The 57,183-nt window shown below is 37.7% G+C and carries 65 protein-coding genes (2 of these 65 running past the window's edge); 57 read left to right on the forward strand and 8 right to left on the reverse strand.

Annotated features, from left to right (window positions below; all coding sequences use genetic code 11):
* Positions 1–4,633 carry the 3' portion of an alpha-2-macroglobulin family protein gene (locus tag EZ456_RS18075; RefSeq protein WP_131532574.1) on the forward strand. It extends 1,730 nt beyond the left edge of the window, so only the last 4,633 of its 6,363 coding nucleotides appear in the window; its start codon lies off the left edge, out of view; its stop codon occupies positions 4,631–4,633.
* Between the two features lie 102 nt (positions 4,634–4,735).
* On the opposite strand, the gene EZ456_RS18080 is transcribed toward EZ456_RS18075, so the two are convergent.
* Positions 4,736–5,410, reverse strand: a complete 675-nt coding sequence (locus tag EZ456_RS18080; RefSeq protein ID WP_131532576.1) for a LytR/AlgR family response regulator transcription factor — start codon at positions 5,408–5,410, stop codon at positions 4,736–4,738.
* A gap of 333 nt (positions 5,411–5,743) precedes the next feature.
* The gene (locus EZ456_RS18085) at positions 5,744–7,282 is read right to left on the reverse strand and encodes a sensor histidine kinase (protein ID WP_131532578.1); all 1,539 of its coding nucleotides are present in this window, start codon (positions 7,280–7,282) and stop codon (positions 5,744–5,746) included.
* A 428-nt stretch (positions 7,283–7,710) separates the two neighbouring features.
* On the opposite strand from EZ456_RS18085, the gene EZ456_RS18090 reads away from it, so the two are divergent.
* The 11 genes from EZ456_RS18090 (at position 7,711) to EZ456_RS18140 (ending at position 20,002) form a co-directional block, all read left to right on the forward strand.
* Complete coding sequence (locus tag EZ456_RS18090) at positions 7,711–8,058, forward strand: Spx/MgsR family RNA polymerase-binding regulatory protein (protein ID WP_131532580.1); 348 nt, start codon at positions 7,711–7,713, stop codon at positions 8,056–8,058.
* Between the two features lie 68 nt (positions 8,059–8,126).
* Positions 8,127–8,867, forward strand: coding sequence for a carboxypeptidase-like regulatory domain-containing protein (locus EZ456_RS18095; RefSeq protein ID WP_131532582.1), 741 nt, complete (start codon positions 8,127–8,129; stop codon positions 8,865–8,867).
* Between the two features lie 250 nt (positions 8,868–9,117).
* Positions 9,118–11,103 (forward strand): M1 family metallopeptidase, encoded by a 1,986-nt coding sequence (locus EZ456_RS18100; protein WP_131532584.1) that lies wholly within the window; start codon positions 9,118–9,120, stop codon positions 11,101–11,103.
* 117 nt (positions 11,104–11,220) lie between these two features.
* Entirely contained in the window at positions 11,221–11,628 is a 408-nt protein-coding gene (locus EZ456_RS18105) for a RidA family protein (protein ID WP_131532586.1), read from the forward strand.
* A 14-nt stretch (positions 11,629–11,642) separates the two neighbouring features.
* Positions 11,643–12,254 (forward strand): class I SAM-dependent methyltransferase, encoded by a 612-nt coding sequence (locus tag EZ456_RS18110; RefSeq protein WP_131532588.1) that lies wholly within the window; start codon positions 11,643–11,645, stop codon positions 12,252–12,254.
* Between the two features lie 20 nt (positions 12,255–12,274).
* Positions 12,275–12,496 carry a VF530 family protein gene (locus EZ456_RS18115; RefSeq protein ID WP_131532590.1) on the forward strand — a complete coding sequence of 74 codons (222 nt, stop codon included), beginning with the start codon at positions 12,275–12,277 and terminating at the stop codon, positions 12,494–12,496.
* Positions 12,497–12,701: 205 nt separating this feature from the next.
* The gene (locus EZ456_RS18120) at positions 12,702–13,037 is read left to right on the forward strand and encodes a hypothetical protein (RefSeq protein WP_131532592.1); all 336 of its coding nucleotides are present in this window, start codon (positions 12,702–12,704) and stop codon (positions 13,035–13,037) included.
* 811 nt (positions 13,038–13,848) lie between these two features.
* A complete protein-coding gene (locus tag EZ456_RS18125) occupies positions 13,849–16,878 on the forward strand; it encodes a SusC/RagA family TonB-linked outer membrane protein (protein ID WP_131532594.1) in 3,030 nt (1,009 codons plus the stop codon).
* A 12-nt stretch (positions 16,879–16,890) separates the two neighbouring features.
* Entirely contained in the window at positions 16,891–18,393 is a 1,503-nt protein-coding gene (locus EZ456_RS18130; RefSeq protein ID WP_131532596.1) for a RagB/SusD family nutrient uptake outer membrane protein, read from the forward strand.
* A gap of 31 nt (positions 18,394–18,424) precedes the next feature.
* Positions 18,425–19,429, forward strand: coding sequence for a discoidin domain-containing protein (locus EZ456_RS18135; RefSeq protein ID WP_131532598.1), 1,005 nt, complete (start codon positions 18,425–18,427; stop codon positions 19,427–19,429).
* A gap of 114 nt (positions 19,430–19,543) precedes the next feature.
* Positions 19,544–20,002 carry a hypothetical protein gene (locus EZ456_RS18140; RefSeq protein WP_131532600.1) on the forward strand — a complete coding sequence of 153 codons (459 nt, stop codon included), beginning with the start codon at positions 19,544–19,546 and terminating at the stop codon, positions 20,000–20,002.
* Between the two features lie 13 nt (positions 20,003–20,015).
* Here EZ456_RS18140 and EZ456_RS18145 read toward each other — a convergent pair whose 3' ends face one another.
* Together EZ456_RS18145 and EZ456_RS18150 are read right to left on the reverse strand one after the other, a co-directional pair.
* A complete protein-coding gene (locus tag EZ456_RS18145) occupies positions 20,016–20,588 on the reverse strand; it encodes a rhodanese-like domain-containing protein (protein WP_131532602.1) in 573 nt (190 codons plus the stop codon).
* A 26-nt stretch (positions 20,589–20,614) separates the two neighbouring features.
* Entirely contained in the window at positions 20,615–21,520 is a 906-nt protein-coding gene (locus EZ456_RS18150; protein WP_131532604.1) for a prohibitin family protein, read from the reverse strand.
* 578 nt (positions 21,521–22,098) lie between these two features.
* Here EZ456_RS18150 and rpsL point away from each other — a divergent pair.
* The 6 genes from rpsL (at position 22,099) to EZ456_RS18180 (ending at position 26,430) form a co-directional block, all read left to right on the forward strand.
* Entirely contained in the window at positions 22,099–22,512 is a 414-nt protein-coding gene (gene rpsL, locus EZ456_RS18155; RefSeq protein ID WP_029278631.1) for a 30S ribosomal protein S12, read from the forward strand.
* Between the two features lie 17 nt (positions 22,513–22,529).
* Entirely contained in the window at positions 22,530–22,997 is a 468-nt protein-coding gene (rpsG, locus tag EZ456_RS18160; RefSeq protein ID WP_131532606.1) for a 30S ribosomal protein S7, read from the forward strand.
* A 131-nt stretch (positions 22,998–23,128) separates the two neighbouring features.
* On the forward strand, positions 23,129–25,243 hold the full coding sequence (fusA, locus tag EZ456_RS18165) for an elongation factor G (RefSeq protein ID WP_131532609.1): 2,115 nt from the start codon (positions 23,129–23,131) through the stop codon (positions 25,241–25,243).
* A gap of 132 nt (positions 25,244–25,375) precedes the next feature.
* On the forward strand, positions 25,376–25,681 hold the full coding sequence (rpsJ, locus tag EZ456_RS18170; RefSeq protein WP_008244591.1) for a 30S ribosomal protein S10: 306 nt from the start codon (positions 25,376–25,378) through the stop codon (positions 25,679–25,681).
* Between the two features lie 100 nt (positions 25,682–25,781).
* A complete protein-coding gene (locus tag EZ456_RS18175; RefSeq protein ID WP_131532611.1) occupies positions 25,782–26,027 on the forward strand; it encodes a hypothetical protein in 246 nt (81 codons plus the stop codon).
* A 127-nt stretch (positions 26,028–26,154) separates the two neighbouring features.
* Entirely contained in the window at positions 26,155–26,430 is a 276-nt protein-coding gene (locus EZ456_RS18180) for a hypothetical protein (protein ID WP_131532613.1), read from the forward strand.
* A 272-nt stretch (positions 26,431–26,702) separates the two neighbouring features.
* Here the strand turns inward: EZ456_RS18180 and EZ456_RS18185 are convergent, their stop codons facing one another.
* The 3 genes from EZ456_RS18185 to EZ456_RS18195 form a co-directional block, all read right to left on the reverse strand.
* Positions 26,703–26,897 carry a YtxH domain-containing protein gene (locus EZ456_RS18185; RefSeq protein WP_131532615.1) on the reverse strand — a complete coding sequence of 65 codons (195 nt, stop codon included), beginning with the start codon at positions 26,895–26,897 and terminating at the stop codon, positions 26,703–26,705.
* A gap of 10 nt (positions 26,898–26,907) precedes the next feature.
* Positions 26,908–27,270: a hypothetical protein gene (locus tag EZ456_RS18190; protein WP_131532617.1), complete on the reverse strand. Its 363-nt coding sequence runs from the start codon at positions 27,268–27,270 to the stop codon at positions 26,908–26,910.
* A 109-nt stretch (positions 27,271–27,379) separates the two neighbouring features.
* Complete coding sequence (locus tag EZ456_RS18195; protein WP_131532619.1) at positions 27,380–28,027, reverse strand: hypothetical protein; 648 nt, start codon at positions 28,025–28,027, stop codon at positions 27,380–27,382.
* Positions 28,028–28,162: 135 nt separating this feature from the next.
* Between EZ456_RS18195 and EZ456_RS18200 the strand changes: the two genes are divergently transcribed.
* The 4 genes from EZ456_RS18200 (at position 28,163) to EZ456_RS18215 (ending at position 33,480) form a co-directional block, all read left to right on the forward strand.
* Entirely contained in the window at positions 28,163–29,506 is a 1,344-nt protein-coding gene (locus EZ456_RS18200; protein WP_131532621.1) for a deoxyguanosinetriphosphate triphosphohydrolase, read from the forward strand.
* 260 nt (positions 29,507–29,766) lie between these two features.
* Positions 29,767–32,079, forward strand: coding sequence for a beta strand repeat-containing protein (locus tag EZ456_RS18205; RefSeq protein WP_131532623.1), 2,313 nt, complete (start codon positions 29,767–29,769; stop codon positions 32,077–32,079).
* Positions 32,080–32,084: 5 nt separating this feature from the next.
* Positions 32,085–32,588: a gliding motility-associated C-terminal domain-containing protein gene (locus tag EZ456_RS18210; protein ID WP_205945128.1), complete on the forward strand. Its 504-nt coding sequence runs from the start codon at positions 32,085–32,087 to the stop codon at positions 32,586–32,588.
* 4 nt (positions 32,589–32,592) lie between these two features.
* Positions 32,593–33,480 (forward strand): PorP/SprF family type IX secretion system membrane protein, encoded by an 888-nt coding sequence (locus EZ456_RS18215; RefSeq protein ID WP_225876568.1) that lies wholly within the window; start codon positions 32,593–32,595, stop codon positions 33,478–33,480.
* A 169-nt stretch (positions 33,481–33,649) separates the two neighbouring features.
* Here the strand turns inward: EZ456_RS18215 and EZ456_RS18220 are convergent, their stop codons facing one another.
* Entirely contained in the window at positions 33,650–34,261 is a 612-nt protein-coding gene (locus EZ456_RS18220; protein ID WP_131532629.1) for a hypothetical protein, read from the reverse strand.
* A 171-nt stretch (positions 34,262–34,432) separates the two neighbouring features.
* Between EZ456_RS18220 and EZ456_RS18225 the strand changes: the two genes are divergently transcribed.
* The 35 genes from EZ456_RS18225 to EZ456_RS18395 all read left to right on the forward strand — a co-directional run.
* Positions 34,433–35,689 (forward strand): prephenate dehydrogenase, encoded by a 1,257-nt coding sequence (locus EZ456_RS18225; RefSeq protein ID WP_131532631.1) that lies wholly within the window; start codon positions 34,433–34,435, stop codon positions 35,687–35,689.
* Positions 35,690–35,698: 9 nt separating this feature from the next.
* Positions 35,699–36,292, forward strand: a complete 594-nt coding sequence (locus tag EZ456_RS18230) for a hypothetical protein (protein ID WP_131532633.1) — start codon at positions 35,699–35,701, stop codon at positions 36,290–36,292.
* Between the two features lie 188 nt (positions 36,293–36,480).
* Complete coding sequence (locus EZ456_RS18235; RefSeq protein ID WP_131532635.1) at positions 36,481–37,314, forward strand: sulfite exporter TauE/SafE family protein; 834 nt, start codon at positions 36,481–36,483, stop codon at positions 37,312–37,314.
* Positions 37,314–37,709 (forward strand): DUF1634 domain-containing protein, encoded by a 396-nt coding sequence (locus tag EZ456_RS18240; RefSeq protein ID WP_131532637.1) that lies wholly within the window; start codon positions 37,314–37,316, stop codon positions 37,707–37,709. Before EZ456_RS18235 ends, EZ456_RS18240 begins: the two co-directional genes overlap by 1 nt.
* Before the next feature lie 82 nt (positions 37,710–37,791).
* Positions 37,792–39,051 carry a hypothetical protein gene (locus tag EZ456_RS18245; protein WP_131532639.1) on the forward strand — a complete coding sequence of 420 codons (1,260 nt, stop codon included), beginning with the start codon at positions 37,792–37,794 and terminating at the stop codon, positions 39,049–39,051.
* A gap of 279 nt (positions 39,052–39,330) precedes the next feature.
* Positions 39,331–39,948 (forward strand): 50S ribosomal protein L3, encoded by a 618-nt coding sequence (gene rplC / locus EZ456_RS18250; RefSeq protein WP_029278646.1) that lies wholly within the window; start codon positions 39,331–39,333, stop codon positions 39,946–39,948.
* 4 nt (positions 39,949–39,952) lie between these two features.
* Entirely contained in the window at positions 39,953–40,582 is a 630-nt protein-coding gene (gene rplD, locus EZ456_RS18255; protein WP_029278647.1) for a 50S ribosomal protein L4, read from the forward strand.
* 1 nt (position 40,583) lies between these two features.
* Complete coding sequence (gene rplW, locus EZ456_RS18260; protein WP_029282693.1) at positions 40,584–40,874, forward strand: 50S ribosomal protein L23; 291 nt, start codon at positions 40,584–40,586, stop codon at positions 40,872–40,874.
* A gap of 20 nt (positions 40,875–40,894) precedes the next feature.
* Positions 40,895–41,719 carry a 50S ribosomal protein L2 gene (rplB, locus tag EZ456_RS18265; protein WP_057932151.1) on the forward strand — a complete coding sequence of 275 codons (825 nt, stop codon included), beginning with the start codon at positions 40,895–40,897 and terminating at the stop codon, positions 41,717–41,719.
* Positions 41,719–41,985, forward strand: a complete 267-nt coding sequence (rpsS, locus tag EZ456_RS18270) for a 30S ribosomal protein S19 (RefSeq protein ID WP_010599906.1) — start codon at positions 41,719–41,721, stop codon at positions 41,983–41,985. Before rplB ends, rpsS begins: the two co-directional genes overlap by 1 nt.
* 7 nt (positions 41,986–41,992) lie before the next feature.
* Complete coding sequence (gene rplV, locus EZ456_RS18275; protein WP_029278650.1) at positions 41,993–42,355, forward strand: 50S ribosomal protein L22; 363 nt, start codon at positions 41,993–41,995, stop codon at positions 42,353–42,355.
* A gap of 9 nt (positions 42,356–42,364) precedes the next feature.
* Positions 42,365–43,219, forward strand: a complete 855-nt coding sequence (gene rpsC / locus EZ456_RS18280) for a 30S ribosomal protein S3 (RefSeq protein ID WP_131532641.1) — start codon at positions 42,365–42,367, stop codon at positions 43,217–43,219.
* A 40-nt stretch (positions 43,220–43,259) separates the two neighbouring features.
* Positions 43,260–43,682: a 50S ribosomal protein L16 gene (gene rplP, locus EZ456_RS18285; RefSeq protein WP_010599903.1), complete on the forward strand. Its 423-nt coding sequence runs from the start codon at positions 43,260–43,262 to the stop codon at positions 43,680–43,682.
* A gap of 73 nt (positions 43,683–43,755) precedes the next feature.
* Entirely contained in the window at positions 43,756–43,968 is a 213-nt protein-coding gene (gene rpmC, locus EZ456_RS18290) for a 50S ribosomal protein L29 (protein WP_055910078.1), read from the forward strand.
* A 13-nt stretch (positions 43,969–43,981) separates the two neighbouring features.
* Entirely contained in the window at positions 43,982–44,236 is a 255-nt protein-coding gene (gene rpsQ, locus EZ456_RS18295) for a 30S ribosomal protein S17 (RefSeq protein WP_010599901.1), read from the forward strand.
* Between the two features lies 1 nt (position 44,237).
* Positions 44,238–44,606, forward strand: a complete 369-nt coding sequence (rplN, locus tag EZ456_RS18300) for a 50S ribosomal protein L14 (RefSeq protein ID WP_010599900.1) — start codon at positions 44,238–44,240, stop codon at positions 44,604–44,606.
* Between the two features lies 1 nt (position 44,607).
* Positions 44,608–44,949, forward strand: coding sequence for a 50S ribosomal protein L24 (rplX, locus tag EZ456_RS18305; protein ID WP_029278653.1), 342 nt, complete (start codon positions 44,608–44,610; stop codon positions 44,947–44,949).
* A complete protein-coding gene (gene rplE, locus EZ456_RS18310) occupies positions 44,946–45,512 on the forward strand; it encodes a 50S ribosomal protein L5 (protein ID WP_088301915.1) in 567 nt (188 codons plus the stop codon). Before rplX ends, rplE begins: the two co-directional genes overlap by 4 nt.
* Positions 45,512–45,781: a 30S ribosomal protein S14 gene (gene rpsN / locus EZ456_RS18315; protein ID WP_025145214.1), complete on the forward strand. Its 270-nt coding sequence runs from the start codon at positions 45,512–45,514 to the stop codon at positions 45,779–45,781. The genes rplE and rpsN overlap by 1 nt, the downstream gene beginning before the upstream one ends.
* 151 nt (positions 45,782–45,932) lie before the next feature.
* Positions 45,933–46,331, forward strand: a complete 399-nt coding sequence (gene rpsH, locus EZ456_RS18320; RefSeq protein WP_131532643.1) for a 30S ribosomal protein S8 — start codon at positions 45,933–45,935, stop codon at positions 46,329–46,331.
* An 18-nt stretch (positions 46,332–46,349) separates the two neighbouring features.
* Positions 46,350–46,907: a 50S ribosomal protein L6 gene (rplF, locus tag EZ456_RS18325; RefSeq protein ID WP_131532645.1), complete on the forward strand. Its 558-nt coding sequence runs from the start codon at positions 46,350–46,352 to the stop codon at positions 46,905–46,907.
* Between the two features lie 5 nt (positions 46,908–46,912).
* Complete coding sequence (rplR, locus tag EZ456_RS18330; protein WP_131532647.1) at positions 46,913–47,266, forward strand: 50S ribosomal protein L18; 354 nt, start codon at positions 46,913–46,915, stop codon at positions 47,264–47,266.
* A gap of 17 nt (positions 47,267–47,283) precedes the next feature.
* Positions 47,284–47,802, forward strand: coding sequence for a 30S ribosomal protein S5 (gene rpsE, locus EZ456_RS18335; protein WP_010599893.1), 519 nt, complete (start codon positions 47,284–47,286; stop codon positions 47,800–47,802).
* A 4-nt stretch (positions 47,803–47,806) separates the two neighbouring features.
* Positions 47,807–47,986 (forward strand): 50S ribosomal protein L30, encoded by a 180-nt coding sequence (rpmD, locus tag EZ456_RS18340; protein ID WP_010599892.1) that lies wholly within the window; start codon positions 47,807–47,809, stop codon positions 47,984–47,986.
* 102 nt (positions 47,987–48,088) lie between these two features.
* A complete protein-coding gene (rplO, locus tag EZ456_RS18345) occupies positions 48,089–48,535 on the forward strand; it encodes a 50S ribosomal protein L15 (RefSeq protein WP_131532649.1) in 447 nt (148 codons plus the stop codon).
* Between the two features lie 7 nt (positions 48,536–48,542).
* The gene (secY, locus tag EZ456_RS18350; RefSeq protein WP_131532651.1) at positions 48,543–49,883 is read left to right on the forward strand and encodes a preprotein translocase subunit SecY; all 1,341 of its coding nucleotides are present in this window, start codon (positions 48,543–48,545) and stop codon (positions 49,881–49,883) included.
* An 8-nt stretch (positions 49,884–49,891) separates the two neighbouring features.
* On the forward strand, positions 49,892–50,677 hold the full coding sequence (gene map / locus EZ456_RS18355; protein ID WP_131532653.1) for a type I methionyl aminopeptidase: 786 nt from the start codon (positions 49,892–49,894) through the stop codon (positions 50,675–50,677).
* Between the two features lie 71 nt (positions 50,678–50,748).
* Positions 50,749–50,967, forward strand: coding sequence for a translation initiation factor IF-1 (infA, locus tag EZ456_RS18360; RefSeq protein WP_010599888.1), 219 nt, complete (start codon positions 50,749–50,751; stop codon positions 50,965–50,967).
* Between the two features lies 1 nt (position 50,968).
* Positions 50,969–51,085, forward strand: coding sequence for a 50S ribosomal protein L36 (rpmJ, locus tag EZ456_RS18365; protein ID WP_010599887.1), 117 nt, complete (start codon positions 50,969–50,971; stop codon positions 51,083–51,085).
* Positions 51,086–51,153: 68 nt separating this feature from the next.
* Complete coding sequence (gene rpsM / locus EZ456_RS18370; RefSeq protein ID WP_010599886.1) at positions 51,154–51,531, forward strand: 30S ribosomal protein S13; 378 nt, start codon at positions 51,154–51,156, stop codon at positions 51,529–51,531.
* A 150-nt stretch (positions 51,532–51,681) separates the two neighbouring features.
* The gene (gene rpsK, locus EZ456_RS18375) at positions 51,682–52,071 is read left to right on the forward strand and encodes a 30S ribosomal protein S11 (protein ID WP_131532654.1); all 390 of its coding nucleotides are present in this window, start codon (positions 51,682–51,684) and stop codon (positions 52,069–52,071) included.
* Between the two features lie 61 nt (positions 52,072–52,132).
* Positions 52,133–52,741, forward strand: a complete 609-nt coding sequence (rpsD, locus tag EZ456_RS18380; RefSeq protein ID WP_029278658.1) for a 30S ribosomal protein S4 — start codon at positions 52,133–52,135, stop codon at positions 52,739–52,741.
* 85 nt (positions 52,742–52,826) lie between these two features.
* Positions 52,827–53,819, forward strand: a complete 993-nt coding sequence (locus EZ456_RS18385) for a DNA-directed RNA polymerase subunit alpha (RefSeq protein ID WP_056848536.1) — start codon at positions 52,827–52,829, stop codon at positions 53,817–53,819.
* A 111-nt stretch (positions 53,820–53,930) separates the two neighbouring features.
* Entirely contained in the window at positions 53,931–54,455 is a 525-nt protein-coding gene (gene rplQ, locus EZ456_RS18390) for a 50S ribosomal protein L17 (RefSeq protein WP_131532656.1), read from the forward strand.
* A gap of 334 nt (positions 54,456–54,789) precedes the next feature.
* A protein-coding gene (locus EZ456_RS18395) for a glycoside hydrolase domain-containing protein (protein WP_131532658.1) crosses the window boundary here: on the forward strand, positions 54,790–57,183 show its 5' portion. 576 nt of this gene lie beyond the right edge of the window; only the first 2,394 of its 2,970 coding nucleotides appear in the window; the start codon lies at positions 54,790–54,792; the stop codon falls past the right edge of the window.

Genomic DNA, 57,183 nt, shown 5'->3' on the forward strand with positions numbered 1-57,183 from the left:
ACGCGTAATTCTTTTTATTGATAGGCCGATCTATCGCCCGGGACAAACCATTTATTATAAAGGCCTGTTCTTGAAATCTGAAAAGGGCAAAAATAAAATTGTGGTAAATAAGGTACTTGAGGTTTTTTTTAATGATGCCAATGGTAAGGAAATAGCAACAAAAAATGTTACCAGTAATGATTATGGTACTTTTCAAGGCTCCTTTAGTATTCCAATGGGAAAGCTAAACGGCAATATGGAGATCGAAACTGATTATGGAAGCATTAGCGTACAGGTTGAGGAATATAAACGCCCAACTTTTGAGATTGTTTTTGATAAGCCCAACCAAAAATACAAATTGAACGATAGTATTAAAGTAGAAGGTAAAGCCAGTGCTTTTTCTGGATATTCAGTAAACAATGCGAAAATAAATTATAAAGTTTTTCGTAGAGTAATGGATGAGATTCGCTTAACATTTGCCCAACGTAGTGCTATTTATGGTTCAAGTATATATTCTGAAAGGAAACAGATTGCCATTGGAAAAACAAATACCAAGACAGGTGGAAAATTCGAGATTACCTTTTTTGCAAAAGCTACCGATATCAGGCAAAATTACAGTTATGAAATTGTAGCTGATATAACCGATTTAAACGGCGAAACCAGAACGAAAAGTACCAGCATCAATGTAGGGCAAAAAGATATTAATCTTAATATTAGCACAGAGCAGGTTATTTATGTAAGTAATAAAACAGATAGCATCCCGTTTTGGATAACCAATTTAAACAACGAGCCTATAAAAGCTAATGTTAAAGCAGAATGGAGTTTGTTACAATCGCCACCGAGGTTAATGAACAAGAGTCCTTTTTATGCCGAAAACCATGCAATGAGCAAGGAAGAGTTTATTAAGAATTTTCCGGATGAGGATTATAATAATGAACTCGAAATAGCCAAATGGCCTGTAAAATCGGTAGAACTGAAACAAAACCTCTCTATTGATCATGGGCGTGGAAACCTAACCTTTAATCAAAAGACCCTAAAGCCAGGCTGTTATAAAATAAGCCTGTTGGCTGTAAACGAACAGAAAGATACCATTAAAGTTGACAAGTATTTAGTGGTTTATAACGATCAGCCTGCTGTAATACAGTCGAATGTCGAATGGATTGCACCTGAAGTAAGCGTAATAAAACCAACTGAAAGTGCTGTTTTTCGTTTGGCTGGTTTGGCCAATAACAGTAAAGCTTATTACGAAGTTTATTATCGTAACAGTATTGCCGAAAAAGTTTGGATCAACCTATTGCCTAAACAAAGCATAGTTAAAATTAAACCACAGGCAAATTACGAAGATGGTTTCGCCGTACAATTTACCATGATACATCAAGGTACGGTTTACAATTCGATGCAGCAGGTTAAAATTATTGAACCTGAAAAAGAATTGAATATTAAATTTTTAACTTTTAGAGATAAACTACAACCTGGAGAAAAGGAAAGTTGGAAGCTGCAGATCAGTAATAAAAATGGTGAGAAGCAGATGGCCGAAATGGTGGCTACGCTTTACGATGCAAGTTTAGATAATCTGAAAAGAATGGATTGGAATACGCATCTACCAACAGGCTTTAACTACTATTATTACAACTGGAATTTTAATACCAATGATATCACAAATCCAAGTTATTTATGGTTTTTAAGGAATAATCGGAATTATGCAGTGGTTACACGTGGTTATGAAAGCCTGAATTTATTTGGTTACAATTATTATGGCGGGTACAACTATAGTTACCACAATTACATCAACAATTTAAAAAGACCAAAAAAAAGAGGCTTATCTCCTGAGGCTATTCAGAAATTAGCTGAGTTGGCTAATGGCAAATTAACCTATGGAGTGGTATTCGATAGTCAGGGAGAGACATTACCAGGCGTACAGGTGAAATTTGGCAAAATAGTAACCACTACTAATGTTTTTGGAATTTATACTATTGATGCTAAAGTAGGGGAGACATTGAATTTTGCTTATTTAGGCTTTAAAAACCATGCTATAAAAGTAGGAGCTAAAAAGCGTATTGATGTAACCCTCAAAGAAGATGGAAATGCTTTGAATGAAGTAGTGGTCGCGGGTTATGGTGCGCAGAGAAAAGAAACCATGTCTGCAGCGGCAATACAAATTAGAGGTGTATCGAGCTTGAAAGGGAAGGCAGCTGGCTTGGCTACAGATGCTATTTATGGCAGTAGATCTGCAGATACAATGCTCTTTGCAATGGCTGGTGAAGATAAGTCAGCAACACTACGTCAGGAAGTGGAGTCACTTAAAAACAAAAAAACAAATATTACCGCACGTACTAACTTCAACGAGCTTGCATTCTTTTATCCGCAGTTGTTAACAGATGCCAAAGGCGAAATCAAGATCGAGTTTACCATACCCCAAAGTTTAACCCGATATAAGATGATGGGTTTTGCGCATACTAAAGATTTAAAAACAACATCCATCACCAATGAGCTGGTTACGCAAAAGCAATTGGCTATTGCCATAAATGCCCCTCGTTTTTTCAGGGAAGGAGATACGATTTTATTAAGTGCCAAACTGAATAACCTGGCCGGTAAAAAACTTGTTGGCAATGCCAGTTTAGAACTTACGGATGCCTTAACTGCAAAACCAATCCGAATTTTTGAGGCAAACGAAAAAACCGAAAAAACTTTCGAGGTTGATCATGCGGGCAATGCAGTTTTAAAATGGACATTAATTATTCCATCAGGCATTGGTGCCATAACCTATAAAGTTTTGGCCCAAAGCGGTAGGTTTAGCGATGGAGAAGAAAACACCATTCCGGTTTTAGCAAATGCCATGTTGGTTACCGAAAGTATGCCCATAAATGTACGCGGTAATACTACTAAAACTTTCGATTTTGAGAAACTGGAGAAATCAGGCGCTTCAAAAACTTTACGCAACCAAAGTTTAACTTTCGAGTTTACCTCAAATCCGGTTTGGTACGCGGTACAGGCACTACCATATTTAATGGAATATCCTTATGAGTGTGCTGAACAAACTTTTAGCCGGTTTTATGCCAATAGTTTTGCAACAGGGATCATTAACGCATCACCAAAAATTAAAACCGTTTTTGAGCAGTGGCAAAATACCAATAACGGTCAGGCACTTTTATCTAACCTGGAGAAAAACCAGGAATTAAAATCAATTTTGTTAGAAGAAACACCATGGGTACGCAATGCAGATAACGAAAATGAGCGTAAAAAACGTTTGGCTGTGCTTTTCGATTTAAATAGAATGACTTACGAATTGAAAAACAATTTCGAAAAGCTGGAGAAAATGCAATTTAATAATGGTGCTTTTCCCTGGTTTAATGGTATGCAAGAAGATCGCTACATTACCCAGCATATTGTTTTGGGGATGGGCCAGTTAAAAAAAATAAAACTGATCGACGAAAAGGCTTACCCTAATTTTAATGTAATGCTTAACAAAGCCATTATTTATTTGGATGGGCAATTGGTAAAAAATTATAAGAATGAAGTTGAAGGGAAACGCTTTGCCTACTTGCCACTGCATTACCTCTTCGCCAGAAGTTATACCGATCAAAAAAATACAACTGTAGATTTTACAAAAGCCAAAGATTTTTACCTCAAAAAATTAGCCGCCAACTGGAAAACATTCGATACCTATCAGTTGGCGCAGACTGCGCTGGTTTTAAGTAGAAACGGCAATAATTTGGAAGCAAAAAAGATCATTACATTGTTAAATCAAACTGCGCAGCAGCATGGTGAAATGGGCATGTACTGGGCTACGAATAAAGCGGGCTGGTGGTGGTACCAAAGCCCGATTGAGACACAGGCGTTATTGATTGAGGCTTTTGATGAAGTAGCCAACGATACTAAGGCTGTAGAAGAAATGAAAATCTGGTTACTTAAGAACAAACAAACAAATGATTGGAAAACGACTAAAGCTACTGCTGCTGCCTGTTATGCCCTGTTAATGAAGGGTGCCGATTTATTAAGCGAAAGTAATGAGCCGGAGATTATGATCGGAAATCAAAAACTAGCCGATTTACAGCAGCTAAATGCCACAAAAGAAGCTGGAACGGGCTATCAAAAGTTAACCATTGCAGGTACTGATGTTAAACCAGAAATGGGCAAAGTACAGGTTAAAAATAACAACAAAACAATCGCGTGGGGAGCGCTTTATTGGCAGTATTTTGAGCAATTGGATAAAATAACCACAGCAAGTACAGGTGTTAAAATCAAAAAGCAGTTGTTTATCCAAAAAGCAAGTGATAAAGGCGATATTTTGACCCCATTAACTGCAACAAATATTTTAGCTCCCGGCGATTTATTGAAAGTGCGTATAGAAATTTATTGTGATCGAAATATGGAGTATATTCATTTGAAAGATATGCGTTCATCGGGTTTTGAGCCTGTAAATGTTATCTCTCGGTATAAATACCAGGATGGTTTGGGTTATTACGAAAGCACAAAAGATGCTTCAACCAATTTCTTCATCAGTTATATGCCAAAGGGAACCTATGTATTCGAGTATCCAATACGGGTTACACATGCCGGAAATTTTTCTAATGGAATTACCAGTTTGCAAAGCATGTATGCGCCAGAGTTTACTACGCATTCTGCAGGGATAAGGGTAAATGTAAAACCTTAGTTTTTAATTATAAACCTCGTAGGTTTTTAAACGGCGGAGCCTTCAACGAGGCCGATAAAACTGTTAAAAAACCCGAGTTAAACCTGCGAGGTTTAAATTGCATTAATTAAGTTTAATTCCGCCATAAGTTGCGCCAATAGGAATCACTTTTTCTCCAATCCAAATTTGGCTGCGGTCAAATTTGAAGACTTTGTTTTTGGCTACAATAAAAGCCCGGTGACACCGGATGAAATCTGTTTTTGGCAACAGTTCAGCCAAATCGTTAATGGTAATCCTCGAGCTTAAAAGTTTGTCTTTTAGTTGTATCTGGGTATAGTTGCCTGAGGCTTCCACGAAAAGAATTTCGGCTAACTCAACCTTAATTTGTTCATAGCCATCTTTTATAAAAATGTATTCCGTTTTTGTATCCTGTTTCTGGTTGCGCAAGTTAAGGAGCTCTTGGGCTTTATTGCAGGCTTTTAAGAAACGAGAAAGTGAGAAGGGTTTTAACAGATAGTCTACGGCATCGAGTTCAAAACTTTGTACCGCATGCTCCGTGTAGGCTGTGGTAAAAATAACCATGGGTGGCTTGGTCAAACTTTTTAAAAAATCGATACCACTAATATCTGGCATTTTGATATCCAGAAAAATCAGGTCAACCTTGTTGTGCTGAAGGTAACTGATGGCCGAAAAAGCATCTGTAAAAATTTGCTGTAATGCTACAAATGGAACTTTTGAGGCATGCGATTTTATAATCTCTAACGCAATTGGTTCATCATCTATAGCAATGGCAATCATTTTTGGTTTATTCTTTTTATTTATGGTCTTTTGTTATGCAATGACCTTTTTTAAAGATTCTTCATTATATTACAAATGATAAATTCTAAAAATCGGGCGTCATTCCCGCGCAGGCGGGAATCTTAAAGTTAGGGCATTACGATTCCCAATCAACCCGATAGCTATCGGGTTGGGAATGATGAACCGCCGATATCCTCATCACCACGCCAAAAAACTATCCTTGCATTATCCCAGCTCTAATATTTACATCAATAATATGGTTTTTTATGGAATTAATTATTCTTAAGCTCCTAAGCTTTTACAAATAGGGGCTGTCCTTATAATCATGTAACACTAATCCAACTCCAAAGTTAAATGAACAAAAAACTCATTGGCACTTTCGCGGATAATTAATTCGTGTTTTCCATAATAAAGCAATGATAAACGTTGTTTAACATTTTCAAGTCCGATGCCACTTTTTAATTTCTCAGGGTCGTTATCTGCCTTGATGTAAATGCTATTGCTTACATCAAAATATAAAGTTTTTTCTTTGGTTTGCAAGGTAATCTTAATGTACGAAGGTTGTTGCAGGCTGATACCGTGTTTAAATGCGTTTTCGATAAATGGAATCAAGAGCATCGGCGTAATCTGCAAGTTATTTAACTGTTCTTCAATATGGGTATCGATCCTGATATCTCCAGAGCGAGAAATACGGAGCTTTTGTAAATCGATATAATTGTTCAGGTATTCTACCTCCCGGGTTAAAGAAATTTTATCCTGTGTATTTTCGTGAAGCATAAAACGCATCATATCGCCTAGTTTTTGGATACCCTCGCCGGTCCTTTCTGCATTTTCCTGTAAAGCTGTTCCAAATAGTGTATTTAAAGCATTGAACAAAAAGTGTGGGTTGATCTGTGATTTTAAGAAATTCAGGTTTGCATCCGATTTGCCCAACTCCGTTTTAAGCATCTGGATTTCGCTCAGCTTTTCAAATTTATGCTTGTAAATATACCAGGCAGATGGAGTAGTAATGCAGACTAAGCATATGGCGTTTAAAATTAAAGTAATTGGTACCACTTCGCCATTGCGCATAAAAGGGATAAGCACCATCAACAGCAGCAGTGAGACAATAATGGTTAAACCTACATTTCCCCAAAAATACCGGCCAAAACCTTTAAAATTCTTCCTGAGGTTTGGAATGATGTAATAAATAGAACAAAAAGCAAAGAAAATATTTACAGGTGGTACAATTAGCCAAACAATCAATATTTCGTAATCTATCCTTACAGAAAATATAGCTGCAAAAATCATCAGCGTAATCAGCCAGATTCTGGTAGCGGTAAAAAGTTCTGGAATGATATTTTTGTTATAACTTTTTAAAAATTGAATTCTATTTAACATTTCCAGGCCCCGCTCATTAAAATATGCGTAGACATTAAAGAGTAGATAGAGAAAGAAAATATATGTAAATGCCTCACCAAAAAAGATACCGTAAGCGTTGTCGATGTTATCATATTCTAACAATCGGTAAGCTTGGGAGTAGGTATTAAAAACCATCCATGCAACAACGGAAAACGATGTAACTATAATGGTAAGAATGATATTAAGTGCGATATTTTTTTTATTCGCCAGTTGCGGCATGAAGCAAAAATTGAACAATAAAAAACTGATATACAAAATGCTGATCTTAAATAATTCGGGGATAAAGAAATTTGCCATTATACTATAGTCAATTTGGCTTTCTTCAAAATGATAAGAACTGCCCCTGCTATAAATGGTAGATGAACAGATGCTGATCAATGCCAGGATATATAGTGTTGTAGAAATCCAAAACTCAAGCTGGTTGATGTTTTTGGTTTTTATTGTTGATGAGTTGCCGGATAGAATTACCATTTGTTTTAGATTATGCTACAATTTTACAAAGAGTATTTGCATGAATATTTAAAATGTGATGGATGAGCCTAAAAATGTGACGAACGAATAGGATTTTTAGGATTGCGGGATTTTAAGATAGGTTTTCTCCTTCATTATGCAGGCTTATTATAAGTTATAATTCCATTCGAATTTGTCACGTTGAGCTTGTCGAAACGCCTTTCGAGATATATAAACAGGTCCTTCGACAGGCTCAGGATGACAGTTCTATATTTATGATGCACCTGTTGTTGAGTTTAGAAAATTGATAAAGAGTTACACGATAAAAACGACGATCTTCAAAATATTAAGTATAAAGCTAAACAGTTTATTAACTTTGCTTTTACATTCATTCATTCATTCATTCATTCATTCAATCAATCACTCACTCATTCATTCAATAATTCAATATGACCGTTTACGGAATACCAAATTGCAATACAGTTAAAAAATCGCTCGATTGGTTAAAAGCACATCAGGTTGATTTTGAATTTCATGATTTTAAGAAAAAAGGCATTACAACAGAAAAGTTAAATGAATGGTGTAATAGCTTCGGTTGGGAAACTGTATTAAACCGTAAAGGTTTAACCTGGAAAAAACTAACTAAAGAAGAACAGGCTAAAATTGACAACCAAGATTTGGCAATCGCTTATTTAAAAGAAAATACCAGCGCAATAAAACGCCCGATTATTGAGCAAAATAGCAAAGCCATATTAATTGGATTTGATGATGACAATTATTTAAAAACACTAGCCTAATTCAATTGTTCTAATGTTAAAGTTTGTTAAATGCAGCTTTAAAATGTCGAACTAAGTTACTTTTGAGTATGTACAAACTGATCATTTTTCTATTACTTGCCTTACCAATTAGCGTTTTTGCACAGACGGTAACTACAGGTACGGTTTTCGATTACTCGAAAAAAACGCTTTCTCTGCCTGGTGTTAGTATCAGAAACCTGAACAGTAAAAAATCAACCAGTACAAATAAAGAAGGTAAGTATGCTATTGGCGCTAATATTGGCGATCTTTTGGAGTTTTCTGCTGTCGGCTATCATACCGATACGTTGTACTTAACCAACCTGTTAAATAGAACGATATACCTTCCGGTTAAATCGAACAGTTTAAAAGATGTAGATGTTACCGCAGTGCGGATGAATAGTCAGGTTACAGATGCGAAAGATCCATTAGCCGAAAAATATACACTATTGAGTACCGGCGGAAACCTAAACCGTAAACGTATGACTGATAAGGTTGGTGGTTTAAATCTAAATCTGGGTTATGGTAAATATAAAAGACAGCAGCGTAAAGAGGCCGATTTGGAGGAAAAGGAAATGTATCTCGAAGAAATTGATGAGAACTTTACCGCAAAGGCCATCACAGATATGACCAAGCTAGAAGGCGAAGAACTTAAAAACTTCATGATTATTTATCGTCCTTCGGTAGAAACAGTAAAGGCAGAAAGGCCATACCGTTATGCTTATTATATTTCCCTTGCCTTTGTAGCATGGAAAAAATTAACCCCGCAAGAAAGAAAACTACAGGATCTACCCAAATTAAAAACGAATTAACAAAGACTCGTCACCCTGAATTCATTTCAGGGTCTATTATTCAGGAAAGATGCTGAAATAAATTCAGCATGACGGTTAGTGTTAGGAAAGGAAATTAAAATTGATAGATATGAATAAATATTGATCGAATTAAAGTTTAAAAAGCCTTTTTGACTACATTATAGCCATTATTGGTAACATTATAACCACATATAAATCTATATGTGGTTATTTTTTATATTTACCGCCTGATTACAACCTTATTATTATCATGAAATTGAATAAACTAATAACTTTTTGTTTGGTTTGTTGCGTTTTTGCCTTTTCCGCATCAGCCCAACAACCTACAACACCGAAGCCAGCTAGCAATTATAACCCTGCTGAAGCCTTTGGACCACTATTTTATACACAAAACGGGAATGAATTCCGTTCTGCAATTGGTGCACCTGGACCAAAATATTGGCAAAACCGCGTTGATTATAACATTACAGCGAGTCTCGACGAAACAAAAAACACGGTTACTGGTACCGTTACCATTACTTACAAAAATAATAGTCCCGATAAATTGCCCTATTTATGGCTGCAATTAGATCAGAATACCTTCAAGGAAACTTCACGTGGGTATGCCATTACGCCGACCCGCAGCCGTTACGGTGCCCAGGGCGAAAAATTTGATGGTGGTTATAAAATCCAGAACATCAGTGTTTCGCAAAAAGCTGCAGCAGTAAAATTCACTTCTTTAGTAGAAGATACGCGTATGCAGATCCGTTTAGAACAACCAATGGCAGCTAATGGCGATATCGTAACTGTTAAAATGGATTATTCTTTTGTTGTACCAAAAGAAGGATCGGACAGAACAGGACATTTAACTACAAAAAATGGTGAAATTTTTGCCATTGCACAGTGGTTTCCACGGATGTGTGTTTATGACGATGTGCTGGGATGGAATACTTTGCCGTATTGGGGCGGCGGTGAGTTTTATTGCGAGTATGGCGATATTAATTTTGCCATTACTGCACCGGCAAGCCATATTGTAATGGGATCAGGCGAATTATTAAACCCTGCAGAAGTTTTTACACCAGAGCAGTTAAAGAGATGGAATGTAGCTAAAACCAGCGATGCTACGGTTCATATCCGTACCGAAGCAGAGGTTACCAACCCTCAATCCCGTCCGGCTAAAGATAAGCTAACATGGAAATTTAAAATTACCAATGCACGTGATGCGGCCTGGGCTTCATCAAAAGCATTCGTTTTAGATGCCGCAAGATATAAACTGCCAAGTGGCAAAACAGGTTTAGCCGTTTCTGCACAGCCGGTAGAAAGCAACGGTATTGATTCTTATGGCCGAGGGGTAGAATATGTAAAATCTACCATTGAGCATTATTCTACAAAATGGTTCGAATATCCATATCCAATGGCTGTTAATGTAGCCACAAATATTGGTGGTATGGAATATCCTGGTATTGTATTTTGTGGCTGGAAAGCTAAAAAAGCAAGCGCATGGGGCGTAATTGACCACGAATTTGGTCATACCTGGTTCCCAATGATTGTAGGTTCTAACGAACGTAAATATGGTTGGATGGATGAAGGCTTTAATACATTTATCAACGGTATTTCTAAAAGTAGTTTTAACAAAGGCGAGTATGCTGCTCCACCAACCGATTTGAACAGAATTGGTAAAGCCGTTATCGGTAACCCCATTTACGAAAACATTATGCAGATGCCTGATGGAATGGCAGAAAGAAATATCGGTGTTAACCTGTATAGCAAACCAGGATGGGGACTTGATATTTTAAGAAATCAGATTTTAGGCGAAGACCGTTTTGATTATGCTTTCCGTTTATACATTAAAAACTGGGCGTTTAAACACCCAACACCATCTGACTTCTTCCGTTCGATGGAGAATGGTGCGGGTGAAGATTTAGCTTGGTTCTGGAGAAGCTGGTGGTTAAACAACTGGAAAATGGATCAGGGTATTGCTGGTGTTGAAGCCGTTAAGCAAGATGATAAATTGGTAGGTTACACCATTAATGTTGTAAATCTGGAGAAAATGCCAATGCCAATTATCCTGCAGATTAAAACCAAAAGCGGTAAAACGGATATCGTAAAAGTTCCGGTTGATGTTTGGATGAAAAATACCAGCTGGTTAGTGCGTTATCCAACAACTGAAGAAATTGAATCGGTTACTTTAGACCCGAATAAGGTATTACCAGATTCGAATACGGATAATAATACCTGGACAGCCACAGGTAACTAGTTTTATCGACATAATGAAGCCTTCTGATTTTAATAGATCAGGAGGCTTTTTTATTGCAAAGTACCGACGGTTTACTATTTCTTATCGAATAATTTAGCGCCTGTTAATTTATAGCAAATGGAAAAACCTAATCTAGAAATCAGTAATCCCGAAGGGATATACGATCCCCGTTCACATGGTTATTCTCACTTAGTTTCAGTTCAGGCCGAAAGCCTGCTTGTATTTGTTGCCGGCCAGGGTGGCAGTAGGATGGATGGTTTACTCAGTACCGATTTTCGAACACAGCTAAGTATTGTATTCGAAAATATAGCTTTGGCTTTAAAAAGCAAAGGTTTAACCATGGCCAATATTGCAAAGCTCACTACATTGGTAGTAGATTATGATGAGGAGAAACATCATATCTTAATCGAAGAATCTACTAAAATATGGCCAGATCTAAAATTTCCAGTGAATACACTCATCCCTGTACAGCGATTGGCTTTAAATGGAATGCTAATTGAAATTGATGCCACCGCCATCGGATAATTTAAGCAATTAATATGGAAAAAGGAGAACGCAAAAACGTATATCAAGTTTACAATAAGATGGGTAAATGGTTTGCCGAAAACCGTTATGCTGGTTTAGAGGAGAGAACCTATATGGACGATTTACTCAAAAAGTTGCCTCCAAATGCAAGTATTTTAGATTTAGGCTGCGGTAGTGGAAAGCCTATAATGGAATATCTGATCAGTCAAAATGTAAAAGTTTTAGGAATCGATGCCAGTGAGCAGATGCTCGAAATAGCTAAGCTAAATTTTCCTGGTACACGGTTTATGCTGAAAGATATGCGTAAGCTAGACTTAGATGAAAAATTCGATGCGATAATTGCCTGGCACAGTTTTTTTCATCTCCCCGCGGCCGACCAGCCCGGTATGTTCAGTATTTTTAGGCGTCACCTTAAACCAAATGGCATTTTGTTGTTTACCTCGGGAAAGGATAGAGGAGAGGTTTGGGGAATGAACGGTGGGGAAAACTTATTTCATGCTTCTTTAGATGCAGATGAATATCAATCATTGCTTGAATCTAATCATTTTGAAGTGCTTGCCCATAAAATAAACGACCCCGATTGTGGTGGCGCAAATGTTTGGATGTCGCAATATAAACCCCGATAATTTTGCCTTAACTTTGCCACATGGCCGAACAGCAAAAAAACAACCCCTTACACGGTATTACCTTAGAGAAAATTGTAACCGATCTTCAGGTGCACTACGGTTGGGAAAAACTGGGATCACTAATTAGGATCGATTGCTTTAATAATAACCAAACGATAAAATCGAGTTTGAAATTTTTAAGGAGAATGCCCTGGGCACGGAAAAAGGTAGAAGAATTATATCTTGAAACGTTTTATAAATGATTGATTGAATGAGTGAGTTTTGAAGGATTGAGTGTAGAATGGTTTAATTATTCTCTCATTCAGTCATTCCCTCATTCAATAATTATCTCTCCTTGCAACCTTTCCCTGATAACGGTCGTCATCTTGATCTAAACCTTATCAAATGAAAAATATTTCCTTTTGTTTTTTGTTCGCACTTATGCTGAGCAGCTGTTCGATTTCAACCATGACGACGTTCTATTCCATGTCGAAAGGTAAAATAGATGTTCCTAAAAAAGAAAGTTACAATGTACTTTATCAGGCTAGCTTTGGCGATGGTTTAACAGCCGATGTAGCTTACGCTGATGAAAGTGGAAAGCAGACTGAATTAAAAGAAGTAAGTGGTGCCTGGGAAAAAAGCGTTACCTTAAAATCAGGAACACATGTTCAGCTTAAAACTTTTGCCACCGCTAAGACAAAATCTAAAGGGGAGTATAAAATATTGGTGGATGGGAAAGTAATTTCTGAGTACGTGCTGAGTGGAAAAAAATTAAATTATACTTTTGCTTTCGACTTGCCTTAATTCAAAAAAACACCACCATAAAAAGCACAGCAAAAAAGTTGCTAAAGCTTAAAAATCGAAAGTCTTTCAGGTAAAACTGGAAGACTTTTTTGTTTTGCGACCAATTCGTCATACTGAACTTGATTCAGTATCTATTATGCTATCGTCCATGACTCCCGAATTATAGTGACGACGTTTTGCCACGCCTGCCCAGACGTTTAGGTGGGGAAGCATGGATTAACAAGAAAAATCGGTTGCTCACTATGAGTGGAGTCGAAGGGTAATGATGTCCCCCTACAATACTTATTTCGGTGTCAATGGACAATAATACACAGGTATTTTTATTATAAAGCCCTTAGCATTTAATCTTTAGATTTAATTGTTAGGGGCTTTTTCGTTTCCTGTTTAGTGAAAAACTTAACGCAAACGTTTGTTAGTTTTTTATTCAAGAGCATCCATCCTTTTTTTTTTGGCAGATTTCTGAAATTGAGGAGGAATAAAATCAATTCATTCCTATTCTAAGCATCTTCTTGCTCTAAGTTTCAGTCCATGTCTGGTAATGGCGACAAAATCGGCAATATTCTTTATTTATGATCAAACGTTTGCGTAGTGTTTAGTGATTTTATGCGTTTCAAATCGCATAAATTAGGTCTGGAAAGAGAAAATCATGAAGATTAACCAATGTCATAATCATTTTCTTTTATAATAGTCGGGTAATAAATTACCAAAATTTTTTATGGTGTGATGAAAAAAATAACAGGCCTATGATTTAAAAAAAACGCATCTAAATTATCCCACAACAACCTATCAACTAACTTAAAAACAACAAAACATGAAAATCAAGTCTTTACTGATTTTTGGGACAGTTGGCTTATTATGGCTAAACGAAAGTAAGGCTTTTGCCAATTTTGACCACAATGCAAATACGAAGTCCAAGACCATTAATCCCATTAATTTTGATGACATTACCATCAAAGGAAAAATAACAGATAAATCAGGGCCAGTTCCCGGAGCAACTATCACTTTAAAATCAAATCCGAGTATTGGTACCTCTACAGATGGATCTGGTAATTTTGCCATCACAGTTCCTGCCGATGGTATTTTAATCATCAAGTCTGTAGGATATTTAACACAAGAAATCCCTGTTCAGGGCAAGAGCACCTTCAACATCAGCTTAGTGGAAGAAAACAACATCCTTAATGATGTAGTTGTAGTAGGTTATTCATCAAAAAAGCAGGGAGAACTATCAAGTTCGGTTTCGGTAATCTCTGCCGAAAAATTAAAAGGCGTTGCTTCTAATGATGTAATTTCTATGATCCAGGGTAAGGCGCCAGGTGTTGTGGTTTCATCTGGATCAGGCGATCCAACTTCCGCACCAAAAATGACGATAAGGGGTATTGGAAGTATTAATGGAGGAACAGCACCACTATTGGTTGTTGATGGAAATATCCTTGGTGCTTATGGTACTGAAGGCGCTACATACAGTCCGAATGATGTAGAATCTGTAACCATTTTAAAAGATGCTGCGGCAACAGGGTTATACGGTTCGCGTGCAGGTAGCGGTGTGATTATCGTAACCACGAAGACTGGTAAAACCGGTGAGGCAAAAATCGAATTTAGCTCTATAGTAGGTTTCAATTCACCTTCTACAGGCAACTTCAAATTAATGAATAGTCAGCAATTGTATAATTATCAAAAAACATTTTCCAATTCCGATCCATCGGTTTTAAACAATGATACCAATTGGTGGGATTTGGCTACACGTGATGGGATGACGCAGAACTATACCGTTTCTGCATCTGGTGGGACAGAAAAGACAAAATATTACATTGCCGGCAACTTTTATAGAGAGCAGGGAACCGTAATCAATAACGATAAAAATGCCTATAATTTAAGGGCAAATTTAAATAGCCAATTAACAAAAAAACTTAAGGTAAGTCTGTTGTTAAATGGTGTATTTACCAGAAATAACTACGCCAATAGCAATACACTTGGAGATGGATACTTAAATCTTCCATTCGATCCGGCTTACAATGCAGATGGCACGCCTGTAGATGCACGCATTACCCCAACGTGGAAGGGCCGTGATATTGAAAATTTTCTTCATTCTACGCAATACAACCTTTCTTACGCAAGAAGCTTAAATCTGAGTGCCGATGTAAACATTGATTATAACATTGTAAAAAACCTAACTTTTTCCAGCTATAACAGAACTACTTTTTACAATACGTTTGCTGTAGATTATTATGATAAAAGAACCAAAGAAGGTGGAGCAACCAATGGTTCTCTTTACAACTCAACAACCTATAAAAACAGGTTGTTAAGTTCGAACAGGCTGAAATATGAAAATAGTTTTGGCCAAAATCATTTAACAGTTTTAGCCGTGGGTGAAGCTGAAAAATCTTATTACGATGAAGCGAATTTAAATGGGAAAAATTTACCAGCTGGCCGTCCGGTAATGTCAACCGCAACCGATATTATTAGCAACCCATCTGGCGGTACCAACGAATATAATTTTAGTAAATATTTAAGTCAGGTAGATTACAATTACGCGGGTAAATACTTTGCAATTGGATCTTTTGTGCACGAAAATTCATCACGCTTCGGTTTAAACAAAAGTGGCGGAGATTTTTATCAGTTAGGTGCATCCTGGATTTTAAGCAGCGAAGCATTTTTAAAAGGAGTAAAACCAATCAGTTTCTTAAAGTTAAGGGCAAGTTATGGTACAACGGGTAATGCTGAAATTGGTGATTATCCATCTTTAGGACTGTATGCAATTGATGCCTCGGCCAGTTATGGCGGAATCCCGGGAGCAAGGCCCGACCAAAAAGGTAATCCAGATTTAACATGGGAAAAGCAAAAAACAGCGAACATTGGTTTGGATATCGGTTTTTGGAATAGAATTGATTTAACAATTGATTTGTATGATAAACGTGCTAATGCGCTTTTGTTCCAGGTACCACTTCCATCTACTGAAGGATACCGTTACATTTTTCAAAACGTTGGGGCATTAAAAAACAGAGGCCTGGAGTTTAGTTTGAACACTAAAAATTTTACAGGCGAATTTCAATGGGAAACCAATTTGAATATGGCCTTTAACCGCAATACCATCTTAGCACTTACTGAAGGAAAAGATGCCATTACACCAGCTGGCTCTCAACCTAAAGCGATAGGTCATGATATTTACGATTACAAAATGCCGATATGGGCAGGTGTAGATCCCAATAACGGAGACCCGCTTTGGGAAAAAGTGATTACGGATGCAGATGGGGTACAACATATTGCCGTAACGAATACATACGCTCAGGCAACCCGCCAATATACTGGTACATCAGCCTCACCGAAATTTACAGGTGGTTTTACCAATACCTTTAGCTACAAAGGCGTTTCGTTAAGCGCGTTTTTCAATTTTGTTTATGGCAACGAAGTATACAACAACAGCCGAGCATATTTTGATAATGATGGTTTATACGAAAGTTATAACGCTATGGTATTAAAATCAGGCTGGACCAGGTGGGAAAAGGTTGGAGATATTGCTACGCATCCAAAACCGGTTTTGGGCGGTAATCACGATTCCAATCAACAATCATCTCGTTATCTGGAAGATGGAAGTTACATCCGTTTACGTAATGTTACGCTTGGCTACCAGATCCCAGCCAACTGGTTGAGTAAAATCAAAATAAGCAGCGCAAGGATTTTTGTAAGTGGAGATAACTTATGGACGGGTACTAAATTTTCGGGTATTGATCCTGAGGTTGTACTTGCGCCGGATGACAATGACCCTAATGTTATTCCGGGTAGCTCAAGCTTTAGATACCCAATGAGCAAAAAAATATTGTTTGGTGTAAACATTGGTTTATAGGAGAGGAAAAACATGAAAACGAATCAAATAAAAATATATATTGTTGCACTTGCATTAATTTTTAGTGTAAGTAGCTGTAAAAAGGAAGTAAAACCTTCAACTGCGATTGATGACGAATCTGCATTGACAAATCCGGGCGATATTGAAACTGCAACGATTGGAACTTATGCAGTTTTAAGAAATGCTACTTATGTTCGGAGTGCGCATTTTTTAACCGAATACCAGGGGGATAATATTGCCCAGGGACAGCCCTCATCTGATGATTTATCAAGATGTTATCGATATACACACATTCCTACCGGGACGCATGGCGCTAATTTTTGGCAACAGGCTTTCTATGTCATTGTAGCGGCCAATAAAATTATTGCAGCCATCCCAGAGAATGCTACGGGAGATCTTAAACAGCTTAAGGGTGAAAATCTCTACTTAAGGGGAATGATGGAATTTAACCTGGTACGTGTGTTTGGTAGGCCTTATACTCAGGGAAATGGCGCAAATCCTGGCGTGCCTATCTTAAAAGAAGGTGTTGCAGCAGGTACTCCTGCCAGAAATACCGTTAAAGAAGTGTATGATGCTGCTATCGCAGATTTATTAAAGGCAGCAGATTTAATGACTGTCGCGAAACAGGATATTTTCGCCTCAAAAGAAGTAGCTTATGCATTACTCTCACGGATATATTTAAACATGGGCGATAATGCCAACGCCGTTAAATATGCCGATTTGGTAATTGCTTCTGGCCGGTATAAACTGCTTCAGGGAGGAGAGTACCAGAGTTATTTTACCAAAACACCTGAAGCCAACTCAGAAACCATTTTTGCCATTCGTTATACCAAAACAGAAGACCAGGATTTTGGTGCAATTGGTTCGATGTATTATAGCGGCACACCGGGAAGTTTGGCTACACCTGGTCCGCAAGGCAGTACGGGTTATGCTGAAATTTATGCTTCTCAACAATATGTAACGGAGTTGGATAAAAACCCGGCGGATTTAAGACATAGTTTTATTGCACCTTATAAAGTGAATGGGGTACAACAGGTAAATACCAAAATTTCGCCAAATGTACCGATGTACTATGTTACTAAATACAGCTTACAGGAAGGAATCGCAAATTTAAGTTCACCAGTATACCTTCGTTTAGCTGAAATGTATTTAAATAAAGCTGAAGCCAATGCCAAATTAGGTAATGCACAATTGGCGTTAGATGATGTAAATCTGATCCGCACGAGGGCAGGAATTCCGACTTTAACACTGGCGGGTATCGCTGCAGCAAATAAAACTGCATTAGATGTAGTTCTGGAAGAAAGAAGACTCGAATTTGCTTTTGAAGGACAGCGTGCTTACGATTTGTTTAGAAACAATAGACCGATGATAAGAAACTATCCCGGTACGCACGCTTTAAATAATACGCCAAATACCAACATTACGCAAACTATTTTGCCAACCGATGCACGTGTTATTTTTTACGTTCCCCAGTATGAGATAGACAATAACAAAAATCTAACTCAGAACCCTTAGATCATCGCCCCTTGAAAACAAAATTAAAGAGATGAAAAATATAAAGATATATGCCATGTGCCTGCTTTTTGCAGGTATGGTAACAAGTTCGTGTAAAAAGGAAAAAAGTGCAGAACTCACATCCAATTTGGAAGAAGTGGTATTAGACCGTTCAGGTTGGAGTGCAACAGCCTCTAGTCAGGAAACAGCTAATCCGCCAGCAACGGTTTTGGATGGAAATACTAACACTTTTTGGAGTTCGAATGCTACCACTGCATTTCCGCATTGGTTACTGATCGACATGAAAAAACAAACGGTAGTAACAAAGATTGGTTTGACTACTAAACAAAGTGATCCCAAAGGTTTTACCAAATTTAGGTTAGAGGGCAGTAACGATGGAACTAATTTCACGATCATTGGAGAACTTGTTTTTAATCCTGCAATTTACACCGAACAGGCATTTACCTTATCTCCTGCAAGAAATGTGAGGTACCTTAAGTTAACAGCTTTAGAAAAGGCCGCAACACAAACAGGTAACATTACCTTTTTATCGGAATTTAGTGTTACCGGCTTACAGGAAAGAAAACCGATTACCGATATTGCATTGAGCAAAATAGGGTGGACGGCCACAGCTTCAAGCGAGGTAAATTATCCTGGCGATGAAACCAACTTAGCTGCTTATGTAGTGGATGTAATTTCGGCCAAAAGCCCAACCGCAACAACTGTTCCTTCATTCTGGCAGGCAGATTACGATGTGCTGCATCCTTATCCACATTGGATTATTGTTGATATGAAAAAAGCAAGTTCACTTTCTTACATCGGACTTAACGCACACACCGATCCAAAACAAGGTTTTAGCAAATTCTCTATTTCGGGAAGTGTGGACGGTGTTGCCTATACGCAATTGGGTGATGACCGGACTTTTAATCCAACAACAGTGAACGAACAGCGCTTTGCCGTTTCGCCTGCAGCTCCTGTACGATATGTCAAAATTACTCTGATTGAAGGTACCAGTTACCCTTGTCTGGCTAATTTTGAAGGATACGTGAAATTATAAAAATTGAGGCATTTCAACGAAAGCGATCATTTCTGACCGCTTTCGTTGTTTATATTACTTTGTAGAATGTTACCTGATAAATAATATCTTTGAATAGCATTTTACACTTAATCTATGAAGAAAATTTTACCACTCATTTTTGCGATTGTGATCAGCCTATCCTTTTCGGGGTGTAAAAAAGGCGATATTAAAACCTTAAACAGCATTGGTTATGGCTCGTCATTTGGGATGTGTGTAGGCTATTGTTCAAATAATTTACTCATTAGCGATCTGAAACTTACTTTTTCAAAATCGAAAAATGGACAAACAGCTGATACTAAAACCTGTAGCAAAACAATTTCTGAGGCGGATATAAACGCGATCAAAAACGAATTGAATTTGGAGAAGATTTCGGCCCTGCCAGAAGTAATTGGCTGTCCTGATTGTGCAGATGGAGGAGCAGAGTGGATCGCGATCAGTGCCGATGGCAAACAATATAAAATTACTTACGAATACGGTAAAGCCCCGAAAGAATTAGAAGCTGCGGTTGCGCGGTTAAAAGTGCTTAAAGATAGTTTTAAGGATTGCAATTAAGTTTTAGCTTTTATCATCGTGCTTTAATAATATTACTGCTGATATCGGTTCCTTCAAAAGTTATTCGTTTATCCCGTGTGCTTACTAATTCAGAAAGTTCATACACATTTCTATATCCATAGCCGTATAGGTTAATATAAGTAGGGATATTTAAGGCCAATGAAATAGGCGCAATTTTTTTCTTTATTAAAACAGGTATAACTACTTTGCTGGCGAAATTTGCCTGGTCATCTATAAAATTGTTATTGCAATAGATTAATATTTTTGTATCTGCATCTGGTATAATCCTTAACAGGTTTTGTTGCGTGAAATCAGAAAAATTTAGATGAATGGCCCCCTTAACATGTTTTCGTTTAAATAGGCTATCAGACCGTGTATCTAAAATAACGGTGCCTTTTTCTTCCGCCATTTTTAAAAATGTTGGTAAATCTAGGAGCTTACTTTTGCGATGGGCTTTAACCTCCGGTATGAGTTTCTCGTAAGCATCAAAATCTACATTGGCCTTTCTTTTAATAGTTGAAGATGTTTGTGCATTACATAGGTATGCAATACTACAAAGTATGATAGTGATGATTTTTGTTTTCATTTTTTTAAGAACCTTTAAAAGGTTAATTAATTTCCACCTAAAATAATCGGTGCACTTTTGCCATTACCCATAATAATAACTTTGGTATTGGCCGATTTTGCAATTTCTTTTTGAGCTAATATCGATTCGTATTGGAGCTGGCGATCGCTTAATCCTGTAGAAAGGATGCGTTGGTAATCGGCAATTCCTTGTGCTTCTACTCTTTTCCGTTCCGCTTCCTGGCGTTCCTTTTGAAGTACAAACGTCATCTTTTGTGCATCTTGTTCTGCGTTTATCTTAGATTCGATACTTGCTTTTACCGATGCAGGTAAAGTGATGTTACGCACCAAGAGCTGCTCTAGCTCTAAACCTCTTTTCGCAAAACTCTTCTCTATGGTGTTAAATATTTTAGATTGAAATTCGTCTCGCTTGCTTGAGTATAATGCAACGGCATCGTAAGCAACAGCATTATCGCGTATAGCGGTACGAGAAACCGGACGAACAATCTTTTCCAGATAGTCGGTTCCTATTTCCCTTAAGATATTTGGAGCGGCACTTCCTTTTACCCTGAATAGCACGGAGAGATCGATAATGACCTCTAAGCCATCAGCAGATAAAACACGTAAAGCGTCATCCGTTTGTTTGTTGCCTTCATCATGCACGCCAGACATGGTGTAGTTCTGTGTTTTAACATCAAATGGGGTAATTACCGCTATAGGATTAATTACATTAAGGCCACTATATAAAACTTCGTTATCTACCTTTCCGAAAACGGTTTTAACCCCAACCTCACCCGCATCAATAACTTTAAACATGGAGAACGACAAACCTATGATAACCAGTGCCACACCAATAATTTTCGTGATGCTGCTGTAACGGCCGATAAGATTATTTTGGCTTGATACGGCAAAGCCGATAAAAATGATAATAATTCCGAGGATACTTAAGAACATATAATTTAGATTTTTATTAAAGATAAAGTATTTAACACAATCTTTTATGAATTTAAGGCATGTTTGGTTTTAAGCCTTTTTAAAGCGTATGGTAAAAGGCTAGGAAAATTAATTTTCTTGTAGACGCTGAAACTAGAACATTAATAGGATCGGTTTACTTTGCTAACTAAACCCGATATTCGTGGAATTGAGTTCTTCACGAGCTTGTAACATTAGCTCCGAAGGAGTTCCTTTGGAACGGGGCCGAACCCAACCTAAGAATTGCTGGAATTGCTTTCCAAATAACAGTTTATAATCATAAAAAGATACAGTAATCGATTTAACGTTTAAGGCGAGAAAGATTGCTTCATGCCATTACCATTTCCTCCGCTTCAGTTCGCAATGATGGCAAGCGAGAGGAAGAACCGCAACTCCTTAATCTTCAATTGAAAACTGATAATTGCCGACTGAAAACTTTTTACGCTAACCCCTTGATTTTTAAAAAGAATTGTTCTACTTTTGCAGTCCGTTTTATGGGCTATCTGCAAGGATGCCGGGGGAGCGGTAAATTTTTTAATAAAAAAACATAAAAAAGCACAATGCCAACCATTCAACAATTAGTTAGAAAAGGTAGAGTAGCACTGGAGTTCAAGAGTAAGTCTCCAGCGTTGGACAGCTGTCCACAGCGAAGAGGTGTATGTACACGTGTGTACACCACTACCCCTAAAAAACCAAACTCAGCAATGCGTAAAGTAGCCCGTGTTCGTTTAACGAACGGTAAAGAGGTTAATGCATACATTCCTGGAGAAGGTCACAACTTACAGGAGCACTCAATCGTATTGATCCGTGGTGGTCGTGTTAAAGATTTACCAGGTGTACGTTACCACATCATCCGTGGTGCATTAGATACATCAGGTGTAGCTGGTCGTAACCAACGTCGTTCTAAATATGGTACTAAACGTCCTAAACCAGGACAGGTAGTTGCGGCACCAACAAAAGGTAAAAAGAAATAATCGGGAGGAAATAAGAAATGAGAAAGTCAAAACCAAAAAAGAGAATTATTCTTCCTGATCCAAAATTTAATGATGTTCAGGTAACTCGTTTTGTAAACAATATGATGTACGATGGAAAAAAATCTATCGCTTATTCTATTTTTTACGATGCTGTTGAAATTGCTGAGAAAAAAGCAGGTGAAAGTGGTTTAGAGATATTTAAACGTGCTTTAACTAACATTATGCCAGCTGTAGAGGTTAAATCTCGTCGTGTTGGTGGTGCTAACTTCCAGGTTCCAACTGAGGTTAGACCAGAGCGTAAAACAGCTTTAGGTATGAAATGGTTAATTTTATACGCTCGTAAACGTGGTGAAAAAACCATGAAAGAGAAATTAGCTGGTGAAATCGTAGCTGCTGCTAAAGGTGAAGGTGCTGCTGTTAAGAAGAAAGAAGATACGCACAAAATGGCTGAGGCTAACAAAGCGTTCTCTCACTTCAGATTCTAGTAATTAGGATTAACAGATTAGTAAGATTACACAGATTTAATTAGAAGATTATACTGATTAGATAAATTACACCGATTTGTTTTAACATAATCGGTGTAATCATTTAAAATCAGATAAATCAAAAACATAACATGGCAAGAGATTTAAAATTTACAAGAAATATTGGAATCGCGGCTCACATTGATGCAGGTAAAACTACAACAACAGAGCGTATTCTTTATTATGCTGGTGTAAGTCATAAAATTGGTGAAGTGCACGAAGGTGCTGCAACAATGGACTGGATGGCACAAGAGCAAGAACGTGGTATCACAATTACTTCTGCAGCAACTACGGTTGATTGGAATTACAGAGGTCAAAAATATCATGTTAACGTTATTGATACCCCAGGTCACGTGGATTTTACCGTAGAGGTAAATCGTTCATTACGTGTACTAGACGGATTGGTATTTTTGTTTTCAGCTGTTGATGGTGTTGAGCCTCAATCTGAAACCAACTGGCGTTTAGCGAATAACTATAGCGTACCGCGTATCGGTTTCGTTAACAAAATGGACCGTTCTGGTGCTGACTTCTTAAAAGTTGTTAAGCAGGTTAAAGATATGTTAGGTAGTAATGCAGTTCCATTGCAATTGCCTATCGGTGCTGAAGACGGATTTAAAGGTGTGGTTGATTTAATTAACAACCGTGGTATTGTTTGGAATGAGCATGATAAAGGTATGACCTTTACTGAAGTGCCTATCCCGGAAGATATGCTTGATGAAGTTGCGGAGTGGAGAGAAAAATTATTAGAATCAGTTGCTGATTATGATGAGTCTCTAATGGAGAAATTCTTCGATGCACCTGAAACCATTACTGAACGTGAAGTTTTAGATGCTTTACGTGCGGCTGTATTAGATGCTAAAATTGTTCCTATGGTTTGCGGTTCATCTTTCAAAAACAAAGGTGTACAAACGATGCTTGATTATGTGATGGAATTATTGCCTTCACCTATGGATAGCGAAGGTGTTATTGGTACTAACCCAGATACAAACGAAGAAGTTTTATTAAAACCAAGTATTAATGAGCCGTTTGCAGCTTTAGCTTTTAAAATTGCAACCGATCCGTTTGTAGGTCGTTTATGTTTTATCCGGGTTTATTCGGGTAATTTAGAAGCGGGTTCTTACGTGTATAATTCACGTTCAGAAAACAAGGAACGTATTTCTCGTATTTTCCAAATGCATGCTAACAAGCAAAATCCTGTGCCAAATGTGGCTGCTGGTGATATTGCTGCTGTAGTTGGATTTAAAGATATTAAAACAGGTGATACACTTTGTGAAGAGAAACACCCAATTGTTCTTGAATCAATGAACTTCCCTGAGCCAGTTATCGGTTTAGCTATTGAGCCTAAAACTCAGGCTGATGTTGATAAATTGGGTATTGGATTAGGTAAATTGGCTGAAGAAGATCCTACATTCAGAGTTCAAACTGATCAGGAAACTGGTCAAACGGTTATCTCTGGTATGGGTGAGTTACACTTAGATATTTTAATTGACCGTTTAAAACGCGAATTTAAAGTTGAAGTTAACCAAGGTGCGCCACAAGTAGCTTACAAAGAAGCTATTTTCGGTACAACTACACACCGTGAAACTTACAAAAAACAATCAGGTGGTCGTGGTAAATTTGCTGATATTTCAGTAGTTATCTCACCAATTGATGCTGATTTCGAAAAAGGTGGTTTACAGTTCGTAAACGAAATTACAGGTGGTTCAATTCCACGTGAGTTTATCCCTTCAGTAGAAAAGGGTTTTGCTGCATCTATGGCAAACGGTGTATTAGCTGGTTATCCACTTCCTGATATGAAAGTTCGTTTAACTGATGGTTCATTCCACGCAGTCGATTCAGATGCTTTATCATTTGAGCTTGCAGCTAAAATGGCATACCGTGAGGCTTTACCTAAATGTAAACCAACTTTGATGGAGCCAATCATGAAAATCGAAATCTTAACCCCTGAAGAAAACATGGGTGATGTGATCGGTGATATGAACCGTCGTCGTGGTCAATTATTAGGTATGGATACCCGTAATGGATCTCAGGTAATTAAAGCAACTGTACCACTTTCTGAAATGTTTGGTTATGTAACTCAGTTACGTACAATCACTTCAGGACGTGCAACTTCTACAATGGAATTTGACCACTATGAAGCTGCGCCTAAAAACGTACAGGATGAAGTAATTGCTAAATCTAAAGGAAGAGTAAAATCTGAAGATTAATAATGTGATGCGAATAGCGTTTTGCGTTTAGCGATGATTTGTCGCCACACGCAAAGCGCGTAACGCAAAACTCAAAATAAATCCGGTTTCTGTTGTTAATAGCTCTAACAGGAAACCATAATTAAAAATAAGATGAGCCAAAGAATCAGAATTAAATTAAAGTCTTACGATTACAACTTGGTAGATAAATCTGCTGAGAAAATCGTAAAAACTGTTAAGCCTACGGGTGCAGTTGTAAGTGGACCGATTCCACTTCCTACAGAGAAAAAAATCTTTACTGTTTTACGTTCTCCACACGTAAACAAAAAAGCTAGAGAGCAGTTCCAATTATGCGCTTACAAACGTTTATTGGATATTTATAGCTCTAACTCTAAAACAGTTGATGCTTTAATGAAACTTGAATTACCTAGCGGTGTTGAAGTTGAAATCAAAGTTTAATTGATTTTAAAAGAATAGAAAAGGTCTCGATGCAAATCGAGACCTTTTTTTATGCACCCAATTTTCCAAAACAAAAGCGACATTGACTGGTTGTAATGGTATGATTAAGGAAGATAAGAAGCACGAAGGATTACCGGTTGAAGGACAGGATTTTGCAGATCCTAAAGAAGAACTGAAAGAAACTCCCTCTTCACATGGCGAAGTGGCCAATCAAAAAGGTGGTGATTTTTCTGAACTGGAAGAAAGTAGAATGGAAAATCCACCAAAACATCGGGATAAAAATGGATCGACTAAAGATGATTTAGATAGTAGTACGGAGATTGATCAAAGTAAAGGCGTACAATAGCAGCAAATTGATTGTTGGATTCGGTAAAATAAGATGACCAGGCCACACTTATATATTATGGCCTGATTAAACTTTTTTATGGTACCAATTGTTGTTAAGATGGAAGTATTTACAAAAAATAATGGCTATGGAAGTGAATGAAAATAAAAATATAGATCCTAATTCGGAAATTACCCACAATGAGGAGGATATAGAATGGGATAATGGAGAGGCTACTTATGGACATAAACGCGCCGATTTTAAACGTAAAGATCAACCGGAAGAGTCGCATTTATTGAAAACAGAAAATGATCCTTCACATCCCGTAAACGAAAATTTAAATAATTCGAATTTAAGTCAGGGTGAAGACATTGGAAATAGAAACGAGAACAATGAGAAAGGTTTGAGGGGGAAGGCTTTATAATTTAGTTATAAAGAGATTATCCATATAGAATAATCCCTTTATAAAATTATGCATTTTCCGGTAGATGGAAATTAATTAGGATTCCACAACTGAAATGCGTTAATCAAGAAGCAAATGCCCTTAAATAGTTAGTCTCTGATTTTTTAGTTAATCTTTGTCGCGAATCCTACAGCGCTGCAAATTTGAAGAACTTATTATCAATTTACAAGGCTTACGGGATTAATATATTGATATATGTCAATATAGCGTGTCTTTTTGCTCCCAATTAATTGTCAGTATAAATCGCTTGTTTGCCGATAATCCTGCCTTATTTTTTCAGAATAATTATTAATTTTATCTACATATCCAGGAGCTTTTTCCTTAAGATCATCAATCAGCGATTTTCCATCAACTGCCCGCTTTTTTGTGACATATTTAAAGCCATATATTGCTGCTGCGCCTAAAATGGCATATTTTAATAGTCCCATAATTGTCTGCTTATATTCCAGTGTTTAATGCATGGTTTTCATCAGCCTCATTAATGCTGGTATTCATCTTAAAATCGTCAGATGAACTTCCGGTATGGCTTGCTGCACTCTTTATGGTTGGGTTTTTATCCGAACTGTTGTATGCATCATCACTAAGAGAATCTTTGCCTTGTGTACCCGAATTGTCTAAACCATCTTTTGCTAATGGATTTCCCTTAATCAGTTCGCTCGGTTCTTTGCCATAACTGGTTACTACATCGGTGTTGTTACCAGCTTCATAAGCTTTTTGTACATCAGATTTTTCCGGTTTTTCGCTGTTTGGCCCCACATAACCTTCGGTATGTTCTTCTTTGTTATATATACTCGTTTTCATAATATTATCCGTTTAAGAATAAACAGATAGCAGGCTAAATAGTTTTTGGACAGACAAAGCAGAAAATCAGCGGAAACAAAAAAGGCAGATATTTCTATCTGCCTTTGGCTTAACTTTTATATGGAAAGTTTCGCGATATTTTCCTCATCATCCTTTCTACCATGTCATCAGTAGAGCTCATAATGCTATCGTCCATGGTTTTGAAGAAACGCCATAAGAGTTCTCCATCAGGTCCATTGTTAATGGTTAAGAACATCGTTCCAGTACCCGATTTCCCACCAAAGCCACCGAATAAAACAGCAGAAGCAATTGCACCTGCTTCAGATTTGGTTTGTTCAGTTTCAAAACGGCCACCAATTACAGCATCAACACCAAGTATTTTGGCTAGCTCATCTTTAGTAGTTTCATCCAGCTTGCCTAAAACACCTGCTTTCTTTAATAAGATGTTGGTTTTGTCAACATCCTGGAATGTTACTGTGTAATCAGAAGCTTTCCTTAACAAAAAAGTGTACATACTTGCCTGAATAGACTTCGCCATCGATTCTTCCTGAGTTTTGTTTCCTTCTGCGCTGAAATTTTTTGGTTGTTTTCTGTAGGAGATTTTGACCTCGAAAGGTAAAATAGCTACAATTTTTTGTGTTTTGATCGTTTCCTTTAATTTCGGACTTTCAAAAATTTGCTTCGAGCCTTCGAATTGTGCTTTCGTTAAAACGGTAAAGCAGCATAAAATAGCGAGCGTTAAAAAGATTTTCTTCATTATTTGTTTGTTTAATTTTGTGCCGAATATAAATAATCTTTCAATAACTGTAATATAAATTTACCTGAAACTTTATGCTTAACCATTTTCGCGTTTTGTTTAACTTGCGCCAAATTTTAAAGGCAAACGGGATAAATGGAGTGGAAATATTTACTTTCGAATAAGCGGTACGGACAGGAACAATATGGTGCGAGCACTGATCGGGCACGGTCGGATTTTCAGCGTGATTATGACCGTTTGATTTTTTCATCTCCTTTTAGAAGGTTACAGAATAAAACCCAGGTTTTTCCATTGCCCGGAAGCGTTTTTGTACATAACCGTTTAACACACAGTTTAGAAGTGGCGAGCGTAGCCCGCTCGATGGCGAATATATTTTTAAAAAGTGTAGAAGAACATCAACCACAACTGATTAAAGATGTTCCTTTAATTAATGAAGTAGGTAATATCGTGGCTGCAGCTGCACTGGCGCACGATTTGGGAAACCCAGCCTTTGGACATTCAGGAGAAGCTGCAATTTCAAGATATTTTACCGATGGCGATGGGAAAGTTTATCAGAAAGAAATGAACGAATCGCAGTGGCACGATTTAATTAATTTTGAAGGTAACGCAAATGCCATCCGGATTCTTACCCATCCGTTAAAAGGAAAAGGCAACGATGCTTATGCATTAACCTATTCTACTTTAGCTTCGATTGCAAAATATCCCTGTGCATCAATCGCAGGTAAACGGAAAGGTTTGTTGCACCGTAAAAAGTATGGTTTCTTTCAGTCAGAATCTGATACCTTTAAAAAGATAGCTGCCGAACTCCATTTAGCGCAAGAAGAAGGTGAACACCTCATTTACAAACGCCACCCTTTGGTTTATTTGGTGGAAGCCGCAGATGATATTTGTTACAGTATAATCGATTTGGAAGATGCGCACCGCTTAAAAATCCTTTCTTACGAAGAAGTAAAAAACTATCTGTTACCTTTCGCCAACTCTACCACTATCGAAAATCGTTTAAAAAATGATTATGAAGATGATGATGCAAAAATTGGTCTTTTAAGGGCGAAAGCCATTAATACGCTAACAAACCAGTGTGCAGCTATATTTTTCAGCGCGCAGGAACAATTATTAAAAGGAGAGCTGAACCAGAGTTTAACCGATTTACTGCCCGAACCTTATATCTCAGCTTGGAAAGCTGTAGAGAAAATTTCGGTTGAGCGCATTTATAACTTCTCGTCGGTTATACAGAAAGAGGTTGCTGGTTACAAAATTATGGCCGGTTTATTAGAGGAGTTTGTCCCTGCACTTATTCATAACAACACACACTATTACAAAAAACTAGTAAAACTTATTCCTAAACAATATCATACCGATTTGACCGATATCTATTCCATAATACAGAGTGTATTGGATTTTGTTTCGGGCATGACAGATTTGTATGCCGTTGACTTATACCGCAATATTAAAGGGATATCTTTCCCCTCTGAAACATAATGTAAATTCGCCTGATTAGAGGTTGCAACTATATGTTTTCTTCTGTTAGTTCGGTTTTAATTCTGTTAAAGTTGGTTGTTAGTGTAAAATTATAAAATTAAATTTTATTTAAGTCGTTGTTTTATAGTTGTTTAAAATCGTTTTAGTATTTATAATCAGCCTTTCGTGTAAAGTGAATGCAGTAACTTGCACTAATTGTTAGATTTGATCGTTAGGCTCCTTTGTTTTTAGGCCTGACGCTTTAGATCTCATCCCGATTCATGAAAAAACTTTTATTAATTGCTTGGTTATGCATGGGCTTGACCTTGGCTGTTAAAGCGCAAGCCCCACAACAGTTTAACTATCAAGGAGCTGCAAGAAATGCTAACGGTACGCCATTGGCCAATAAAAATATAGCCTTGCGGATTAGTATTTTGGACGCATCCTCAACAGGTACCGTTCAATATTCGGAAGTAAGAAATGTAACTACTAATGCTTTAGGATTATATGCATTAGCTATTGGCGCTACTGGTGCAAGTTCGGTTAATGGTACAATAGCTGGGGTAACTTGGGCAAGCGGATTAAAGTTTGTTAAGGTTGAAATCGATCCCGATAACGGTACAAATTTTAGCTTGGCCGGAACCGCACAATTATTAAGTGTTCCATACGCACTTTACGCTGCCAACGGGCCTAAAGGAGATCCAGGTGTAGCCGGTCCTACTGGCCCACAAGGTATTGCTGGTCCCCAAGGCCCTGCCGGTGTAGTTGGCGCTGTTGGTGCACAAGGACCAATTGGTTTAACTGGTGCACAGGGAGGAGTGGGTGCAACAGGTCTGCAAGGAGCAAAAGGAGATACAGGGGCAACTGGAGCCACCGGATTACAAGGTTTGCAGGGCGTGCCAGGAGTAAAAGGAGATAAAGGTGACATAGGTCCAGTTGGTCCGTCTACAGGAGTAGCTGGTGGCGATTTAACGGGCAATTATCCAAATCCTACTCTAGCTAATCTCCAGGGAAAAACATTAAATGCCACTACGCCAGTCAATAATCAGGTGCTTCTATTTGATGGAACAGCATGGAAACCCGTAACATTGGATGTGAATCAATTGTCAGGAGCTAAGGCATTAACCTCGACTGATTTAAGCATAAGTACTAATGGCGCTACTGCTTTATTGAAGGATGTGGTAATTGATATTAACGCAGGAGCGGTTAATACCCTTAAACTGGCAGATGGATCGGTAACAACACCAAAATTAGCAGATGCTGCAGTATCCTCCGTAAAAATTGGAAGCAAGGAAGTTAAAAATATTAATATAAACGATGCTGCTGTTAACACACTACAGCTTGCAGATGGTTCGGTAAGCACTCCAAAGCTCGCTGACGCTGCTGTATCCTCTATAAAAATTGGGAACAAAGAAGTTAAGAATATTAATATCGACGATTTGGCTGTAAATACACTTCAACTTGCCGATGGATCAGTAAATACCCCAAAACTTGTTGACGCTTCGGTTACCGTGGCTAAACTAACTACTGATGGTCTGAGTGATGCAAACAAAGTGTACATTACCAATGCAACAACAGGAAAACCCGAATTAATTAGTAGAACATTATTTGCGAATGCCAATGCTTGGGCGTTAAAAGGAAATACGGGTAGTACTGATCAAAACAATAATTTTCTGGGCAATACAGATGATGTGGCCATTAACTTTTTAGTTAATGGTTTAAAATCTGGCCGTTTAGGAAACTCATCTGAAAACAATATTTCTTACGGTTATAAAACACTTACCGCCAATGTATCTGGCTTTAACAACAGTGCATTCGGGCGCGAGGCATTATCTGTTAACATTTCGGGTTACGAGAACAGTGCCTTTGGTTACCTGGTGTTGCAACGCAGTTTTAGTGGTATCAGCAACAGCGGATTTGGTTCGCAGGCGTTAGCAGTTAATACGGTAGGCTCTAACAATACAGCCGTAGGCACGCATACCCTAATGGCGAATGGAACTGGTATATCAAATACAGCTATAGGAAGCTTGGCACTTGAAGCTAGTAACGGTGATAACAACACAGCAATAGGTTATGCCGCGGGCTCGAAAAACAATGGGCTAGGGAATATTTTTATTGGAAGCAATGCCGCCGCTAACAGCACAAACGTAAATAATACTTTAATTGTAGCTAACTCAAGTACTTCATATCCTTTAATAGCTGGCGATTTTACAGCGAATGGGGGCGCATTAACCATTAACGGAACTGCTGCTGTATCTTCTGTAGCTTATGCACCAGCAAATAGCAGTACTTTAAACATCAATGGTTCTGTTGCAGCAAGTGTTTTAACCTATTCTGCCACAGCGGCATTAACACTCGATGCGAGTCATTACACGATCCGGATAAAAAATGCAGGTACGGCGGTAAGTGTTAATCTTCCAATAGCCTCGAGTTGTAAAGGCAGGATTTATGTAATTGTGAAGGCTTTATCATCAGGTGATGTTACTTTAAATAGTCCTGTTTTATTGAACGATGATTCTAATGTAACAACCATTACGGGGGCAAAAACTTTCACCATCCAAAGCGATGGGGCGACTTGGATTTCCTTAAACTAAACATGATGAGAAAAATATCCTATCTGTTTGTTCTCTTGCTGGCGATGTTTTTCGGGAGAGGCGTAAATGCGCAAAGTTTGCCCTATGTGGTTAATTCGGCCAGTGGCAATGGTAAGATTAATAACCAATTATACGATTTCAGTATAGGAGAAATGGCCCTTGTGCAAACTTTTCAGGCTGCCAACACCACATTGACTCAAGGTTTTTTACAACCCTTTTTGATTATACAGACTACAGCGGAAGTAGCCATTGTAAATAATATCCTAACCCCAAACGGAGATGGGAAAAACGATTTTTTTGTAGTTAAAGGCTTAGAAAAGTATCCGAACAATAAATTATCCATTTTTGATAGGGGAGGAAGGTTGATTTATGCTATTATGAACTACCAAAACAACTGGGATGGCTACTTTAACGGTAAGCCACTAATGGAGGATACCTATTATTATATGCTCGATTTGGGGGCAGATGGATCTATTAAAGGTTTTATATCAATTTTATATAAAAAATAACAGCGTGAGAAAATTGAAATGTTATATAGTTGGGCTGTTGTTTTTATGTATTACGCCAGTATTTGCCCAGCTTAATCCCATGGGGAGCATCTACTACCAGAACCAATTTCTGGCCAATCCGGCAATGGCTGGTTTAGCGCCTGGTCTAAATTTAAATGCGGCATTTAAAACGCAGTGGGTTGGGGTAGATGGTGCGCCAAAGATTCAATATTTAACTGGTGATTATGGTTTAACTGATACTAAAGTAGGCTTGGGTGTGCTTTTTTACAATGAAGGCGCAGGAGCCATTAACCGTACAAGGGCAACAGTAACCTATGCCTATCATTTACCTTTAAACGGCGAGGCTAACTTCCTGGATTTTGGTTTATCTGCTGGCATTATGAACGAATGGGTTGACCTTGGTAAGGCCAAAGGAGATTTAGATGATGATGTGCTCAATAGCTTTAATGATCGTAGGCTATATCTGGATGGCGATTTTGGAGTAGCTTATCGCACCGACAAATTAACACTACAGGGTGCTTTGCCTAATCTTAAACGGTTTTTTAAAAGAGATGTACTTAGAAATGTGGTAGACCGATCCATTTATTTTATTGCCGCAGGGTATAAATTTAATACTAATAAGGTAGTTAATAGTATTGAACCAAAGCTGGTGTATAGAGGGGTGCAAAACTACGATGGCATTTTTGATGCTGGTGTAAATCTTCAGATCTTAGATGATAAATTAATGTTGAATGGCATATATCACAGCACCAATAGCTTTACAGGAGGTTTTGGCGCGAACTACAAAAATCAATTTTCTCTTTTGTTCCAATATACCACCAACACTTCCAAAATGCAAAATTACAGTAATGGCGAATTTGAGGTGGGTTTGAAATACAGCATCAAAAATTAAGCGGAATAAGATAAACCAGCTACAGGCAAACATTCAATAAACCCGACAGTAGCGGTTCCGATCCTTCATCGGATTAGCGAATGGCGGGACTAGCGGAACCGAAGAACCGCAAGTCCTGCTTTCCAAAAAAATAACCAGGTTTAATTTATTCTTAAAATGTCGGTTTAGGTTATCTACCTCTACCGTCATCCCATTTATTCCGTTCATCCTGCAACTCCCGCGCAAGTTTCATTTCTTTATCCTTGGCTTTTACCTTGTGTGCCTGAAACTCGTCGGCTACTTCCTGATAAAGTTCCGTCCTGTACTTTGCTTCATGTCTTAATTTGCCTGATTGGAAAATGATAAAGGCCAAGCCTATACCAAGTACAATAATAATAGACCAAACAATGGTGTTATAGGTGCCTTTGTTAAAAGATATCCCTAAAAATTTAATCTCGTTAACAGAAGCAGTAGCACTGGCCAGCGAACTTTCTTTTCCATTTACTTCGCCTTTTAAGCTCGAAATGTTATCCGTCTGTGCTTTAATTTCCTGACGGGCTTCCTGCAGCTGTCTGCGTTCTTTTCTTAGTGTATCACTAACACTTTTCCATAGGGATGATAACCGTGATGGATTGATCAGCCTTGCGCCGTTGAAGCTTTTAGATTTCTTTAACATAAACTGATACTGGCCATTTAATGATGGGTCGGTATTTTTCGTGGTGTCAGGTAAAGTTTGCCCAAACGCAACGTTTAAAAATAGCATAGCGCCTAAAAACAATAGGGTGTGTTTAATTTTCTGCATAGTTTAAATATAGGTGTTAGAATGTAAAACTACATTTTTATCCATTTCCCGGTTAATAAATTTTGTTTAAGGTTTTGGCAAATCGATAAAATTGTTTTGGTTTAACATTCTAAATAACAATTTTATCTAAGTTTTATTATAAATTTATTTGCGATAGATTACATTTGTTTCATGCAAATAGGAATTATTGGCTTGGGCGATATGGGCAAATTGTATGCACTATCATTCGTAAGCGCTGGTTATAAGGTATGCGGGGCAGATATGCCCTTACGTTTTACGGATTTAAAAAATGAGCTAGAACCTAAAGGAATCGAGGTTTTAATCGATGGTCATGAGGTTGCCCGTAAATCAGACTTTATTATCTATTGCGTTGAAGCCGAAAAAATTGATGAAGTGGTTGCTACTTTTGCCCGCTCCACTAAATATGGCGCCATAGTTGCTGGGCAAACCTCGGTTAAACATCCTGAAATTGCTGCTTTCGAAAAACACCTTCCTGAAGATACCCAGATTGTAACCTGTCATTCTTTACATGGCCCCGCATTTAGTCCAGAGGGGCAAACGCTTGTGGTGGTGCGTCACCGTGCTACCGATGCCGTGTATGTCAAAGCTTTGGAAATCTATAAATCTTTAAAATCGAACATTATTGAAATGGACGATTACAGGGAACACGACCGTATTGTGGCCGATACACAGGCGGTAACGCACATGGGTTTCGAAAGCATGGGCTCAGCATGGAAAAATGCAGGTTTCTTTCCCTGGGATAATCCGGCGTATGCTGGTGGAATCGATAATGTGAAAATTTTAACCACACTCAGGATTTTTAGTTACAAATCGCACATTTATGCTGGTTTGGCCATTTTAAATCCTTATGCGCAGAAACAGGTAAAATATTATGCGCATGCAGAATCTGAACTGTTTAAGCTGATGATCTGCGAAAATGAAGCGGAGTTTAGGGAAAAGATTTATGCGGCCCGAGATTTCGTTTTTCACGAAAGTCGTGCACTATTGCTGTTAGACGATAACATTATGAAAGAATTCAGCCTATCCGATGCCAGCCATAAACAGAAACCAAATTCGCATTTAAGTTTGTTAAGCATGGTATATGCCTGGTACAAAATGGGGGTAAATCCTTACGATAACCTGATCTGCCAAACACCACCGTTTAAATTGAGGTTGGGCATTGCCGAATATCTTTTCAAAAACGAAGCAATGTTAGAAGAGTCGATCAATACTGCTTTGTATGATAAATCTATCCGTGGCGACGATCTGGAATTCCACACCGCTGTGCACGAATGGGCATCGATTATAGGCTATGGTGATTTAAAAGGTTACAAAGAACATTTCGAAGCCGCCAAATCATTTTTCGCAAACCGTTTAAATGATGGAAGAGATTTAAGTGCCGAGATGATTAAAAGATTGGGCAAGTAATCATTCAATATGAAAACCATCTTGAATAAACCTGAATTGGTTTCGCTGCTGCAGCAACAATTAAAGGATATAGAAATGCTTTGTGTAGAATATTATAAGGGAAATGAAGCCGTTATACAATCAATTGCGGAGAGAATAGTGCCGATTTTTCACAACACTGATTATTCGAAAGCGTTGTCGGGTCAGCTTAAACTCAATCACCTTGATCTATACTGTAGTTCGGAAGTTTATAACCCTAAAAGCCTGACCAATTTTATCGGTTTATTGAAACTGACACATAAGGCAGGGAAAGGCTGGAGATATGCTGCCAAGTTAGAGCGTTCTGCTTTAATAAAGGTATCGCAAGAAAATTGGTGGAGCAATAAAAAAGTGATGATCGATTCGGATGGTAATGCTTTTACACGAGCTAAAATAATTAAATCAGTAGCCAATGCTGAGCCCTTAGTGCTCAATACTTCGGGGTGGACGGTAAAAGATGCTGAAGGCAATAAATCGACCATTGACCCAATTCCTGAAACTGTTCGGCAAATTGCTTTTGAACTGCTGGAGAGCTTTCGAGATGTTGATCTTAATAAAGAAAGTAAACTTCATTACAAGGCATAGTTAATGATTGAATTTTGAATGAGAGAATTATTTAATGGTGTACGCTATATTCATTTATTTGTAACCCCATCATTCTCTCATTCAATCATTCACTGCTTCAAAATTCTATTTATCCATATAACATATAGACTTTATTTTATTCCTTTAATCCTTCGTTTCCCCAAAAACAGTGCATTATATTTGCCCGCATGTCGGTATTGCTGTTTACCATTATCGTTTTATTAGGTGCTTTTTTAGCTGGATTATTGGGCTCACTAACTGGCTTAGGTGGGGGAGTAATTATTATTCCATTACTCACTTTAGCGTTAGGGGTTGATATCCACTATGCCATAGGTGCATCAATTGTTTCTGTTATTGCCACCTCTTCGGGTTCGGCAGCGGCTTATGTTAAAGAAGGGATTACCAATATCCGGATTGGGATGTTTCTAGAAATCGCTACTACGATAGGGGCCGTTTGCGGGGCAATTGTAGCCGTATACCTAAATGCGAATTACATTGCAATCCTATTTGGTTGCATTCTGATCTTTTCGGCTATTATGACTTTAAAGAAAAAGGTAGACCATACTACTTTGGATAATACTGATAAATGGGCAAAATTTTTTAAACTGAACGGATCTTATCCTGATAAAGGTGTAGATCATCCATATTCGGTAAAACATGTTCCGGGAGGTTTTCTGATGATGCTTTTTGCAGGAACATTATCGGGTTTGTTGGGTATCGGGAGTGGGGCATTAAAAGTAATTGCGATGGATAACATTATGCGTTTACCTTTTAAGGTTTCAACCACTACCAGTAATTTTATGATGGGCGTTACAGCAGCGGCCAGTGCAGTGGTTTATTTACACCGTGGCCAGATTGATCCCGGGATTGCCATGCCGGTGTGTATCGGCGTTTTAACAGGGGCAACGGTTGGCTCGAAAGTTTTGTTGAAGGCCAACACCCATAAACTTAAAATTGTATTTGCTGTTGTGGTTGCCTTTTTGGCACTGCAAATGATATATAAAGGAATAAGCGGATTATAATGGATACAACGAAAAAAGATAACCTAAACGATAAAGATATCCAGGTAATTCTGGGTACACTTCTACGCGCAGGTGTAATTATTTCGATGAGCATTGTATTAATAGGTGGTGCAATTTTCCTGATCCATAATAAAGGGGCCATTACCGACTATAAAGTTTTTAAACCCGAGCTGAGCAAGTTTTCTTCCATAGTGGCTATATTTAAGGGGCTATCTACTTTTCAGGGCGATGCCATTGTGCAGTTTGGTATCCTGATGCTTATTTTTACACCGATTGCCCGCATTGTTTTCGCTATTTTTAGCTTTTTAATCGAACGCGATTACCTATATGTATTGATCGGATTTATCATTTTGACCATCATAACCATCAGTTTAAATGGTGGTTTGGCACATTAATTTCCTTCAACATTATTTTTATCAAAAATTTATTTTATAATTAAGTCTAAACCATTAAAATTGTGGTTTAAAATTAATTCTAATGGCAAAATCTGGGAAAGTTGTTCAACTGTTTCAAAAACCTGAAAATTTCATCAAATCTCGCGCAAGAGCGTTACCGCTTGGAAAATGTTATATAACTGAACAATGGGATGAAACCGGTATTGCCAATATATTGGTTAGCAGGAAACATACCAATGGAAATTTTACTTTAGGTATTTACCTTATAGATTTAAAATGTTTAGGAATTAAGGATACTACCTATAAGTTTAATGTAAGTGATGATGAATTAGATTATTTTGCAGATTATGTTGGAGGTAATGAGATTGCCTATGATGAAGTGCATAACATTATCTATGGTGCCGAAACTTTTGCCGATAGTTGCGGCTTTAAAGCGCATAAAGATTGGGCAATAACCCAGTTCATACTTGAAGAGGATAATGACCATATCCCTTTAATTGATATCGAATTTGGAGAGGGGGGTGTTCCAGCCTATTATGTCGGTCCAAATGATAATCCTGCCAAAATAAAGCAAATACTGGCTACGTTGGATAAAAATGTTGGTCAGGGCAATTACCTGTTTTATAATGATGAAGATGAGTTTGATGATGATGAAATCACTGAAGGCGGTGATAAGCAAAATTTTAAGCAGATATACTATACTTTTACTAGCGCCTACCGCGATAAATTTGAGGGCAGTAGTACAGTTACCTTAGATAAAGATCATATTGCCGAAATTTGGAACCAAAAGGTGGATTTGGGACTTTATAGCCTCAATGATGAATTAGATGATCGTATTATTGAATGTGCCGAAGAATATGAGTCGATTTTTGAGGACAAAAGCCTCAAAAGTATCAGTCAGATTCATGCTTTACTGATCAAAAACCCTGATATGCCATTATTTTATGCAGAATTATTTTTGCAATATAAAGTAATAGGACTTCATGCAAAGGCCGATGCCATAGCTAAAAAGGGGATGCAGCTTTTTCCTGATTTCTTATATTTAAGGCTTTATGTGGCTCACGCCGCGATGGTTGATGGTGAATTGGAAACGGGCTTAAAGTTATTGAATAAAAAGCATAACCTTGATGAAGCATTCCCACAGCGAACAGTATTTTCCGAAGGCGAGTTTATGCTTTTTTATGCTGCATTGTGCCAATATTTTATCGCTAAAGGTAATTTAATTGATGCCATAATCTGTAGCGATGCGTTAATCATCGAGATTTATAAGTATGCCTGTAGCGAAAATGCGGTACTTGCTGTTTTAGATCAGGTGAAATCCGAATTAGACGAGGTATTTTAAACTGTGAATATTTATCAAATTAAAGCATTTTAAATCTGAAAATGTTACCTAAAATGCTTTTAATCAAATTTATAACCATCAGTTTAAACACCCTAATAGCCCATTAACCTCCATTTTTAGGTTAACCTCCATCATATCAGCAATTTATTTGAAAAAATATTTAGCTAACTATTTGAAAATTAATAATTCTTGCCTATCTTTGCCGTCCCTTTCGGGGGATGTACAACCACCTTGAACGAAGCCCTACTGCTTCGATGGGTGTTAAAAAGAAAAGATAAAATGTCAGGAATTATTGGAAAAAAAGTAGGAATGACCAGTATCTTTGATGCCGAAGGAAGAAACATTCCTTGTACGGTAATCGAGGCTGGACCTTGTGTAGTTACACAGGTAAAAACCGAAGAAGTAGATGGTTATTCATCAATCCAACTGGGTTACGATGAGAAAAAAGAGAAAAACACAACTCAACCATTGAAAGGCCATTTCGCGAAAGCAAACACAACTCCGAAACGCAAGCTGGTAGAATTCGATTCGTTTACAACTTCACTTAACTTAGGTGATGTAGTAACGGTTGATTCTTTCGCAGAAGGCGATTTTGTTGATGTTGTAGGTACCTCAAAAGGTAAAGGTTTTCAAGGTGTTGTAAAACGCCACGGATTTGCCGGTGTTGGTATGCAGACTCACGGTCAGCATAACCGTTTACGTGCCCCAGGTTCATTGGGTGCATCATCATTCCCCTCACGTGTATTCAAAGGAATGCGCATGGCTGGAAGAACAGGTGGAGACAGAGTAAAAGTTCAGAACTTACAAGTTTTGAAAGTTTATGCTGAGCAAAACTTATTAGTAGTTAGTGGTTCCATTCCAGGAGCTAAAGGTTCTTACGTAATCTTAGACAAGTAATCAGATGGAAGTTAAAGTATTAAACATTTCAGGTAAAGAAACAGGTGCCAAGGTGCAACTTCCTGAATCGGTATTTGGTATCGAGCCTAACGACCACGCGATTTATTTAGATGTAAAACAGTATTTGGCTAACCAACGTCAAGGTACTCACAAATCTAAACAACGTAATGAGATTGCTGGTTCAACACGCAAACTATACAAACAAAAAGGTACAGGTGGTGCCCGTGCTGGTAGCATTAAATCTCCGTTATTTAACGGTGGTGGTCGTGTTTTCGGTCCTCAGCCACGTGATTATAGCTTTAAATTGAACAAGAAATTAAAATCACTAGCACGTAAATCTGCTTTAGCTTATAAAGCAAAAGATAACAACGTGGTAGTTTTAGAAGATTTCAACTTCGATACAGCTAAAACTAAAAACTATACAAGCTTATTGGCTGCGTTAAACGTAGGTACTCAAAAAACTTTATTGGTTTTACCTGCACAAAATAATAATATCTATTTATCAAGCAGAAACATTCAGAAAACTAAAGTAATCTCGGCAGCAGATTTAAATACTTATGATGTATTAAACGCTGGTGTACTTGTGTTAACTGCTGATTCTGTTAAAACTTTGGAGGAGGCATTTGCCAAATAATATGGACATTTTAAAAAAACCAATATTAACCGAAAAAGCTTCAGCTTTAACTGAGAAATCTAACCGTTTCACATTTAGCGTTAACCACAAGGCTAACAAAATCCAGATTAAAGCAGCTATTGAGAAATTGTACGGTGTAACCATCGTTGCAGTTAACACAATGGTTGTTGATGGAAAAGCTAAATCTCGTTACACTAAAGCAGGTTTTGTATCTGGCCGTAGCCCGAAATACAAAAAAGCAATCGTAACGTTAAAAGACGGCGAAACAATAGATTATTACGCAACCCTTTAATTTAATAATATATTATAACTATGGGCTTAAGAAAATTTAAACCAGTTACTCCAGGTACCCGCTTCAGAGTTGGTGCTAGTTTTACGGAGATTACAGCAACCAAGCCCGAAAAATCATTGGTTGTATCATCAAAAAAGTCTGGTGGACGTAACAACACAGGAAAAATGACTATGCGCTACATGGGCGGTGGTCACAAAAAATCATATCGTTTAATCGACTTCAAACGCGATAAATTCGATATTCCTGCAACAGTAGCTACTGTTGAATACGATCCAAACCGTACTGCCCGCATCGCATTATTACATTATGCAGATGGCGAGAAGCGTTATATCATTGCTCCTGAAGGATTGCAAGTTGGTTCTGTATTATTATCGGGCGACAAAGCAGCACCAGAAGTAGGTAACACTTTAAAATTATCGAACATTCCATTAGGTTCTATCGTACACAACGTAGAAATTCACCCTGGAAAAGGAGCGCAATTAGCTCGTAGTGCAGGTGCTTACGCACAATTAGCTGCCCGCGATGGTAAATATGCTACTTTAAAAATGCCTTCAGGCGAAACCCGTTTAATCTTGACTACTTGTCTTGCTACTATCGGTGCTGTATCTAATTCAGATCACGCAAACGAAGTATTAGGTAAAGCAGGTCGTAAACGTTGGTTGGGCCGTCGTCCGAGAACTAGACCGGTAGCGATGAACCCTGTCGATCACCCAATGGGTGGTGGTGAAGGTAGATCATCAGGTGGTCACCCACGTTCAAGAAATGGTGTTTTAGCTAAAGGCTTTAAAACCAGAGAACTTAAAAAATATTCTAATCGTTACATCATAGAGAGAAGGAAGAAATAATGGCTCGTTCGATAAAAAAAGGACCTTATATTGACCATAACGTAGAGAAAAAAGTAAACTCTATGAATGATTCAGGCAAAAAGTCTGTAATCAAAACTTGGTCTCGCAGATCAATGATATCACCAGATTTCGTGAATCATACATTTGCTGTACACAACGGAAATAAATTTATCCCTGTGTACGTAACAGAAAACATGGTTGGTCACAAGTTGGGAGAATTTGCTCCAACCAGAACATTCAGAGGACACGCTGAAAAGAAAAAATAATTAGACAATGGAAGCAATAGCAAAATTAAACAATTGTCCAACCTCACCGCGTAAGATGCGTTTGGTTGTAGATCTTATCAGAGGTGAACGTGTAGAAAAAGCATTAAGCATTTTAAAGTTTACCAATAAAGAAGCAGCAATAAGAGTTGAGAAATTATTATTATCTGCTATCAAAAACTGGGAATCTAAAAATGAAGGTGCTCGCCCTGAAGAAAACCAACTTTTTGTAAAAACAGTTATGGTTGATGGTGGCCGTCAGTTAAAACGCTTACGTCCAGCCCCTCAAGGCCGTGGATATAGAATTCGTAAACGTTCTAACCACGTAACGCTGATTGTAGATAGTAAAAGTACAGAAACAACTCAAAACTAATTTTAGGAAATGGGACAAAAAGCAAATCCAATAGGTAACAGGTTAGGTATCATCAAAGGATGGGATTCTAACTGGTTCGGTGGCAACAACTACTCCGATAAATTAGTTGAAGATGAGAAAATAAGAAAATACCTTTCTGCCCGTATCGCTAAAGGCGGTGTTGCAAAAGTAGTAATCGAGCGTACGTTAAAACGTATCACGGTAACTATCCACACAGCTCGTCCAGGTATCGTAATCGGTAAAGCAGGTGCTGAGGTTGATAAAATCAAAGAAGAGTTAAAGAAATTGACTAAAAAGGAAATTCAAATTAACATCTTCGAAATTAAACGCCCAGAACTTGATGCACAATTAGTTGCAGAAGGTGTTGCAAAACAATTAGAAGCAAGGATCTCATTCCGTAGAGCAATGAAATCTTCTATCGCATCAACGATGCGTATGGGTGCTGAAGGTATCAAAATCATGACTTCTGGTCGTTTAGGTGGTGCTGAGATGGCACGTACTGAGCAGTACAAAGAAGGAAGAGTGCCTTTGCATACATTCCGTGCTGATATCGACTACGCTTTAGCTGAAGCCTTAACTACTTATGGTAAAATAGGTGTTAAAGTTTGGATCTGTAAAGGTGAGGTTTATGGAAAACGTGATTTGTCTCCAAACATTGGTGCAGCAAACAACGGTCCAAAAGGCGCATCAGATAAACCAGCTTTCGGTGGTAGAGATAACAGAGGTGGTGGAAGAGATAACCGTGGCGGTGGTAACAACGACAGACGTGGTGGAAACCAAGGTGGTGGTCGTGGTCCAGGTCAAGGTGGTCCCGGAGCAAATAGAGGTGGTGGCGCAGGCGCTAACAGAGGTCCTCGTAAATAATTGATTTATTAACATCGTTTAACGATTAGAACAAAATAAAATGTTACAGCCAAAAAGAACGAAGTTCAGGAAGATGCAAAAAGGCAGAATGAAGGGTTTAGCTTCTCGTGGAGCTGAGTTAGCATTCGGATCTTTCGGTATCAAATCTCTAGAAGCAACTTGGATCACAAGTCGTCAGATAGAGGCTGCCCGTATTGCGGTAACTCGTTTCATGAAACGTGAAGGCCAAGTATGGATCAGGATCTTCCCGGACAAACCGGTAACTAAAAAACCTGCTGAGGTACGTATGGGTAAAGGTAAAGGTGCTCCTGAGTATTGGGTAGCAGTTGTAAGACCAGGACGTGTAATTTTCGAAGCTGAAGGTGTGCCTTTAGAAGTTGCTAAAGAAGCATTGCGTTTAGCAGCTCAGAAATTACCGATCCAAACCAAATTCGTAGTACGTAGAGATTACGTAGAAGCATAGTAAAGTGTTGAGGTGAATGTTGTAAATACTTGTTTATTATAACCGCTACACTCAACGTAAAAGAAAAAGAAAAATGAAAAATTCAGAAATCACAGGGCTTTCAAAAGAAGAATTAGTAGCTAAGATTGCGGAAGAAAAAGAGAACTTATCAAAATTAAAGTTCGCTCATACTATTTCAGCTATCGAAAATCCTTCACGTATTGCAAAAGTAAGGAAAGACATAGCCCGTTTAAACACTGAGTTGACTAAAGTGAAAAACACTGAGTCAGCTACTGAAACTAATTAATTTGAGAGTCGACATGGAAAGACAATTAAGAAAAACAAGAACCGGGTTAGTGGTAAGCAACAAGATGGATAAATCTGTTGTAGTGAGCGTGGAACGTAAAGTAAAACACCCGATTTATGGTAAGTTCGTAAAGAAAACTACCAAATTTATGGCTCACGACGAGAAAAACGAATGCGGTATCGGTGATACAGTATTGATTATGGAAACTCGTCCTTTGAGTAAAAACAAGAACTGGAGATTGGTACAAATTTTAGAAAGAGCTAAATAAGATGGTACAACAGGAATCGAGATTAAACGTTGCTGATAACAGCGGCGCAAAAGAAGTATTAGTAATTCGCGTGCTAGGTGGAACCGGCAAACGATATGCTTCAATTGGTGATAAAGTAGTTGTTACCGTAAAAAGCGCGTTACCTTCTGGTAACATTAAAAAAGGTACAGTTTCTAAAGCAGTTGTTGTAAGAACTAAAAAAGAAATCCGTCGTAAAGATGGTTCTTATATCCGTTTTGACGATAATGCAGCTGTATTATTGAACGCACAGGATGAGCCAAGAGGTACACGTATCTTTGGCCCGGTTGCGAGAGAACTACGTGAAAAACAATTCATGAAAATTGTATCATTAGCACCGGAGGTATTATAAAATGGGAAACAAAGTAAATACACCATCAAAACTTAAAATCCGTACAGGAGATTTAGTTAAAGTCATTGCTGGCGATTCAAAAGGTCAACAAGGAAAAGTACTTTCAGTACTTATAGATAAAAACAGAGCCATTGTGGAAGGCATTAACTTAGTATCTAAACATACTAAACCAAATGCTGCTAATCCTAACGGTGGTATTATTAAAAAAGAAGCTGCTCTTCACATTTCTAACTTGATGTTGGTTGATCCAAAATCTGGTAAAGCTACCCGCGTAGGTCGTAAACTTAACGCAGATGGTAAATTAGTTAGAGTTGCTAAAATTTCAGGAGAGGAGATTAAATAATGGCTACACCTAGATTAAAAAGCAAATACAAAGAAGAAGTTGTAAATGCACTAAAAGAAAAATTTCAGTACAAAACTGTAATGCAGGTTCCTAAATTGGAAAAAATCTGTATCAATCAGGGTGTTGGTCGTTTTTCTGTTACTGATAAAAAGATTATGGATACCACAATCGTTGAGTTGTCAACCATCACTGGTCAACAAGCGGTTCCAGCTAATTCTAAGAAAGATATCTCTAACTTTAAATTACGTAAAGGTATGCCAGTAGGTGTACGTGTTACTTTACGCGATAACAATATGTACGAGTTCTTAGATCGTTTGATCTCTGTAGCTTTACCACGTATTCGTGATTTCAAAGGTATCAATGATAAAGGATTTGATGGAAAAGGTAACTATACATTAGGTGTTACTGAGCAAATCATCTTCCCTGAGATTAATATCGATAAAATCAATAAAATTTTAGGTATGGATATAACTTTCGTAACTTCGGCAAAATCTGACGTTGAGGCTCTTGAGTTATTGAAACAATTCGGATTACCATTTAAAAATCAAAAAACAGCAGAATAATGGCAAAAGAAGGTGTAAAAGCACGCGAAGTTAAGCGCCAAAAATTGGTAGCTAGATACGCTGAAAAACGTGCAGTATTAAAAGCTGCGGGAGATTTCGAGGGTTTAGATAAATTACCTAAAAACTCATCTCCAGTACGTTTACACAACCGTTGTAAATTAACTGGTCGCCCTCGTGGATATATGCGTACCTTTGGTATTTCAAGGGTAACGTTCCGCCAAATGGCACTAGACGGTAAAATACCAGGTGTTAAAAAAGCATCTTGGTAATATAAGCTTAAAGCTGAAAGCTCAAAGTCTAAAGCGGTATATGTCGCTTTAGTCTTTGTGCTTTAGTCTTTTTGCTTTTAAAAGAATTTTAACCGATAGCAGGTCCCATCGCCGGGTGGTGACAGGAAACCACTATCAAAAACAATAAAAAATGAATACAGATCCAATAGCAGATTATTTAACAAGAGTAAGGAATGCCATTAAGGCCAACCACCGTGTTGTAGAAATTCCTGCATCAAACCTTAAAAAAGAGATTACTAAAGTTCTTTTTGACAAAGGTTACATCGCGAACTACAAGTTTGAAGATACTACAGTTCAAGGCATCATTAAAATTGCTTTGAAATACAATCCAATTACTAAAGTTCCTGCTATTCGTACTTTGATGCGAATTAGTAAACCAGGTTTGAGAAACTATGCTGGTGTTGAAAATATGCCAAGAGTATTAAACGGTTTAGGTATCGCAATCTTATCTACTTCTAAAGGTGTAATGACCGATAAAGAAGCAGCCAAATTAAACATTGGTGGTGAGGTATTGTGTCACGTTTATTAATATTAGGAGAACAGCACAATGTCAAGAATAGGAAAAGCCCCAATTACAATCCCTGCAGGTGTTACAATTACCGTATCAAAAGATAACGTAGTAAGTGTAAAAGGTCCTAAAGGTGAATTAACACAAGCAGTTGATACAGATATCACTGTAAGTCAGGAAGACGGAATTTTAACAGTTCAACGTCCTTCAGAACAAAAGAAACACAAAGCATTACACGGTTTATATCGCTCATTGCTTAACAACATGGTTGTTGGTGTTACAGAAGGTTATAAATTAACTCAAGAATTAGTAGGTGTTGGTTATCGTGCTACAAACCAAGGTAACACACTAGATCTAGTTTTAGGTTATTCTCACCACTATGTATTCCAGTTACCAGAAGAGATTAAAGTAACTACATCTTCAGAAAAAGGTCAAACGCCTAAAATCATTTTAGAAAGTATTGACAAACAATTGATCGGTCAGGTAGCAGCGAAAATCCGTTCGTTACGTGCACCAGAGCCATATAAAGGTAAAGGTATCAAGTTTGTAGGTGAAGTGTTAAGAAGAAAAGCAGGTAAATCAGCATCTAAGAAATAGTAATCATGGCAGGTAAAAAATTATCAAGAAGAGATCGTATTAAAAAAGGGATCAGAAAGAGACTTACTGGTTCGGAAGAACGTCCAAGGTTATCTGTATTTAGAAGCAATAAAGGGATTTATGCTCAGGTTATTAACGATGTAACCGGTACTACAATAGCTTCAGCATCATCTTTATCAAAAGATTTTTCTGGAACAGGTAACAAAAGTGACCAATCTTTAGCTGTAGGTAAATTAGTAGCAGAAAAAGCAATTGCTGCTGGTGTTAAAGAAGTTGTTTTCGATAGAAATGGCTATCTATACCACGGTCGTATTAAATCGTTGGCAGAGGGTGCCCGCGAAGCTGGTCTAGTATTTTAATCTGAAGAAAAAGTAAGATGTCAACTATTAATATAAAAAGAGTAAAAACCACCGATATCGAATTAAAGGATCGTTTGGTTAGTATACAACGTGTTGCCAAAGTAACCAAAGGTGGCCGTACTTTCAGCTTCTCAGCAATTGTTGTTGTAGGTGATGAAAACGGTGTTGTTGGTTTCGGTTTAGGTAAAGCGAAAGAGGTAACTGAAGCAATTGCTAAAGGTGTGGATGATGCTAAAAAGAACTTGGTAAAAGTTCCAATTTTAAATGGTACTGTTCCTCACGAGCAAATCGGTAAATTCTCAGGTGGTTTTGTTTTAATCAAACCAGCTGCAGTAGGTACTGGAGTAATTGCTGGTGGTGCGATGCGTGCTGTATTAGAGAGTGCTGGCGTGCATAACGTATTAGCAAAATCTAAAGGATCATCTAACCCACACAACGTGGTAAAAGCAACTGTTGATGCGTTAACTAAAATGCGTGATGCTTATACAGTAGCCCAAACCCGTGGTATAGATTTAAACAAAGTATTTAACGGATAATATCATGGCTAAGATCAAAATAACACAAGTAAAAAGCGTTATCGACAGAAGCGAGCGCCAAAAAAGAACCGTTCAGGCTTTGGGTTTATCTAAAATGAACCAAAGTGTTGAGGTTGAAGCTACGCCACAAATTATCGGTATGGTTCGTAAAGTGAACCATTTGGTAGCAATCGAAGCAATCTAGTAAAAGTTTTAAAGGTAGTATTGGTAAGCCGGTACTACCTTTATATATGTTTAATCGTTGTACCTGTTTAGTGAAAGCGAAGGGCAACACAAATTCAAAAAAATGAATTTAAGTAATTTAAAACCTGCAGTAGGTTCTACAAAAAACAGCAAAAGAATTGGTCGTGGTACAGGTTCTGGTCGTGGCGGTACATCAACTCGTGGTCACAAAGGTGCGGGTTCTCGTTCTGGTAAAAAAACAAAGATCGGTTTCGAAGGTGGTCAAATGCCTTTACAACGTCGTGTGCCTAAAGTTGGTTTCAAACCAATTAACCGTACAGAGTATGTTGGTGTAAACTTAGATGTTTTACAAGCTTTAGCTGAAAAAAACAGCTTAACAACTATCGATTTCGCTGCTTTACAAGCACATGGTTTAGCTTCTAAAAATGACTTAGTTAAAATTTTAGGTCGTGGTGAAGTTAAAGCAAAGCTAGAAATCACAGCACATGCGTTCTCTGCAACCGCACAAAAAGCTATTGAAGCTGCAGGTGGTTCTATTGTAAAATTGTAATTATTAAATGAAGAAGCTATTTACTACTTTAAGTAATATCTGGAAAATTCAGGAATTAAAAGAGCGTATATTGTTTACGCTCTTAATTCTTTTGGTATACCGTTTCGTATCTCACGTGGTTTTACCAGGTGTAGATCCAACTGCTTTAGGCAATAACGAAAAATCAGGAATCTTAGGCTTACTAGATATGTTTGCCGGAGGTTCTTTCTCTCGTGTGTCTATTTTAGCATTAGGGGTAATGCCTTATATCTCTGCATCGATTGTGGTGCAACTATTGGGTATTGCTGTTCCTTCTTTCCAAAAAATGCAGAAAGAGGGCGAAAGTGGTAGAAAGAAAATGAACCAGATTACCCGTTACCTAACGGTAGCGATCACAATCGTTCAATCTGTTGGTTACGTTAAAACGCAAGTTCCTCCAGAAGCTATTTTATTGCCAAATACTTTATTCTTAGTGTTATCTACGTTTGTATTAACGGCAGGTACATTATTTGTAATGTGGTTAGGTGAAAAAATTACTGATAAAGGTATTGGTAACGGTACATCACTAATCATTATGGTTGGTATTATTGCCCGTTTACCAGTTGCAATTTCTCAAGAATTTAGTGCACGTGTGGGTTCATCTAGTGAAGGTGGAGGCCCGGTTGCATTGGTTTTAGAGATCGTTGCATTATTTGCCGTGGTAATGTTTACCATTTTAATTGTTCAAGGTGTACGTAAAGTACCTGTACAATACGCAAAGAAAATTGTTGGTAACCGCCAGTTTGGTGGTGTTCGTCAGTACATTCCTTTAAAGGTGAATGCTGCTGGTGTTATGCCGATCATTTTTGCTCAGGCGTTAATGTTTATTCCAGGTGCTTTAATGCAGTTTGTTCCTTCATTACAAGGTTCTTGGTTAATCCAGTTCAGCAACACAACTTCGTTGGCTTATAGCTTAACGTTCGCATTTTTAATTATCGCATTTACTTTCTTCTACACTGCAATTACAGTTAATCCAACTCAAATGAGTGATGATATGAAGAAAAATGGTGGTTTTATTCCAGGTGTTAAACCAGGTTTTGCAACATCAACTTTTATTGATGATGTAATTTCTAAAATCACTTTCCCAGGTGCGGTATTTTTAGCGATCATTGCTATTTTACCTTCGTTAGCGGTTAAGTTTGGTATTAAACAAGAGTTCGCTCACTTCTTCGGTGGTACTTCTTTATTAATTTTAGTAGGTGTTGTATTGGATACTTTACAGCAGATCGAAAGTTATTTATTGATGCGCCATTATGATGGTTTGATGAAAACGGGTAGAGTTACGGGCAGAACAGGTGTTCCTGCTGCAAGTAGCAACGCAGCGTTGTAGTGTAACGGATGTCTAAAATTTATTACAAATCTCTCGAGGAGATCGAGTTAATAAGAGAAAGTTCCATGCTTGTTTCTAAAACTTTAGCCGAAGTGGCCAAGGTGATAAAAGCAGGCATGACTACTATCCAATTAGATAAACTAGCCTACGAGTTTATAAGTGATCACGGAGCGATTCCAGCATTTTTAAACTATAATGGTTTTCCTAATTCTTTATGTATTTCGCCAAATGAACAGGTTGTTCACGGTTTTCCAAGTAAATACGTAATCCAGGAGGGAGATTTAATTTCAGTTGATTGTGGTGTAATTAAAAACAATTATTTTGGTGATTCGGCCTACAGTTTCTCTATTGGAGAAATTGATGCAGAAAAACAGAAATTGGTTGAGGTTACTAAACGTTGCTTGGAATTGGGTATAGAAAAAGCAGTTGTTGGTATGCGTATCGGTGATATCGGTTTCGCGGTTCAACAGTATGCAGAAGCTAACGGATTTGGAGTAGTAAGAGAACTTGTAGGACATGGTGTTGGTGTAAAACTTCACGAGAAACCAGAAGTTCCGAATTATGGGAAGCGTGGTGCAGGACCAAAACTTGAAGAAGGAATGGTAATTGCGATAGAACCCATGATTAATGCAGGCGTTGCCGGTGTTAAATTCCATAACGATGGATGGACGGTAACCAGTAAAGACAATAAACCATCGGCACATTTTGAACACACAGTAGCCATAAAAAAGGGCAAAGCAGATGTTTTATCAACGTTTTCTATAATAGAAGAAATTTTACAACAAAAAAAATAAATAATTAAAATTTTTTATTTAATTTTGCAACCCTGTTTAGAAGCAGCTAATTAAGTAACAATCAATAAAATATGGCTAAACAAGCCTCAATTGAACAAGACGGAGTAATCAGAGAAGCATTGTCTAATGCAATGTTCCGGGTAGAACTTGAAAACGGACACGAGATTATCGCGCACATTTCAGGTAAGATGAGGATGCACTACATCAAAATCCTTCCTGGTGACAAAGTAAAATTAGAGATGTCTCCTTATGATTTAACAAAGGGACGCATCACTTATAGATATAAATAAAATGAAAGTTAGATCATCAATTAAAAAACGTAGCGCTGATTGCAAGATTATTCGCCGTAAAGGTAAACTTTACGTTATCAACAAGAAAAATCCTAAATACAAGCAACGTCAAGGGTAATTAAGAATATTGTAATGAACCGCACAACGGTGGCCCGCCGTTCGGAATTACTTAAAACATAAATAAATATGGCAAGGATTTCAGGTATTGATTTACCAAGAAACAAAAGAGGAGAGATTGGTTTAACTTATATCTACGGAATAGGAAGAACTACTGCACAACGTATTTTAACTACTGCAGGCATCGACCTAAACAAAAAAGTACAAGACTGGTCTGATGATGAGTTATCAGCAATCCGTACAATGATTAACGATGAGATTAAAGTAGAAGGTGCTTTACGCTCAGAGGTTCAGTTAAACATTAAACGTTTAATGGATATTGGTTGTTACCGTGGTTTACGTCACAGAAAAGGTTTACCTTCTCGTGGTCAGCGTACTAAAAACAACTCACGTACTCGTAAGGGTAAGAGAAAAACAGTTGCTAACAAGAAAAAAGCTACTAAGTAAGAGGTAGATTTGAGATGTTAGATTTGAGATATGAGACAATTGTATTATTAAGTCAACCTCTCAAGCTAATGTGTAAATAGTTAAGATAGTGGTATGAGTGAGGGTAAGATCTCAATACTCATATCTCATATCTCATATCTAAAATAAAAAATGGCTAAGAGTAAAAAAGTAACAAAAAAACGTATCGTTGTAATTGAGTCTGTTGGACAGGCGCATATCAATGCTACCTTCAACAACATCATCGTTACCTTAACAAACAACGGCGGACAAACCATTTCATGGTCTTCTGCTGGTAAAATGGGCTTTAAAGGTTCTAAAAAGAACACACCTTATGCAGCTGGTCAAGCAGCTTCAGATTGTGGTAAAGTTGCGTTTGATTTAGGTTTACGTAAAGTTGAAGTATTTGTAAAAGGTCCGGGTTCAGGTCGTGAATCTGCAATCAGAACTTTACAAGTAGCAGGTATCGAAGTAATGTCTATTAAAGATATCACTCCACTTCCTCACAACGGATGTCGTCCTCCTAAAAAGAGAAGAGTTTAATTAATTTTAAAGCTAAGAATCTCCAGCTTCAGGTTGGATGATACTTTAAAACAGAAAAAAAATGGCAAGATATACAGGCCCAAAATCAAAAATCGCCCGTAAATTCAGAGAACCAATCTTCGGTCCTGATAAGGTGTTAGACAGAAAAAATTATCCTCCTGGGCAACATGGCTCATCAAAAAGAAGAGGAAAACAATCTGAATATGCTATCCAGTTAATGGAGAAACAAAAAGTAAAATATACTTATGGTGTATTAGAAAAACAATTCAGTAACTTGTTTAAAAAAGCATCTTCTCGTGCTGGTATTACCGGTGATAACTTACTTCAGTTATTAGAAGCACGTTTAGATAACACAGTTTACCGTTTAGGTATTTCAACAACCCGTTCTGGTGCACGCCAGTTAGTTAGCCATAAACACGTTACCGTGAATGGTGAAGTTGTAAATATCCCTTCATATCAGTTAAAAGCTGGTGATGTGGTTGCTGTTCGTGAAAAATCTAAATCTTTAGAATCAATTAGTAACTCAGTTGCAGGCAGAACGATTAATAAGTTTGCTTGGTTAGAGTGGAATGCTGGTGAATTAACTGGTAAATTCTTAACCTACCCTCAACGTGATGAGATTCCTGAAAACATCAAGGAAAACTTAATCATCGAGTTATACTCAAAGTAATAAATGATCTAGTTAATTACCTCAAAAGGGTAATTAACTTTTTTCATGTTACTATATATTCAATAACGAATTTAAAAAATTATAAATGGCAATTTTAGCATTTCAGAAACCAGACAAAGTGATCATGCAGAAATCAACCGATTTCGATGGCACATTTGAATTTCGTCCTTTAGAGCCCGGTTTCGGTGTAACAATTGGTAATGCCTTAAGAAGAATTTTACTTTCTTCATTAGAAGGTTATGCTATTACTACTATTCGTTTTTCAGGCGTTTCACATGAGTTTTCTACCATGAAAGGTGTTGTAGAAGATTTAACTGATATCATCTTAAACTTAAAACAAGTTCGTTTTAAGAAAACTGGCGATTCAGGTGATGCTGAAAAAGTTTTCATCATCGTTAATGGTCAAGATCAGTTTAAAGCTGGTGATATCACTAAATTCTCTAACAACTTTACAGTTTTAAACCCTGAGCATGTTATTTGCAACATGGATAAATCTGTTACTTTGGAAGTGGAATTAACCATCAATAAAGGACGTGGTTATGTACCTGCCGAAGAAAATAAAGTTGCTGATGCTGTTGTAGGTGTAATCGCAATCGATTCGATTTATACTCCAATGAAAAATGTAAAATACACGATCGAAAACTTTCGTGTTGAGCAAAAAACGGATTATGAAAAATTGGTTTTAGATATCTCTACTGACGGTTCAATTCATCCTGAAGAAGCATTAAAAGAAGCGGCTAAGATCCTTATCCAACACTTTATGTTATTCTCTGATGAGAATTTGGTATTAGAATCTCAAGCTAAAGAAGAAACTAAAGAAGTTGATGAGGAAATTTTACACATGCGTAAGATCCTTAAAACTGAGTTAGTAGACATGGATCTTTCAGTTAGAGCATTAAACTGCTTAAAAGCTGCTGATATCCGTACTTTAGCTGATTTAGTTTCTTACGATGTTGCTGATATGTTGAAATTCAGAAACTTCGGTAAAAAATCTTTAACAGAGATTCAAGAACTAGTAAAATCAAAAGGTTTATCATTTGGTATGAACCTGTCTAAATTTAAATTAGACGAAGAATAAAACGCATGGCGCCATGCGCTTAGCACAAAGCGTTGAACAAATTATTATTTCACAGTGTATAATTCCCTCAGCTTAATTGCAACGAGACGGTATACACTCAATTAAAAAACAATGAGACACGGTAAAAAAGTAAACCACTTAGGTAGAACCGCAAGCCACAGAAAGGCGATGTTAGCTAACATGGCTTCATCACTTATTTTGCACAAAAGAATTACAACAACTTTAGCTAAAGCTAAAGCTTTGCGTACTTATGTTGAGCCAATTATCACTAAATCAAAAAATGATACTACTCACTCACGTCGTACAGTTTTTGCTTATTTACAAGATAAAGAAGTAGTAACAATCTTATTCCGCGAAATTGCTGAGAAAGTTGCAAACCGTCCAGGTGGTTATACTCGCATCATTAAATTAAACAACCGTTTAGGTGATAACGCTGAGATGGCTTTAATTGAATTGGTAGATTACAATACAGTTTACGGTAAAGACGTAGAAGCTAAAGAAGAGAAGAAAACAACTCGTCGTGGTAGAAGTAAAGCTACTGCTGCACCTAAGGCTACAGAAGCGAAAGCTGAAGTTGCCGAAGAAGTTGCTCCTGCTGAAGAAGCGCCTGCTACTGAAGAACCAAAAGGAGAATAATTTAATTCACCTTAAGATTAAGAAAGTCCTGTTCGAAAGAACAGGACTTTTTTTTGTTTTGTATCATTATGAACGCAGTGTTTTGTGCCGTCAGATGTTTCCATCTGACGGTTTGTTAAAAATAAATTAGAACTTATTAATTTCTTCTATGTGTTAGATGGTAACATCTGACATCACTATGAATCTATGGCATAAACTCCATTGAGCAACATGCTACCACTAATCAACCATTTACCAATGTACTAATCAAATCAATCAAACGTTTGTCTCATTTTTTCATTACATAGCTTTATTTCAGCCAGGTATCTATAAATTAGCCAAAAACAAATTTGAAATGAAATTTAGGCTTTTTCTATTACTCTGTCTTTTCGCACAGCTATCTCTTAATGCTCAAACACTAAAGTATACTAACGGTAGCAATGCCTGGAATCCCGATTCGTTAGGTAACCATAGAGTTGTTGTACAGTTTGCCGGTACAGGCAGAATCGCCCATGTTAAAGTTGATTGGCGTAGGCGGGATGAACATCCAGAATTAAAAGGAATCATCGTGCAAGATGTAAATGGCAAAACTGTTTCGGTTGTGGGCACAGATAAATTGACCAGAGAAAGTGCTGATGTTTATTTCGAAGCACCTGGAGCTGGAAAATATTACATCTATTACCTTGCGTATAAAAATGAAGGCAGGAGTAATTATCCAAAAGGAGTTTACTTAAAAGCCAAACAGGCTGACCAAGCATGGTTAATGGCTGCAAAACAAATTAAGGTGAATACTTCTGTTGTCGAGATCCAGTCTATTGATGCTTTCAACTCATTCTATCCGATGGAAGTAATTGCCACAAGTAAAGAAACAGCATCAATAAAAGCTAAATATCCATTAGAAGCTTTTATCGTTTTTCCAGAGGACAGAATGTATCCGATCAAAATGCAGAACGATTTACCTTATCGTTGGATACAAAAAGGGGCAGCAAATACTTTTACAGGCTCGGCGAGTAAAGGCGAAAACTATGCTTTTCAATTGGGCATATTTGCTTTGAAAGATCTGAAAAATGTAGTAGTTAGCTATGGCGATTTAAAAAATGCAGCAGGAAAAGTAATTTCTTCAAAATACATCAACTGCTTAAATACCAATGGAACAAGTTATGATAACAAACCTTTGGTTGAAACTGTAAATGTAGCCTCTGGCAAGATTCAGCCAATGTGGATAACGATAAATATCCCTAAAAATATCGCGGCAGGTATTTATGCCGGAAAATTTACGGTCAAAGCCAATGGAAAATCTAAAGTAATTGATGCCAAAATTACAGTAGGTAACGAAGTTTTAGCTGACGCCGGTGTAGGAACTCCAGATAAACAGACTCGCTTAACCTGGTTAAATTCTACCTTAGCGCAAGCGAATACGGTGGTTGCTCCTTACACACCGTTAACTGTTGATGGCAATGTAATCTCACTTTTAGGAAGAAAGTTCGAAATTAATAGCGATGGTTTTCCTAAGCAGATTCAAACGTTTTTTAATGCTGAGATGACGGCTTATAGCGAAAAACCTAATAATATTTTAGCAGAGCCTATCCATTTTCACTTTTTTAATACACCAAAAACACAGGAGAAATTTGTGACAAGTAATTTCCAGATTACCAGTAAAGAAGCTGGAACGGTAAAATGGACGGCTACCAATACTTCCGATAATCTAAAAATGGATTTAGAAGGTGCTTTAGAGTTTGATGGGTATGTGCATTACGTAGTTAAAGTAACTGCTTTAAAAGATGTTGAATTCAGTAATGTTGATTTTCATATCCCATTTGATAAGAATGCTACAAAATATTTGATGGGTTTAGGTGAAAAGGGTGGTGTTAGACCAGATACTGTAAAATGGAAATGGGATGTGGCCAATAAAAACCACGATGCCGTTTGGATCGGGAATGTAAATGCAGGCTTGTATTATAACTTAAGAGACGAAAACTATGTTCGCCCGCTTAACACCAATTTCTATCTTCAGAAGCCTTTATTGTTGCCTAAATCGTGGGGTAATGGAGATAAAGGTGGTATTCAGATTAATGTTAAAGGAAGTTCGATGCTTGCCGATAACTTTACTGGCGCCAGAAGTATGAAAAAAGGCGATGTGCTGTATTACAATTTCAATTTATTGATCACACCTTTCCATTTACTTAATACCGATTTTCAATGGGATAACCGCTTTTACCATAAATATGGTGATCTAGATTCTATTAAAGCTAAAGGTGCAACCGTAGTGAACATTCATCATGCTACGCCAATTAACCCATGGATTAACTATCCATTTATCGAATGGAAAAAGATGAAAGGTTATATTGATAATGCACACTCGAAAGGTTTAAAAGTTAAAATTTACAATACTGTTCGCGAGCTTTCTAACCACGCTTACGAGTGGCCAGCTTTAAGAAGTTTAGGTACTGAGGTATATTCTCCAGGTAAAGGTGGAGGCTTTAGCTGGTTACAGGAACATTTAGATTCTAATTATATTGCCGCCTGGTTTGTGCCCGAAATTAAAGATGCGGCTGTAATTAACAGCGGAATGAACCGTTGGCACAACTACTACGTAGAAGGAATGAAATGGTTGGTGAACAATGTTGGCATTGATGGCGTGTACTTGGATGATGTGGCATTCGACCGTGTAACCATGAAACGTATAAAACGTGTATTAACGCAAGATAACCACCCAGGTATTATCGACCTGCACTCGGCCAATCAATAC

Source organism: Pedobacter psychrodurus, from assembly GCF_004331735.1.
GTDB lineage: Bacteria > Bacteroidota > Bacteroidia > Sphingobacteriales > Sphingobacteriaceae > Pedobacter > Pedobacter psychrodurus.

Coding starts and splice junctions, on each gene's coding strand:
- EZ456_RS18080 (WP_131532576.1), bottom strand. CDS start 5,410: ATGATTGCCATTGCTATAGATGATGAACCAATTGCGTTAGAGATTATA.
- EZ456_RS18085 (WP_131532578.1), bottom strand. CDS start 7,282: ATGGTAATTCTATCCGGCAACTCATCAACAATAAAAACCAAAAACATC.
- EZ456_RS18090 (WP_131532580.1), top strand. CDS start 7,711: ATGACCGTTTACGGAATACCAAATTGCAATACAGTTAAAAAATCGCTC.
- EZ456_RS18095 (WP_131532582.1), top strand. CDS start 8,127: ATGTACAAACTGATCATTTTTCTATTACTTGCCTTACCAATTAGCGTT.
- EZ456_RS18100 (WP_131532584.1), top strand. CDS start 9,118: ATGAAATTGAATAAACTAATAACTTTTTGTTTGGTTTGTTGCGTTTTT.
- EZ456_RS18105 (WP_131532586.1), top strand. CDS start 11,221: ATGGAAAAACCTAATCTAGAAATCAGTAATCCCGAAGGGATATACGAT.
- EZ456_RS18110 (WP_131532588.1), top strand. CDS start 11,643: ATGGAAAAAGGAGAACGCAAAAACGTATATCAAGTTTACAATAAGATG.
- EZ456_RS18115 (WP_131532590.1), top strand. CDS start 12,275: ATGGCCGAACAGCAAAAAAACAACCCCTTACACGGTATTACCTTAGAG.
- EZ456_RS18120 (WP_131532592.1), top strand. CDS start 12,702: ATGACGACGTTCTATTCCATGTCGAAAGGTAAAATAGATGTTCCTAAA.
- EZ456_RS18125 (WP_131532594.1), top strand. CDS start 13,849: ATGAAAATCAAGTCTTTACTGATTTTTGGGACAGTTGGCTTATTATGG.
- EZ456_RS18130 (WP_131532596.1), top strand. CDS start 16,891: ATGAAAACGAATCAAATAAAAATATATATTGTTGCACTTGCATTAATT.
- EZ456_RS18135 (WP_131532598.1), top strand. CDS start 18,425: ATGAAAAATATAAAGATATATGCCATGTGCCTGCTTTTTGCAGGTATG.
- EZ456_RS18140 (WP_131532600.1), top strand. CDS start 19,544: ATGAAGAAAATTTTACCACTCATTTTTGCGATTGTGATCAGCCTATCC.
- EZ456_RS18145 (WP_131532602.1), bottom strand. CDS start 20,588: ATGAAAACAAAAATCATCACTATCATACTTTGTAGTATTGCATACCTA.
- EZ456_RS18150 (WP_131532604.1), bottom strand. CDS start 21,520: ATGTTCTTAAGTATCCTCGGAATTATTATCATTTTTATCGGCTTTGCC.
- rpsL (WP_029278631.1), top strand. CDS start 22,099: ATGCCAACCATTCAACAATTAGTTAGAAAAGGTAGAGTAGCACTGGAG.
- rpsG (WP_131532606.1), top strand. CDS start 22,530: ATGAGAAAGTCAAAACCAAAAAAGAGAATTATTCTTCCTGATCCAAAA.
- fusA (WP_131532609.1), top strand. CDS start 23,129: ATGGCAAGAGATTTAAAATTTACAAGAAATATTGGAATCGCGGCTCAC.
- rpsJ (WP_008244591.1), top strand. CDS start 25,376: ATGAGCCAAAGAATCAGAATTAAATTAAAGTCTTACGATTACAACTTG.
- EZ456_RS18175 (WP_131532611.1), top strand. CDS start 25,782: ATGATTAAGGAAGATAAGAAGCACGAAGGATTACCGGTTGAAGGACAG.
- EZ456_RS18180 (WP_131532613.1), top strand. CDS start 26,155: ATGGAAGTGAATGAAAATAAAAATATAGATCCTAATTCGGAAATTACC.
- EZ456_RS18185 (WP_131532615.1), bottom strand. CDS start 26,897: ATGGGACTATTAAAATATGCCATTTTAGGCGCAGCAGCAATATATGGC.
- EZ456_RS18190 (WP_131532617.1), bottom strand. CDS start 27,270: ATGAAAACGAGTATATATAACAAAGAAGAACATACCGAAGGTTATGTG.
- EZ456_RS18195 (WP_131532619.1), bottom strand. CDS start 28,027: ATGAAGAAAATCTTTTTAACGCTCGCTATTTTATGCTGCTTTACCGTT.
- EZ456_RS18200 (WP_131532621.1), top strand. CDS start 28,163: ATGGAGTGGAAATATTTACTTTCGAATAAGCGGTACGGACAGGAACAA.
- EZ456_RS18205 (WP_131532623.1), top strand. CDS start 29,767: ATGAAAAAACTTTTATTAATTGCTTGGTTATGCATGGGCTTGACCTTG.
- EZ456_RS18210 (WP_205945128.1), top strand. CDS start 32,085: ATGAGAAAAATATCCTATCTGTTTGTTCTCTTGCTGGCGATGTTTTTC.
- EZ456_RS18220 (WP_131532629.1), bottom strand. CDS start 34,261: ATGCAGAAAATTAAACACACCCTATTGTTTTTAGGCGCTATGCTATTT.
- EZ456_RS18225 (WP_131532631.1), top strand. CDS start 34,433: ATGCAAATAGGAATTATTGGCTTGGGCGATATGGGCAAATTGTATGCA.
- EZ456_RS18230 (WP_131532633.1), top strand. CDS start 35,699: ATGAAAACCATCTTGAATAAACCTGAATTGGTTTCGCTGCTGCAGCAA.
- EZ456_RS18235 (WP_131532635.1), top strand. CDS start 36,481: ATGTCGGTATTGCTGTTTACCATTATCGTTTTATTAGGTGCTTTTTTA.
- EZ456_RS18240 (WP_131532637.1), top strand. CDS start 37,314: ATGGATACAACGAAAAAAGATAACCTAAACGATAAAGATATCCAGGTA.
- EZ456_RS18245 (WP_131532639.1), top strand. CDS start 37,792: ATGGCAAAATCTGGGAAAGTTGTTCAACTGTTTCAAAAACCTGAAAAT.
- rplC (WP_029278646.1), top strand. CDS start 39,331: ATGTCAGGAATTATTGGAAAAAAAGTAGGAATGACCAGTATCTTTGAT.
- rplD (WP_029278647.1), top strand. CDS start 39,953: ATGGAAGTTAAAGTATTAAACATTTCAGGTAAAGAAACAGGTGCCAAG.
- rplW (WP_029282693.1), top strand. CDS start 40,584: ATGGACATTTTAAAAAAACCAATATTAACCGAAAAAGCTTCAGCTTTA.
- rplB (WP_057932151.1), top strand. CDS start 40,895: ATGGGCTTAAGAAAATTTAAACCAGTTACTCCAGGTACCCGCTTCAGA.
- rpsS (WP_010599906.1), top strand. CDS start 41,719: ATGGCTCGTTCGATAAAAAAAGGACCTTATATTGACCATAACGTAGAG.
- rplV (WP_029278650.1), top strand. CDS start 41,993: ATGGAAGCAATAGCAAAATTAAACAATTGTCCAACCTCACCGCGTAAG.
- rpsC (WP_131532641.1), top strand. CDS start 42,365: ATGGGACAAAAAGCAAATCCAATAGGTAACAGGTTAGGTATCATCAAA.
- rplP (WP_010599903.1), top strand. CDS start 43,260: ATGTTACAGCCAAAAAGAACGAAGTTCAGGAAGATGCAAAAAGGCAGA.
- rpmC (WP_055910078.1), top strand. CDS start 43,756: ATGAAAAATTCAGAAATCACAGGGCTTTCAAAAGAAGAATTAGTAGCT.
- rpsQ (WP_010599901.1), top strand. CDS start 43,982: ATGGAAAGACAATTAAGAAAAACAAGAACCGGGTTAGTGGTAAGCAAC.
- rplN (WP_010599900.1), top strand. CDS start 44,238: ATGGTACAACAGGAATCGAGATTAAACGTTGCTGATAACAGCGGCGCA.
- rplX (WP_029278653.1), top strand. CDS start 44,608: ATGGGAAACAAAGTAAATACACCATCAAAACTTAAAATCCGTACAGGA.
- rpsN (WP_025145214.1), top strand. CDS start 45,512: ATGGCAAAAGAAGGTGTAAAAGCACGCGAAGTTAAGCGCCAAAAATTG.
- rpsH (WP_131532643.1), top strand. CDS start 45,933: ATGAATACAGATCCAATAGCAGATTATTTAACAAGAGTAAGGAATGCC.
- rplF (WP_131532645.1), top strand. CDS start 46,350: ATGTCAAGAATAGGAAAAGCCCCAATTACAATCCCTGCAGGTGTTACA.
- rplR (WP_131532647.1), top strand. CDS start 46,913: ATGGCAGGTAAAAAATTATCAAGAAGAGATCGTATTAAAAAAGGGATC.
- rpsE (WP_010599893.1), top strand. CDS start 47,284: ATGTCAACTATTAATATAAAAAGAGTAAAAACCACCGATATCGAATTA.
- rpmD (WP_010599892.1), top strand. CDS start 47,807: ATGGCTAAGATCAAAATAACACAAGTAAAAAGCGTTATCGACAGAAGC.
- rplO (WP_131532649.1), top strand. CDS start 48,089: ATGAATTTAAGTAATTTAAAACCTGCAGTAGGTTCTACAAAAAACAGC.
- secY (WP_131532651.1), top strand. CDS start 48,543: ATGAAGAAGCTATTTACTACTTTAAGTAATATCTGGAAAATTCAGGAA.
- map (WP_131532653.1), top strand. CDS start 49,892: ATGTCTAAAATTTATTACAAATCTCTCGAGGAGATCGAGTTAATAAGA.
- infA (WP_010599888.1), top strand. CDS start 50,749: ATGGCTAAACAAGCCTCAATTGAACAAGACGGAGTAATCAGAGAAGCA.
- rpmJ (WP_010599887.1), top strand. CDS start 50,969: ATGAAAGTTAGATCATCAATTAAAAAACGTAGCGCTGATTGCAAGATT.
- rpsM (WP_010599886.1), top strand. CDS start 51,154: ATGGCAAGGATTTCAGGTATTGATTTACCAAGAAACAAAAGAGGAGAG.
- rpsK (WP_131532654.1), top strand. CDS start 51,682: ATGGCTAAGAGTAAAAAAGTAACAAAAAAACGTATCGTTGTAATTGAG.
- rpsD (WP_029278658.1), top strand. CDS start 52,133: ATGGCAAGATATACAGGCCCAAAATCAAAAATCGCCCGTAAATTCAGA.
- EZ456_RS18385 (WP_056848536.1), top strand. CDS start 52,827: ATGGCAATTTTAGCATTTCAGAAACCAGACAAAGTGATCATGCAGAAA.
- rplQ (WP_131532656.1), top strand. CDS start 53,931: ATGAGACACGGTAAAAAAGTAAACCACTTAGGTAGAACCGCAAGCCAC.